The 55,824-nt window shown below is 72.2% G+C and carries 55 protein-coding genes and 2 pseudogenes (2 of these 57 running past the window's edge); 27 read left to right on the forward strand and 30 right to left on the reverse strand.

What is annotated here, in order from left to right; translation table 11 throughout:
- Together K1T35_RS20570 and K1T35_RS20575 are read left to right on the forward strand one after the other, a co-directional pair.
- Positions 1-356: the 3' portion of an NtaA/DmoA family FMN-dependent monooxygenase gene (locus K1T35_RS20570; RefSeq protein WP_220261743.1), read on the forward strand. The gene continues 856 nt to the left of window position 1, outside the view; the window shows 356 of its 1,212 coding nt (coding positions 857-1,212); its start codon lies off the left edge, out of view; its stop codon occupies positions 354-356.
- Positions 357-371: 15 nt separating this feature from the next.
- On the forward strand, positions 372-980 hold the full coding sequence (locus tag K1T35_RS20575; RefSeq protein WP_220261744.1) for a DsbA family protein: 609 nt from the start codon (positions 372-374) through the stop codon (positions 978-980).
- Between the two features lie 81 nt (positions 981-1,061).
- Here K1T35_RS20575 and K1T35_RS20580 read toward each other — a convergent pair whose 3' ends face one another.
- Both K1T35_RS20580 and K1T35_RS20585 read right to left on the reverse strand, forming a co-directional pair.
- Complete coding sequence (locus tag K1T35_RS20580; protein ID WP_220261745.1) at positions 1,062-1,436, reverse strand: hypothetical protein; 375 nt, start codon at positions 1,434-1,436, stop codon at positions 1,062-1,064.
- A 317-nt stretch (positions 1,437-1,753) separates the two neighbouring features.
- The gene (locus K1T35_RS20585; protein ID WP_220261746.1) at positions 1,754-2,521 is read right to left on the reverse strand and encodes an SDR family oxidoreductase; all 768 of its coding nucleotides are present in this window, start codon (positions 2,519-2,521) and stop codon (positions 1,754-1,756) included.
- A 161-nt stretch (positions 2,522-2,682) separates the two neighbouring features.
- On the opposite strand from K1T35_RS20585, the gene K1T35_RS20590 reads away from it, so the two are divergent.
- Positions 2,683-3,876 carry an MFS transporter gene (locus K1T35_RS20590; RefSeq protein ID WP_220261747.1) on the forward strand — a complete coding sequence of 398 codons (1,194 nt, stop codon included), beginning with the start codon at positions 2,683-2,685 and terminating at the stop codon, positions 3,874-3,876.
- 11 nt (positions 3,877-3,887) lie between these two features.
- Here K1T35_RS20590 and K1T35_RS20595 read toward each other — a convergent pair whose 3' ends face one another.
- Together K1T35_RS20595 and K1T35_RS20600 are read right to left on the reverse strand one after the other, a co-directional pair.
- Complete coding sequence (locus K1T35_RS20595) at positions 3,888-4,709, reverse strand: GNAT family N-acetyltransferase (protein WP_220261748.1); 822 nt, start codon at positions 4,707-4,709, stop codon at positions 3,888-3,890.
- A gap of 53 nt (positions 4,710-4,762) precedes the next feature.
- Positions 4,763-5,620 carry a LysR family transcriptional regulator gene (locus K1T35_RS20600; protein WP_255622360.1) on the reverse strand — a complete coding sequence of 286 codons (858 nt, stop codon included), beginning with the start codon at positions 5,618-5,620 and terminating at the stop codon, positions 4,763-4,765.
- A gap of 208 nt (positions 5,621-5,828) precedes the next feature.
- Between K1T35_RS20600 and K1T35_RS20605 the strand changes: the two genes are divergently transcribed.
- The 6 genes and pseudogenes from K1T35_RS20605 (at position 5,829) to K1T35_RS49005 (ending at position 10,764) form a co-directional block, all read left to right on the forward strand.
- A complete protein-coding gene (locus K1T35_RS20605) occupies positions 5,829-6,569 on the forward strand; it encodes an alpha/beta hydrolase (RefSeq protein ID WP_220261750.1) in 741 nt (246 codons plus the stop codon).
- Complete coding sequence (locus K1T35_RS49795; RefSeq protein ID WP_220261751.1) at positions 6,566-8,410, forward strand: rhodanese-like domain-containing protein; 1,845 nt, start codon at positions 6,566-6,568, stop codon at positions 8,408-8,410. The genes K1T35_RS20605 and K1T35_RS49795 overlap by 4 nt, the downstream gene beginning before the upstream one ends.
- 165 nt (positions 8,411-8,575) lie before the next feature.
- A pseudogene (locus K1T35_RS20615) lies at positions 8,576-9,379 on the forward strand (LLM class flavin-dependent oxidoreductase); the annotation flags it as partial.
- Positions 9,380-9,543: 164 nt separating this feature from the next.
- Positions 9,544-9,771, forward strand: coding sequence for a hypothetical protein (locus K1T35_RS48995; protein ID WP_255622811.1), 228 nt, complete (start codon positions 9,544-9,546; stop codon positions 9,769-9,771).
- Positions 9,768-9,992: pseudogene (locus tag K1T35_RS49000) on the forward strand (acyl-CoA dehydrogenase family protein); the annotation flags it as partial. The gene K1T35_RS48995 and the pseudogene K1T35_RS49000, both read left to right, overlap by 4 nt.
- A gap of 124 nt (positions 9,993-10,116) precedes the next feature.
- Positions 10,117-10,764: an acyl-CoA dehydrogenase family protein gene (locus tag K1T35_RS49005; protein WP_255622361.1), complete on the forward strand. Its 648-nt coding sequence runs from the start codon at positions 10,117-10,119 to the stop codon at positions 10,762-10,764.
- On the opposite strand, the gene K1T35_RS20625 is transcribed toward K1T35_RS49005, so the two are convergent.
- Positions 10,765-11,955, reverse strand: a complete 1,191-nt coding sequence (locus tag K1T35_RS20625) for an MFS transporter (RefSeq protein ID WP_255622362.1) — start codon at positions 11,953-11,955, stop codon at positions 10,765-10,767.
- Between the two features lie 122 nt (positions 11,956-12,077).
- Here K1T35_RS20625 and K1T35_RS49010 point away from each other — a divergent pair, with 122 nt between their 5' ends.
- Both K1T35_RS49010 and K1T35_RS49015 read left to right on the forward strand, forming a co-directional pair.
- A complete protein-coding gene (locus K1T35_RS49010; protein WP_255622363.1) occupies positions 12,078-12,446 on the forward strand; it encodes an alcohol dehydrogenase catalytic domain-containing protein in 369 nt (122 codons plus the stop codon).
- An 8-nt stretch (positions 12,447-12,454) separates the two neighbouring features.
- Complete coding sequence (locus K1T35_RS49015) at positions 12,455-13,063, forward strand: zinc-binding dehydrogenase (protein WP_255622364.1); 609 nt, start codon at positions 12,455-12,457, stop codon at positions 13,061-13,063.
- A gap of 23 nt (positions 13,064-13,086) precedes the next feature.
- On the opposite strand, the gene K1T35_RS20635 is transcribed toward K1T35_RS49015, so the two are convergent.
- Entirely contained in the window at positions 13,087-13,965 is an 879-nt protein-coding gene (locus tag K1T35_RS20635) for an SDR family NAD(P)-dependent oxidoreductase (RefSeq protein ID WP_255622616.1), read from the reverse strand.
- 162 nt (positions 13,966-14,127) lie between these two features.
- On the reverse strand, positions 14,128-15,759 hold the full coding sequence (locus K1T35_RS20640; protein ID WP_220261753.1) for a DUF222 domain-containing protein: 1,632 nt from the start codon (positions 15,757-15,759) through the stop codon (positions 14,128-14,130).
- Positions 15,760-15,915: 156 nt separating this feature from the next.
- On the opposite strand from K1T35_RS20640, the gene K1T35_RS20645 reads away from it, so the two are divergent.
- Together K1T35_RS20645 and K1T35_RS49020 are read left to right on the forward strand one after the other, a co-directional pair.
- A complete protein-coding gene (locus K1T35_RS20645) occupies positions 15,916-16,530 on the forward strand; it encodes an AAA family ATPase (RefSeq protein ID WP_220261754.1) in 615 nt (204 codons plus the stop codon).
- Between the two features lie 796 nt (positions 16,531-17,326).
- Positions 17,327-18,223 (forward strand): aminoglycoside phosphotransferase family protein, encoded by an 897-nt coding sequence (locus K1T35_RS49020; RefSeq protein ID WP_255622365.1) that lies wholly within the window; start codon positions 17,327-17,329, stop codon positions 18,221-18,223.
- A 22-nt stretch (positions 18,224-18,245) separates the two neighbouring features.
- Here the strand turns inward: K1T35_RS49020 and K1T35_RS20655 are convergent, their stop codons facing one another.
- Positions 18,246-18,656, reverse strand: coding sequence for a MarR family winged helix-turn-helix transcriptional regulator (locus K1T35_RS20655; RefSeq protein ID WP_220261756.1), 411 nt, complete (start codon positions 18,654-18,656; stop codon positions 18,246-18,248).
- 145 nt (positions 18,657-18,801) lie between these two features.
- Here K1T35_RS20655 and K1T35_RS20660 point away from each other — a divergent pair, with 145 nt between their 5' ends.
- From K1T35_RS20660 to K1T35_RS20675, 4 genes are all read left to right on the forward strand, one after another.
- Complete coding sequence (locus K1T35_RS20660; protein WP_220261757.1) at positions 18,802-19,863, forward strand: substrate-binding domain-containing protein; 1,062 nt, start codon at positions 18,802-18,804, stop codon at positions 19,861-19,863.
- 54 nt (positions 19,864-19,917) lie between these two features.
- Entirely contained in the window at positions 19,918-20,208 is a 291-nt protein-coding gene (locus tag K1T35_RS20665; protein ID WP_370645468.1) for an FmdB family zinc ribbon protein, read from the forward strand.
- A gap of 22 nt (positions 20,209-20,230) precedes the next feature.
- Positions 20,231-21,478 (forward strand): formamidase, encoded by a 1,248-nt coding sequence (gene fmdA, locus K1T35_RS20670; protein WP_220261758.1) that lies wholly within the window; start codon positions 20,231-20,233, stop codon positions 21,476-21,478.
- Positions 21,479-21,539: 61 nt separating this feature from the next.
- Positions 21,540-22,568: an alpha/beta fold hydrolase gene (locus K1T35_RS20675; protein ID WP_220261759.1), complete on the forward strand. Its 1,029-nt coding sequence runs from the start codon at positions 21,540-21,542 to the stop codon at positions 22,566-22,568.
- On the opposite strand, the gene K1T35_RS20680 is transcribed toward K1T35_RS20675, so the two are convergent.
- Genes K1T35_RS20680 through K1T35_RS20705 form a run of 6 tightly spaced genes read right to left on the reverse strand, consistent with a single transcriptional unit; the run spans position 22,569 to position 29,215 of the window.
- Positions 22,569-23,477, reverse strand: coding sequence for a sugar phosphate isomerase/epimerase (locus K1T35_RS20680; RefSeq protein WP_220261760.1), 909 nt, complete (start codon positions 23,475-23,477; stop codon positions 22,569-22,571).
- Between the two features lie 11 nt (positions 23,478-23,488).
- Entirely contained in the window at positions 23,489-25,003 is a 1,515-nt protein-coding gene (locus K1T35_RS20685) for a GMC oxidoreductase (protein ID WP_255622366.1), read from the reverse strand.
- A 28-nt stretch (positions 25,004-25,031) separates the two neighbouring features.
- Positions 25,032-26,171 carry an ROK family protein gene (locus K1T35_RS20690; protein WP_220261761.1) on the reverse strand — a complete coding sequence of 380 codons (1,140 nt, stop codon included), beginning with the start codon at positions 26,169-26,171 and terminating at the stop codon, positions 25,032-25,034.
- 11 nt (positions 26,172-26,182) lie between these two features.
- Positions 26,183-27,052 carry a carbohydrate ABC transporter permease gene (locus tag K1T35_RS20695; RefSeq protein WP_220261762.1) on the reverse strand — a complete coding sequence of 290 codons (870 nt, stop codon included), beginning with the start codon at positions 27,050-27,052 and terminating at the stop codon, positions 26,183-26,185.
- Positions 27,049-27,921 (reverse strand): carbohydrate ABC transporter permease, encoded by an 873-nt coding sequence (locus K1T35_RS20700; RefSeq protein WP_220261763.1) that lies wholly within the window; start codon positions 27,919-27,921, stop codon positions 27,049-27,051. Before K1T35_RS20700 ends, K1T35_RS20695 begins: the two co-directional genes overlap by 4 nt.
- 4 nt (positions 27,922-27,925) lie before the next feature.
- The gene (locus K1T35_RS20705) at positions 27,926-29,215 is read right to left on the reverse strand and encodes an extracellular solute-binding protein (RefSeq protein ID WP_220261764.1); all 1,290 of its coding nucleotides are present in this window, start codon (positions 29,213-29,215) and stop codon (positions 27,926-27,928) included.
- Positions 29,216-29,457: 242 nt separating this feature from the next.
- On the opposite strand from K1T35_RS20705, the gene K1T35_RS20710 reads away from it, so the two are divergent.
- Positions 29,458-30,282 (forward strand): hypothetical protein, encoded by an 825-nt coding sequence (locus K1T35_RS20710; RefSeq protein WP_220261765.1) that lies wholly within the window; start codon positions 29,458-29,460, stop codon positions 30,280-30,282.
- Between the two features lie 25 nt (positions 30,283-30,307).
- Here K1T35_RS20710 and ligD read toward each other — a convergent pair whose 3' ends face one another.
- From ligD to K1T35_RS20755, 9 genes are all read right to left on the reverse strand, one after another.
- Positions 30,308-31,339, reverse strand: coding sequence for a non-homologous end-joining DNA ligase (gene ligD / locus K1T35_RS20715; protein WP_220261766.1), 1,032 nt, complete (start codon positions 31,337-31,339; stop codon positions 30,308-30,310).
- Positions 31,336-32,490 carry a fumarylacetoacetase gene (gene fahA, locus K1T35_RS20720; RefSeq protein ID WP_220261767.1) on the reverse strand — a complete coding sequence of 385 codons (1,155 nt, stop codon included), beginning with the start codon at positions 32,488-32,490 and terminating at the stop codon, positions 31,336-31,338. Before fahA ends, ligD begins: the two co-directional genes overlap by 4 nt.
- Entirely contained in the window at positions 32,487-33,683 is a 1,197-nt protein-coding gene (locus tag K1T35_RS20725) for a homogentisate 1,2-dioxygenase (protein WP_220261768.1), read from the reverse strand. Before K1T35_RS20725 ends, fahA begins: the two co-directional genes overlap by 4 nt.
- Positions 33,593-35,299 (reverse strand): FAD-dependent monooxygenase, encoded by a 1,707-nt coding sequence (locus K1T35_RS20730; protein ID WP_255622367.1) that lies wholly within the window; start codon positions 35,297-35,299, stop codon positions 33,593-33,595. Before K1T35_RS20730 ends, K1T35_RS20725 begins: the two co-directional genes overlap by 91 nt.
- Before the next feature lie 8 nt (positions 35,300-35,307).
- Positions 35,308-36,267 (reverse strand): MBL fold metallo-hydrolase, encoded by a 960-nt coding sequence (locus K1T35_RS20735; protein ID WP_220261770.1) that lies wholly within the window; start codon positions 36,265-36,267, stop codon positions 35,308-35,310.
- Between the two features lie 79 nt (positions 36,268-36,346).
- Complete coding sequence (locus K1T35_RS20740; protein WP_220261771.1) at positions 36,347-36,874, reverse strand: MarR family winged helix-turn-helix transcriptional regulator; 528 nt, start codon at positions 36,872-36,874, stop codon at positions 36,347-36,349.
- A 22-nt stretch (positions 36,875-36,896) separates the two neighbouring features.
- On the reverse strand, positions 36,897-37,769 hold the full coding sequence (locus K1T35_RS20745; RefSeq protein ID WP_220261772.1) for a sugar phosphate isomerase/epimerase: 873 nt from the start codon (positions 37,767-37,769) through the stop codon (positions 36,897-36,899).
- A gap of 79 nt (positions 37,770-37,848) precedes the next feature.
- Positions 37,849-38,106: a WhiB family transcriptional regulator gene (locus K1T35_RS20750; RefSeq protein ID WP_220261773.1), complete on the reverse strand. Its 258-nt coding sequence runs from the start codon at positions 38,104-38,106 to the stop codon at positions 37,849-37,851.
- Between the two features lie 151 nt (positions 38,107-38,257).
- Complete coding sequence (locus K1T35_RS20755) at positions 38,258-39,067, reverse strand: glycosyltransferase (protein ID WP_220261774.1); 810 nt, start codon at positions 39,065-39,067, stop codon at positions 38,258-38,260.
- A gap of 161 nt (positions 39,068-39,228) precedes the next feature.
- Between K1T35_RS20755 and K1T35_RS20760 the strand changes: the two genes are divergently transcribed.
- Complete coding sequence (locus K1T35_RS20760; RefSeq protein WP_255622368.1) at positions 39,229-40,125, forward strand: NAD(+)/NADH kinase; 897 nt, start codon at positions 39,229-39,231, stop codon at positions 40,123-40,125.
- Here the strand turns inward: K1T35_RS20760 and K1T35_RS20765 are convergent.
- Positions 40,109-40,498, reverse strand: a complete 390-nt coding sequence (locus K1T35_RS20765; protein WP_220261776.1) for a histone-like nucleoid-structuring protein Lsr2 — start codon at positions 40,496-40,498, stop codon at positions 40,109-40,111. The genes K1T35_RS20760 and K1T35_RS20765 overlap by 17 nt on opposite strands.
- A gap of 107 nt (positions 40,499-40,605) precedes the next feature.
- On the opposite strand from K1T35_RS20765, the gene K1T35_RS20770 reads away from it, so the two are divergent.
- The 4 genes from K1T35_RS20770 to K1T35_RS20785 are packed head-to-tail and all read left to right on the forward strand — an operon-like array spanning position 40,606 to position 44,541.
- Entirely contained in the window at positions 40,606-41,385 is a 780-nt protein-coding gene (locus K1T35_RS20770) for an IclR family transcriptional regulator (RefSeq protein ID WP_220261777.1), read from the forward strand.
- Positions 41,386-41,409: 24 nt separating this feature from the next.
- Positions 41,410-42,525, forward strand: a complete 1,116-nt coding sequence (locus tag K1T35_RS20775) for a cupin domain-containing protein (RefSeq protein WP_220261778.1) — start codon at positions 41,410-41,412, stop codon at positions 42,523-42,525.
- Entirely contained in the window at positions 42,522-43,367 is an 846-nt protein-coding gene (locus tag K1T35_RS20780) for a fumarylacetoacetate hydrolase family protein (protein WP_220261779.1), read from the forward strand. The genes K1T35_RS20775 and K1T35_RS20780 overlap by 4 nt, the downstream gene beginning before the upstream one ends.
- Position 43,368: 1 nt before the next feature.
- Positions 43,369-44,541 carry an FAD-dependent monooxygenase gene (locus tag K1T35_RS20785; RefSeq protein ID WP_220261780.1) on the forward strand — a complete coding sequence of 391 codons (1,173 nt, stop codon included), beginning with the start codon at positions 43,369-43,371 and terminating at the stop codon, positions 44,539-44,541.
- 67 nt (positions 44,542-44,608) lie between these two features.
- Here the strand turns inward: K1T35_RS20785 and K1T35_RS20790 are convergent, their stop codons facing one another.
- Positions 44,609-46,216, reverse strand: a complete 1,608-nt coding sequence (locus tag K1T35_RS20790; RefSeq protein ID WP_220261781.1) for an AMP-binding protein — start codon at positions 46,214-46,216, stop codon at positions 44,609-44,611.
- Positions 46,217-46,444: 228 nt separating this feature from the next.
- Between K1T35_RS20790 and K1T35_RS20795 the strand changes: the two genes are divergently transcribed.
- The 3 genes from K1T35_RS20795 (at position 46,445) to K1T35_RS20805 (ending at position 49,838) form a co-directional block, all read left to right on the forward strand.
- Complete coding sequence (locus tag K1T35_RS20795; protein ID WP_220261782.1) at positions 46,445-48,055, forward strand: GAF domain-containing sensor histidine kinase; 1,611 nt, start codon at positions 46,445-46,447, stop codon at positions 48,053-48,055.
- Positions 48,056-48,066: 11 nt separating this feature from the next.
- The gene (locus K1T35_RS20800) at positions 48,067-48,969 is read left to right on the forward strand and encodes an SDR family NAD(P)-dependent oxidoreductase (RefSeq protein WP_220261783.1); all 903 of its coding nucleotides are present in this window, start codon (positions 48,067-48,069) and stop codon (positions 48,967-48,969) included.
- Between the two features lie 215 nt (positions 48,970-49,184).
- Positions 49,185-49,838, forward strand: a complete 654-nt coding sequence (locus tag K1T35_RS20805; RefSeq protein ID WP_220261784.1) for a response regulator transcription factor — start codon at positions 49,185-49,187, stop codon at positions 49,836-49,838.
- A 56-nt stretch (positions 49,839-49,894) separates the two neighbouring features.
- On the opposite strand, the gene K1T35_RS20810 is transcribed toward K1T35_RS20805, so the two are convergent.
- The 4 genes from K1T35_RS20810 to K1T35_RS20825 all read right to left on the reverse strand — a co-directional run bounded on the left by K1T35_RS20810 (position 49,895) and on the right by K1T35_RS20825 (position 53,967).
- On the reverse strand, positions 49,895-50,725 hold the full coding sequence (locus tag K1T35_RS20810) for an endonuclease/exonuclease/phosphatase family protein (protein WP_220261785.1): 831 nt from the start codon (positions 50,723-50,725) through the stop codon (positions 49,895-49,897).
- Between the two features lie 73 nt (positions 50,726-50,798).
- Positions 50,799-51,686, reverse strand: coding sequence for a formyltetrahydrofolate deformylase (gene purU, locus K1T35_RS20815; RefSeq protein WP_255622369.1), 888 nt, complete (start codon positions 51,684-51,686; stop codon positions 50,799-50,801).
- Positions 51,683-52,597 (reverse strand): methylenetetrahydrofolate reductase, encoded by a 915-nt coding sequence (locus K1T35_RS20820; protein WP_255622370.1) that lies wholly within the window; start codon positions 52,595-52,597, stop codon positions 51,683-51,685. Before K1T35_RS20820 ends, purU begins: the two co-directional genes overlap by 4 nt.
- Positions 52,594-53,967, reverse strand: coding sequence for an aminomethyl transferase family protein (locus K1T35_RS20825; RefSeq protein WP_220261787.1), 1,374 nt, complete (start codon positions 53,965-53,967; stop codon positions 52,594-52,596). The genes K1T35_RS20820 and K1T35_RS20825 overlap by 4 nt, the downstream gene beginning before the upstream one ends.
- A 318-nt stretch (positions 53,968-54,285) precedes the next feature.
- Here K1T35_RS20825 and K1T35_RS20830 point away from each other — a divergent pair, with 318 nt between their 5' ends.
- The gene (locus K1T35_RS20830; RefSeq protein ID WP_220261788.1) at positions 54,286-55,248 is read left to right on the forward strand and encodes a methionyl-tRNA formyltransferase; all 963 of its coding nucleotides are present in this window, start codon (positions 54,286-54,288) and stop codon (positions 55,246-55,248) included.
- Positions 55,249-55,293: 45 nt separating this feature from the next.
- Here K1T35_RS20830 and K1T35_RS20835 read toward each other — a convergent pair whose 3' ends face one another.
- Positions 55,294-55,824 carry the 3' portion of an ATP-binding protein gene (locus tag K1T35_RS20835; RefSeq protein WP_220261789.1) on the reverse strand. Its footprint extends 855 nt past the window's final position, so the window shows 531 of its 1,386 coding nt (coding positions 856-1,386); its start codon lies off the right edge, out of view — the gene reads right to left on this strand; the stop codon is at positions 55,294-55,296.

A 55,824-nucleotide genomic window follows, 5' to 3' on the forward strand; every position in this document is an offset into this window, starting at 1 on the left:
CCGGTGGGCGCCCGACCATCGAGGACATGGTCCGCTACCGCGCGGAGCGGATGCGGCTCGTCGGCACGCCCGAGCAGATCGCCGACGAGCTGGAGCGCTGGCAGGGCGCGGGCATCGACGGGATCAACATCATCAACCACGTGCTCCCCGGCAGCTACACCGAGGTGATCGAGGGCCTGCTCCCGGAGCTTCGCCGCCGTGGGATGGCGCAGACCGAGTACGCGCCTGGGACGTTCCGGGAGAAGCTCTTCGCGGGCGTCACGGGACGGCCTGCGGACGGACGGCTCGATGATCGTCACCCGGCTGCCGCATTCCGTGGCGCATTTCGCGGAGCGGGGAATACGCGCAGCGGCTAGGGCTTTGTCCCGGTCATGGCGACCTCGTTCTCGGTGACCTGGGACTACCGCTGCCCATTCGCCCGCAACGCCCACGAACACATCCTCACGGGCCTCGACGCCGGCGCCGACTGGAATGTGCGGTTCCTCCCGTTCTCGCTCGGGCAGGCGCACGTCGAGGAGGGCGGGGTGAGCGTGTGGGACGACCCCTCGCAGGACTCCGGGATCCTCGCCCTGCAAGCCGGGGTCGTGGTGCGCGACGAGTACCCGGAGGCCTTCCCGGCCGTGCACCGCGCGCTCTTCGCGGTCCGCCACGACGCGGGCCTGCACCTCGAGGACCGCACGGTCGTCGAGAAGGCACTCACCGAGCACGGCGTGCCGGCAGCGGCCGTCTTCGAGCGGATCGACTCGGGAGCCGCGCTCGCGAAGGTCCGCGACGAGCACGAGAGCTACGTCGCCTCGCACACGGTGTGGGGCGTGCCGACCTTCATCGCGGGCGACGAGGCCGTGTTCGTCCGGCTCATGGACCGCTCCCCGGTCGGGAGCGAGCCGGCGTCGTCGATCAGGACCATCGAGCGGGTCGTGGACCTGCTCACCGGCTGGCCGGAGCTCAACGAGTTCAAGCACACCGTCGTCCGCCGCTGAACCCGGATCGAGCGGAAACGGAACCGGCCACCCGGCACGCGTCACGACAGGGCGCGCATCGGGTGGCCGGCTGGCGGAGGATCAGTAGTCGCCGCTCGGCGGCAAGGTGTCGGAGCCGGCGTCCTGGCCGAGCATCTCCGCAACCATCCCGAGGTGGATGTCGATGTACCGCTGCGGGTCGCTCACGATCCGGCCGACCTCGTCCTGCGCGAAGTTGGCTTCCTTGTAGTGGTTGTTCATCCAGTGGTTCGCGATGCCGTCGACCGGGCTGGTCGGGATGAACCCGGGGTCTTCAGCCGTGGTGCCGGTCGAGGGCTCGTCGTAGTCGTGACCCTCGTCGGCGAGGGCCGAGCCGGCCCCGAGCGCCGAAAGGGCGAAGACGCCGCCGGCCACGACCGCGCCGCCGCGGCCGATGGTGCGCAGCCGAGCCACGCGGTCTGCCCTGTGGTCTGCCATGTATTTCTCTCCTCATGTGGGGGTGGACTGTCAGCGGCTGCGCTGAACGGCCCTGCACTTGGGGGGCCGAGAGGCGGGAAGCCATCCGCCGACCGGGTGAGGAAATCACGCAGAGTGTTTCAGGTGATGATCGCTTTGCAACAAGGGCGTTAACTGCACGAGGTTACGCACAGGCGCGTAATTTCTTGTTTTGGGCAGGTATCTGGTCCCTCACATGGCATGAATGGATTTGTGAAGTCAGGTCCATCGGCGCAGCAGCCGGCGCTCGGCGGGCCGGACGCTGCCGGTCGCGTCGGTCTTGTGGCCGTCGGAACGTGTCAGGCGCTCGGGCCGCCCACCAGCACCGACCAACCGCCGTCCAGCCGCACGGTGCTGCCCGTCGCCGGCGCCAGCGCGGGGTCCAGTGCCAGCGCCACCGCCGCACCGACGTCGGCGGGCTCGAGCATCCGGCCGAGCACGGAGTCGGCGCCGAGCTTCGCCACCTGCTCCTCGCCCAGCAGCGACTCCACGGCGGGTGTCCGGACCGCGCCGGGCGCGACCGTCACCACCGCGATGCCGTCGCGGGCGCTCTCCGCGGCGACGTGGCGGGCGAACGTGGCCAGCGCCGCTTTCGCGGTGCCGTGGGCGACGCGGCCGCCGCCCACGTAGTCGGCGGCGGTGCTGCCGACGAAGACGATCCGTCCGGCGCCCTGCGCCCGCATTTCCGGCAGTACCCGCGTGACCAGGTGGAACGCCCCGGCGAGCTCGCCGAGCACCTTCCCCGAGAATGCCTCCCACCCGATGTGGGCGAGCGCCGCGAACGGAGGCTGCACCGTGTTCGCGTTGAGGACCACGGCGTCGAGCCCGCCTCGTTCGGCGATGACGTGCGACACCAGCGCGTCCACATCGTCGCGGTCGGTCACGTCGGCCCGCACCGCCTGCGCGCTGCCCCCTCGGCCGACGATCTCCGCGACCACCCGCTCCGCCGCCTCGGTGTCGCCCCGGTAGTTCACGACCACGTGGTGCCCCCGCGCGGCCACCGCGGCCGCGATAGCCGATCCGAGCCCCTTGCCGGCGCCGGTCACCAGGACCGTCGAGCCATCCATGATCGAAAGGCTAGGGAACGCGATCCGCGCACGGAAAGGGCTCACCTCCGGGTATGCCCCTGACCGCGGGGTGAGCGCCCAGGCCGTGGCCACGGGGAGGTGCCCCGCGTGACGCGTTCCACAGCTGCGAACGGCGGTGGGGGATTCGTACGGTGGTCGGCATGCAGCTCCCGACCTATCGCTGGTGGACGGTCGCCGCGCTGGCCGTCACCGCGACGGCGGGTTACGGGGTGCTCACGTACGCGTTCGCCGTCCTGCTCGTGCCGATGCAGGAGGCGCTGGGCGCCGACCGGACCGCCGTCACCGGCGCCCAGACCGTCTCGCTGCTGGCTGCGGCGCTCGCCGCGGTGCCGGCCGGACGCTGGCTCGACCGCAGGGGCGGGCGGACGCTGATGGTCGGGAGCTCGGTCCTCGCCACGGTGCTCGTGCTCGCCTGGTCGCAGGTGAACAGCCTCCTCGCGCTGTACGTGGTGTCGATCGGGCTCGGTGTCGCGTCTGCGGGCGTTCTGTACGAGGCGGCATTCGCGGTGGTCGTCAGCTGGTTCCGCGATCCGCGGCGGGGCACGGCGATGCTCGCGATCACGATCGCAGGCGGCTTCGCCTCGACGATCTTCATGCCACTCACCGCGGTCCTGGTCGAGGCGTACGGCTGGCGGCAGGCGCTCGTCGTACTGGCCGTGATCTACGGCGGTATCACCGTTCCGCTGCACCTGCTGGTGCGGCGGCCGCCGGACTTCGCACCGCAGCGGCGCGAGGCTCGGAAGAACGCGGCTGCCGCTGTGCGCGATCCGGGGTACTGGCTGATCGCCGGTGTCTTCGTCGCCCAAGGGATCGGCATCTTCGTCGTGGGCGTCCACCTGGTCGCCTACCTGCGCGAACTCGGTCATGCCTCGACGGTCGCCGCGAACGTCGCGGGGCTGCTCGGCGTGATGTCGGTGACCGGGCGGGTGGTGACGACCTTCGCTGCCCGCAGGTACGGGATGAGCGTGGTGGCGGTCGTCTTCGCCCTCCAAGCGGTTGGGCTGGCGCTGCTGCCGGTCGTCGGGAACGCGCTCGCGCCGGCTGTCGCGTGCGTGCTGGCCATCGGGCTCGGCTTCGGCGTCAGCACGATCGCCCGCCCCACACTGCTCGCCGATCGCTACGGCGTGGCCGGATACGCCACCCTCGCCGGGCTGCTCGCCGCGATCCTCACAGTGACCAAGGCGTTCGCGCCGCTGGGCGCCGCGTGGCTGCGCACGGTCGCCGGCACCTACACGCCGGTGATGGCGATCTCCGCGATCGGCGGGCTCGTCGGCGCTGCCGGGTTACTCGCGCTCCGCCCCGCGCGCTCGGCCATCCGAACGCCTGTTGCCTGACCTCCCGGGCCTCAGCCCGCCTGCTGCTCCGGCCGCAGCCAGGCGGTCCACCGCTCGATCGCGAGGTAGCCCATCCGCTCGTAGACCGGCCGGCCGTCGTCGCTGGCGATGAGCACGGCCGGTCGCGTCGGGTCGGAGAGGGTGGCGGCCCACGTCACGGCGGCCCCGGCGCCGCGACCGCGCGCCGCGGGCAGGGTGGCGACGAACTCGACGAGCGTGACACCGGCGTGGTGGTGGGCCGCTGCCACCGCGGCGGGCTTCTCGTCGGACCAGGCGACCCATACCCGGGTGCTCGGCTGGAGGAGCGTCGGGTCGAGCAGGTCACCCGGTGCCAACGGCTCCAGGTCCGGTAGCGGGTAACCGTCGACGAGAATCCGCTCGGCCACGGCGAGTTCCTCCGCGTCGCGCACCTCGTGCACCTCGATCCCCGGCCGCGGCGAGTCCGGCCCGGGGCCGGGGAAGCGCACCATGAGCGGCGGATGCCCGACGAGGCCGAGCCCGTACGGGCGCAGATCCGCGGTGGGCCACGCACTGACCAGCATGTAGGGCACGTGCGATGGGAGCAGGGTGCCGATGTCGGCCAGCACCTCCTCGGGACGGGCCAGCGGCCGGGTCAGGACGACCGGGTTGGTGAACGCTCCCCGGTCGCCGATCCAGCCCCCGGCCCATGTCGGGCCCGACCGCCACGGCCGTCCCGCAGCGGCGGCCAGTGCGGTCGGCCATGACGCGTGCACGAGCACGGCCTGGCGGAGCAGGGTGTCCTCGTCGGGCAGGTCGGGCTCCCAGCCCGTCGTGAGGTGCTCGTCCTGGGGCGGAAGGATCGATGCGCTCATGGGTGCCTCCTTGCAGCGCGATCTGGAAGAACTCGCGGGGAGGCCCCGCGGCGCTACTTGCGTTCCCGCGTGAGCACCGGATCGAGCGCCCGGACCGCTGCGTCGAGCAGGCGCGGGTCGGCCTGCGGGCGAACGCGCAGGTGCAGCCGTTCGGGCGCGACGGGCGGGAGGTCCGCGCAGCGTTCGAGCCCTTCCGGGGTGGCGAGGCCTGCGACCAGGGCGACGCCCAGCCCGGCGCGGGCCGCGTTCAGGACGCCCGCGAGGTAGGCCGCCTCCCCGACGACGGTGGCCTGCATGCCGCTGTCGGCGAGCGTCTGCAGCGCCCGCTTGCGGATCGTGCACGGGCTGTCGATCACGACGAGCGGGATCGGCCGGTCCGGCGGCGGACGGCGCCACCCCGGCGCGGCGTACCAGGTCAGTGGGAGCGCACCGGCGGAGACGGCGCCGGCGTCGCCCGCATCGCCGATGTACATCGCGAGGTCGAGTGTGCCGCGGTCGATGGCGTCGTTGAGCCGGCTGGACCGGTCGAGCCGGAAGCGCACCGCGGAACCGGGGAACAGCTCCCGCAACGCGTTCATCACGCAGGGGAGCAGTTCGTCGGCGGCGTGCTCGGTGGTGCCGAGGACGATCGACTCCCGCGAGTCGCCCACGGACAGCCGCCGCAACGCCTCGTCGTGGGCGGCGAGGATCCGGCGGGCCTCCCCGATGAGGGCCTCGCCCTCCGGGGTGAAGCGGCTGGTGCGCCCGTCGCGCTGGACAAGGGGGCGTCCCACCGCCTTTTCGAGGCGCCGGACGTGCTGGCTCACCGCCGACTGCGACAGCGCGAGCGACCCGGCCGCCCGGTGGAACCCACCACAGTCGGCCACCGCCACGATGCTGCGCAGCGCGACGATGTCCAGGACGGCGGGCATGGGCGGGACGCTAACACCCATCGATCGCGTCTCGTGATCGATTGTGATGAGCATTCCTCGTTGGACAGGACGGCGGTCTTGTTGTTGGCTCGGATCATGCCTCTGACGCGGCGCCGGGTGATCGACCACGGCACGGTGAGCTCCGCGGGTTGTCGCCCGGCCTGATCCGCCGGCCGGCAACGATTCGTGAGGAATGAGGTGGGCCCGCATGACGTCTGCGGGAGCGGTACCCGATATCGCTGAGTGGAACGAGCCCGAGGGCATCGCCCCGCGGGGCACACTGATCGTCCTCCCGGGGCGTGGTGAGCATCCCGGGGTCTACGAGCGCTTCGGCAGGCGGATCGCCGCCGACGGCTATCGCGTGCGGGCGGTGTCCGACCCGACGCTCGACGAGGCGCGTACGCGTGAGCAGGTACGCGCGCTGCTCACCGCCGCAGGCCCGGAGCCGAGGGTGCTGGCAGGCTCCGACGCGGGGGCCCTGTTCGCGGCTGGTCTCGCCGCGACCGAGCCGGGGGTCGCGGCGCTGGTGCTCGCCGGCCTCGTCACCGAGGAGGGCGGATCACGCGGTGCCACGTGGGACGACGAGCTCGACGCCCGCACCGCCTGCCCCACGCACCGCGGCCGGCTCACCGACGACGACGCCGTGCGTCGCGGCGCACTGGCCGAGCGCGTACCGCCCGAGTGGCTCGTCCGCGCGAAGCCGGAGGCGATCGGCGTGCCGGTGCTCGGCGTCCACGGCGCCGACGACGCGGTCAGCCCGCTGGCCGCGGCCCGCGCCTGGTACCGGCGGGTGCCGTCGGCGGAGCTCGTGAGCATCGCGGGCGGCCGCCACGACGCGCTCAACGACCAGACGCACCGCACCGCGGCCGCCACCGTGGTGCTGTTCCTCGAACGGCTGCGTGTCGGCGCGGATGCCCCGGCACTCGCGCGAGCGGAGGATCTGCGATGAGCCGGTACGTCGTGATCGGCGCGGGCGCGGTCGGCGCCACGCTGGCCGCGGAGCTGCACACGGCCGGGATCCCGGTGGTCCTCGTCGCCCGCGGCGCCCACCTGGCCGAGCTGCGCTGGTCCGGGCTGCACTACGTGCGCCCGGACGGTGAGCACGTCGTAGCGGTGCCCGTGGCCGCGGGCCCGGACGACGTCGAGCTGCGTGCGGGCGACGTGCTGGTCCTCGCGACCAAGGCCCAGGACGCCGAGGCCGCCATCGCCGAGTGGGCGTGGCAGCCGGTGAAGGACGCGGACGGCGGGACGGTCGCCGCGGCCGATGCCCTGCCGATCGTGCTGCTGCAGAACGGCCTCGACACCGAGCGGGTGGCGCTGCGCCGCTTCGCGACGGTGTACGGGGCTGTGATCTGGTCGCCGACGGTGTACGTCACGGCGGGCGAGGTGGTGTCGCCCGCCGACCCCGCGGTCGGCGTGATCTGGGTCGGCCGGTACCCGTCGGGCCGCGACGCCCGGCTGGAGGAGGTCGCCGCGGACCTGCGCGCGGCGCGGCACCTTGTCGAGGTCGTCGACGACGTGCCCCGCTGGAGGGCCGGCAAGTTGCTGCAGGTCATCGGCAACGCGCTCGACGCGCTGTACGAGCCAGGCCCCCTGCGCGGGCGCGCGGCCGCGGCGCTGCGAGCGGAGGCGCGGCAGGTCCTCCGGCTGGCCGGCGAGTCGCCCGCCGACCTGCGCGCCGAAACCACCCTCGACCTGGAGCGGTTCGCGGTCCGGCCGATCCCGGGTCGCCCGACGGCCGGCCGGTCCACGTGGCAGAGCTTGGCGCGGGGCGCGTCGCCGGAGTCGGACTTCCTCAACGGCGAGATCACCCTGCTGGCCCGGTTGCACGGCAGCGAGGCGCCGCGCAACGCGGCGGTGCTCGCCCGCGTGCACCAGGCCGTCCGGGAGGCGACGCCGGTCGGTTCCCTCGACGACGCCGACCTGCTGCGCGTGCTCCCCGACCTCGCCGTGCTCGTCGACCCCGACAGCCTCGCCGAGGAGCTCGCCGGGGCGAATCCGCCGATGCTGCTCGACGTCCGGTGGGCGCTCGGTGACCCGCACGGTCGCGAGCACCACCGCGAGGGGCACGTGCCGGGCGCGGTGTACGTGGACCTGGACACCGAGCTGGCCGCCCACCCTGCGGACCCGACGCAGGGCAGGCACCCGCTGCCCGACGTCGAGGACCTGCAGGCCGCCGCGCGCCGGTGGGGGATCAGCGCGGGACGCCCGGTCGTCGTCTACGACGCGACCGGCGGGCTCGCAGCGGCACGGGCGTGGTGGCTGCTGCGCTGGGCCGGGCTCACCGACGTCCGGCTGCTCGACGGCGGCCTCGCGGCCTGGACCGCGGGCGGTCGCCCGGTCGAGACCGGCCCCGGTCCCGACCCCGAACCCGGTGACGTCGAGCTGACCGGGGGGCACATGCCCGTCCTCGACGCCGACGGCGCCGCCGCGCTCGCGCGAACCGGGGTGCTGCTCGACGCGCGGGCCACCGAGCGCTACCGCGGCGAGGTCGAGCCGATCGACCCGCGCGCCGGACACATCCCCGGCGCGGTGAGCGCGCCGACCGGCGACAACCTCGCCTCCGACGGCCGGTTCCGGCGCGCGGACGAGCTGCGAGCCCGGTTCGCGGAGCTCGGTGCGGCGGGGAAGGTGGGCGTCTATTGCGGGTCGGGCGTCAGCGCGGCGCATCAGATCGCGGCGCTCACCGCGATCGGCGTCGACGCCGCGCTCTACTCGGGTTCGTGGTCGGCCTGGTCGTCGGATCCCGACCGCCCGGTGGCGACCGGGCCCGAACCCGGCAGCTCGTGACACCCGGAGCCGGCCTGACCCGGCGGCGCGTCATCGACCACGGCACCGTCTGCTCGGCCGGCTGTCCGGCGAGCTGACGTCCTCCCAGCCGGTCGTCGTAGTTCCTGCGTATGCGGTGGCGATCGGCCCTGCCGTGCCCACCGACCCCGCTCGAAAGGACGCTCGATGACCTCCGTTCCGGCGACCGCGGCCAAGAAGGTCCAGTTCATCAGCCTGTCGCACCTCAATCCGTCGACCGAGCTGAATCCGATCACGACGCGCGGGATCGACCTCGAGTACTTCCGCGCGTACGTCCGCTCGCTCGAGGAGGCGGGCTACGACTACACCCTCCTGCCGTACGGCTCGTCGGGTGCCGACTCCTTCGTGGTGGCCTCGGCCGTCGGGCAGCTGACCGAGCGCCTTCGCCCGATCGTCGCGGTGCGCCCGAACACGGCGTTCCCGCTGGTGGTCGCGCAGCAGCTCGCGACGTTGGACCAGCTCACCGAGGGCCGCGCGGTCGTCCACCTCATCTCCGGCGGCAGCGATGCCGAGCAGGCCCGGCAGGGCGACTACCTGCCCAAGTCCCGCCGCTACGCGCGCACGTCGGAGTTCATCGACCTGCTGCGCCGCGCCTGGCACGAGACCGAGGCGTTCAGCCACGACGGCGAGTTCTACAGGTTCGACGATTTCGGCCCCGGCTTCCGGCCCCACGGCGACACGATCCCGATCTCCATCGGTGGGCAGTCGGACGAGGCGTTCGACATCGGCGGGCGCAAGGCCGAGGTCTTCAGCTTCTGGGGCGAGCCGCTCGCCGAGATCCGCGCGCAGATCGAGCGCGTCAACGCGATCGCGGAGGCCGCGGGCCGGGCCGACCGCCCCCGGATCTGGGTGACGTTCCGGCCGATCATCGCGAAGACCGACGAGCTGGCGTGGCGGAAGGCCTTCGACTACGTCGAGCGGATCGGGGCGGCGTTCCGCACGGGCGCGCACTTCCAGAAGCGGGTCTCGACGGGGCACCGCAGAACGTCGGCTCGCAACGGGCGCTCGCGTTCGCGCGGAAGGCCGACGTCTACGACCGGGCGCTCTAGACCCGTACTGCGGCGGCCACGAACGCGGCCGGTGCCTCGACCGCCCTCGTCGGCAGCCCGGAGACGGTGGCCGCGGCAATCCTCGACTACGTCGACCTCGGCGCCGACCTGGTGTCGATCCGCGGGTACGACACGCTCGCCGACGCCGTCGACTACGGGCGGTACGTGCTGCCGCTCGTGCGCCAGGAGCTGGCCCACCGCGAGGCCACCGGACAGCGCGGCGCCCTCCAGGACGAGCATCCCGGCGCCCTCGCCCCCGGCTTCGACCTGGCCGCGTACGCGGGCGCGCGATGACCGCGACGATCAGTGGGACAGTTCCCGCCCTGCGCGTTCCCGACCTGTCGGACGGCGCGCTTGCGGCCGTCACCGCCGAGGTGGCGGCCACGGCCGAGCGGTACGACCGCTCCGGCGAGATCCCCGTTGCCGGCCTGGCGGCCGCACACCGGGCGGGCCTGCTCACGGCCACGGTCGGCCGGCAGTTCGGCGGGCCCGGGGTGGGCCTGCTCGACACCGCCCGGATCCTCATCGCGCTCGGCGAGGGCGACCCGTCGGTCGCGCTGCTCGCGGCCAACAACCTCAACGTCCACCGCGCCCAGGCGGTGGCCGAGCACTGGCCTGCCGACTCCTATCGTGTGGGCGGTGGCCGACGAGCCGGACGGCGACCCGGGCCGGCCGCGCGTCGGCCACGTGATCGTGCCGGCCGACGCGCGGGGGATCAGCTGGCACGACACCTGGGGCCACCTCGGGCTGCGGGCCTCGAACACCCACGACGTCGTCTACGACGACGTGCCGCTGCCGCGGGACGCGTTCGTGGAGATCCCGCGCGTCGACGGCGTCTACCGCGACCCGGCGGCCACGGCAGGCCTCGGGAGCTTCGGCCACCCGGCGCTGTACATCGGCGTGGCCAGGGCGGCGCGGGCCGCGTTCGTGCGGTACGCGCGCGAGCGCGTCCCCACCGCGCTGGGCAGGCCGATCGCCACGACCGAGCGCATCCAGACCGTCGCCGGTGAGATCGACGCCCAGATCGCCCAGGCCGAGGCGATCCTCTACGGCGCCCTGCTGCGCGGCGACGAGGGACATCTCCCGCAGCTGTCGGTGCTCAAGGTGCAGATCGGGCGTTCGGTGATCGCCGCGGTGCAGGCGGCGGTCGCCGCCCTCGGCAACCCCGCGCTCACCCGGCATCAGCCGTTCGAGCGGCACCTGCGTGACGTCCTGTGCGTCCGGGTGCACCCGCCGCAGGAGGACACCGCGCTGCTCGCCGCCGGACGTCGGCTGCTCGGCGTTTGATCAGATGGTGCGGGGCCTGCCGGCGAGTGCCCCCGTGACGGCCTGCGCGAGCACGGCCGCGAGTAGCACGGCGAACGGCACGCTCCAGCCGCCGGTGCTCTCGTGCAGCAGCCCGACGAGGAACGGCCCGGTGCCTGCGATCAGGTAGCCGATGCCCTGCGCCATGCCGGACAGCCCGGCGGTGCGGGCCGCTGAGGACGCGCGCAGCGCGATGACGGTGAGAGCGAGGGAGAACACGCTCATCCCGAGGCCGAGCAGCAGCACCCACGGGAGCACCTGCCACGGCCCCGTGGTGGGGACGAGCAGGAGCCCGAGCAGCCCTGCCGCGCCGCACGCGCTCAGCGTGAGGATCCAGCCGCTCTGGCCGCGGCCGCGGCCGGCCAGCGGGGGTACCAGCAGGCTGACCGGGAGGGCGACGATCGACAGCAGGCCGAGCAGGAGTCCCGCGTCGGTGCGGCTGACGCCGCGATCCATCAGCGCGAGTGGCAGCCAGTTCATCACGGAGAAGGCAACGAAGGCCTGCAGCCCGAAGAACGCGGTCACGATCCACGCGAGCGGTGACGCGAAGACGGAGCCGTGGCCCGCAGGCGCCGGGCCCGCGGAGGACACCCCCGGACGGCCCCAGGCGAGCCAGCCGGCGAGCGCGACGGCGCCGATCGCGGCCCAGCTCGCGAGCGCAGGCCGCCAGCCGTCGAACCGGTCGGCGAGCAGCGGGGTGAACGCGAACCCGAGCGTGGCGCCTGCCTGCAGCGCCGCGGTGTAGAGGCCGGTGACGAGACCGACGCGGGCCGGGAACCCGGCGCGTACGACCACCGGCACGAGCACGCCCGCGACGGCGACCCCGCTCGTCGCGACCACGGTGGCAGCGATCATCAAGGACGGGCCGCCGAGGATGCGCAGGACCAGACCGGCCGTGATGGCGCAGAGCGCGGCCGTGATCGCGCCACGGAGCCCGAGCCATCGCGCGACCCGCGGTGCGACCGCACCCGCTGCCGCGAGGCACAGCACGGGAACGGTGGTGAGCAGCCCGACCCAGCCCGCAGTTGCCCCGAACGTCGAGCGTGCCTGGTCGAGCACCGGGCCGACGCTGGTGATCGCCGGGCGCAGGTTGAACGCCACGAGGATCACCGCGGCGGCGAGCAGCGCCGGCCCGGCCCTCGTCCGGCCGGGCCGGGTCGTCGCTTCCGCCACGGTCACATCCTCTCCCACGGTGGGGACAGCGACATCGACCGGAGTTAAAGCAGTTGCTTGACTTAATAGCCTGGATGCGATTCACTTCCTCCACGTTCGAGTCGACGAGGAGAGTGATCCGGATGAGGGCGGTCTTGGTGACGGGGCCCGGAACGACCGAGGTCGTGGAGGTGCCGAAGCCGTCGGTCGGCCCGGAGGGGGTGCTGGTCCGGATGCGCGCGTGCGGCATCTGCGGCTCCGACGGTCACTACATCGCCCGGGGCGGGATCCCGCCGCGGGAGGGTGCGACGCCGATCGGTCACGAGCCGGCCGGGGAGGTGGTCGAGGTCGGCGCCCTCGTCGACGGCATCCGGCCGGGCGATCACGTGGTGATCAACCCGATCGCGCCCGGTAGCGGGATGATCGGCAGCGGCGGGCCACAAGGTGCGCTTGCGGAGTTCCTACTTTCGCGATCGTTCCCGAGGAGGTTCCGCTCGACGTCGCCGCGCTGAACGAGCCGATGGCCGTCGCCCGCCACGCCGTGAACCGCACGGGGGTGCGGCCCGGCGACTCGGTCGTGGTCTTCGGTGCCGGCCCGATCGGGCTCGGCGCCACGATCGGCTACAAGCTGAGCGGGGCGAAGAGCGTCGTCGTGGCCGACATCCTCCCCGAGCGGCTGGAGAAGGCACTCGCCGTCGGCGCCGACGCCGTGATCAACTCCGCGGAGGAAGACGTCGTCGCCCGGCTCACGGACCTGCACGGCGTCGGACGTACCGCCACGGGACGGCCTCGCGCGGGCACCGACGTCTACCTCGACGCCGCCGGCGTGCCTGTCGTGATCGACACCGCACTGGCGGCAGCGAAGCAGGGGGCCACCCTCGGGGTCGTCGCGCTGCACAAGAAGCCTGTGCCCGTCGACTTCGGGGCGATACTCGCCGCCGAGGTGAACATCGTGACGGCAATGGGCTATCCCACCGAGATCTTCCAGGTCACGAAGGAGATCGCGGAGAACTGGGAGCGCTTCGCGGTGATCATCAGCGACCGGTTCGAGTTCGCGGACGTGCAGAAGGCCCTCGAGACGGCGGCGACGCCGGGCGCCGCGGACAAGGTCGTGGTCACCTTCCCTTGAGGGCGTGGTTGAGACGGCGTCTGTCAATTGGGCTCGAAGGGGGAAATGCCCGTGAGTTCGGCGCTGGCGTCCCATAGGCGGGCGGCAATCGCCGTATCGGCCAAGCGGCCTCGGACAGGTTCGAGCCGAGGTGCGCCACGAAAGCCGAAGAGTCGAGGACCCCACAGTTGACCGCCGCGGACGGACGGGTCGAGAGCCGCCCGGACGGCGGGCCACGCGCCGCTGTCCTTGCCCTGCAGGAGGATCCCTGCGGGCAGCCCACGCAATCTCTGACCTGTAGTTCGAACGTGGACCGGCGGGCGGGACGGGGTGAGGGAGTCGAGCGCGCCGCCGGGGTGGTTCACCACGCTCAGCGTCGTGCTGCCCGCGGCTCGCAGTCGCCGGTCGAGCTCGAACCCGAACAGCATCTGCGCCAGTTTCGACCGCGCGTACACCTCTTTCGGTCGGTTGTCGTGAGTGGACTGGAGATCGTCGAGATCCAGCTGTGCTGGCTTCGCCACGAAGCTGCCGGTGGTGATGATCCGACCGGCGCGCGCGGCTGCGAGCAACGGCGCCAACCATCCGATGAGCGCGAAGTGCCCGAGGTGATTGGTGGCGAACATCAGCTCGTGGCCGTCCGGGGTTTCGCGACGCCGTGGCTCGTCGAGCAGCACGCCGGCGTTGCACACGGCCGCGTCGAGGGTGTCCACCTCCAGCGCGTCTACCGAGGATTTGAGCGAGGACAGGTCGGCCAGGTTCAGTCGGAGGTGGCGCACCCGCGCGCCAGGGACGCGTGAACGGATCGAGGCCATCGCCGCTTCGGCCTTGGCCGGGTCCCGGCTGCCGAGGACGACGGTGGCACCCGTACCGGCAAGCTGCTCCGCGACGAAGTACCCGATGCCCGTGTTGCCGCCGGTGACCAGGAAGTTCTTGCCGTCGGCTCGCGGTAGCCGATGGACATCCCATGGCGGGGTCGAGGCTGCGGACGGTATGACGGCTCCCCGAGGGTCGACGTGGTCCGGGCATGGGTGGTGCGCCTGGGCAAGGTAGTCGAAGTGGCGATCACGGACCCTCTGGGCCAGGCCTCACTCGACGGAGCGGTGGCGCCGTGACGGGCGAAGCTGAGCGGTCGTGGCGCGCTGCCCCGGCCGCCGTTGCTTCGTCGGCGGGTGGTCGGGCGGCGGCAGCGCCGTGCCGCGGTAGCTGTGCCCGGTGGGTGTGGTGACCTTGAGCGTGTGTCGGGGTCCGGGTTCGGGTCGAATCTCCCAGCCGGGCGCTTGGCGGGCGTAGTTGCACTGGGCGCAGGTCCCGTTGCCGTTGTCCGCGGAGGTCACGCCGTCCTGGTGGTGGGGTTGGGCGTGGTCGATGTGGCGGATCGGGGCGTCGCACCATGGGGTGCGGCAGTACTGGTCGCGGACCTCGATGAACTTCGCGAGCCCGGCCGGGAAGGTCCGCCGGGTGGAGTCCATGGCGATCAGTCGCCCGGTGTCGGGGGTGGCGTAGAGGCGCCGCAGCCAGGCGGCCTCGGCTTCGGCGGCGGCCACGGCGAGGCGGCGGGCCAGGTCGGCGGGGATGGGCCCGTTCTCCGTTAGGTGCGCGGGCTGGTCGCTGCCTTCGCCGTCGCCGAGCAGGGTGCACTCGGACATGATCAGGTGGATCTCTACCGGTACCCCGGTGGCGGTGGCCTGTCCGGTGACGCGCTGGACGAGGATGTCGGCCATCAGTTGGCCGCGGGTGCGCCCGTCGCCGGCGGCGATCGCGGTGTCGGCGGCCTTGCGGAGCGCCGCGTACACAGCCACGCCCTGCGCCACCGGGAGCAGCGCGGAGACCTGGGCCATGGTGTCGGGGGCGGGGCGGCTGGTGACGCGGCGCTCGGATTCGGCCTTGGCTCGCCGCCGGGTGACCGCGGCCGGGTCGAGCCGGTAGGCCAGTTTCTGGATCTCGCCGGTCAGCCGCCGGTCACCCCACCCCAGCAGTGCGGTGGTGTCGGCGCACAGCTGGGTGTCGATCAGTTCACGGTGCTCGCGAGACAGGCAGGCGGTCTCCCTTGCGAGCAGGGTCGCCCGCCATTCTGAGAGCGCGCCCTGTGCGAGGGCGGCCAGGGTGTGTGGCATCTCGCCGACCAGGACTTTGGCCAGGCCGAGGTGTCGACTGCCGCGGTAGGCGGACTCTTGGCGAGCCAACGCCACCTGCGCCGCCACGCCCCATCCCTGCCGGTCGGCGGGGACGCCGGCGGCGGCGTGCGCGGCCCGCACCGAGGCGTCCAGGTCGACGGTGATCCGGGCCTGCACGGCCGCGGCGGCGGATTTCAGGCGTTCGAGGGCGCGGAGTTGGTCGATCCGCTCCGCATCCGACACATCCCGGCGGACCTCGCCCAGCAGCCCGATCCAGCCGATGATCGCACCGGAATCGAGCGGGGTATCTGGTGGGTCGACGCTGGTTCTTGGCATCGCATTCGTCGTCACGGCACACGTTTCTCCCTCATCGAAGAATGGTTCGGGGCTGTCCGTGGAGAGGGTGCAGGACGACAGGGTCGGCGCGGTTTCCGTCACGCCCTCGAGTTTATTCGAAGAGATGTTCGAGTGGCAGGGTCTGTTCGGGTGATCGATGCGTTCACGATTGCGAACGATCATGGTGCGACTCGGCGAGTCGGCGGTGGTCCGGCAGATAAGTATCGATTGTGTTTGCGCAATGGGCCCGTTCGCCTCGTCCAACACGGCGAGAAGGATGCAAGCTCTGGTCGCCCCGACCTGACCCCGGAGAGCAGCCGCTGCCCGAGTTCCTCGCGGAGTGGGCGAGAACAATCGTGGACCGCGACTACCAGCCAGCTCTTTGAGCCCGATCGGCGGCAACCCGATTGCGGCCCCGGCTGGATGATCGGCACGATCGAGTGTATGACGAGCGGTGGGTTGCCGGGCTGCGTGATCGTGTCCGGGATGCCGGGCGCAGGCAAGACGACCGTCACGCGGCTGGCCGCGCGCCTGCTCCCTCGCGCGGCCCGGGTCGGCGGCGACGACGTCAACCTCATGATCGGCAGCGGCTTCGTCTGGTTCATGGGCAAGCCAACCGATGAGGCCTTGCGCCAGGACGAGCTGTGCAACCGCAACATGTGCGCACTCGCCAACAACTTCATCGACTTCGGCTTCACCGTGCTGATGGACTCGGTGCTGGCCGACCGGCCGGAACTGGACTTCTTCCTCGCCCTACTGTCGCCGCGACCCGCGCGGCTGGTCATCCTCGCGCCCGGCGTCGCCGTGTGCCGCCGCAGGAACGCCATGCGCGACCCGCAGGACCGGTTCGAATTCGACGGGTACGAGCGTCTCGACGCCGATATGAAGCGAGAGTTCATCGACTGCGCCTGGTGGTTCGACACCGCAGCGCTAACGCCGGAGGAGACGGCCGAGCAGCTCATCGCCGGCGTCGCCCACCGCGCCCCGATCCTGCGCCCCGGTTGGAACGCCTGGTTGCGTCAGCTCCACCAGGTGTAAAGCTCCTGCGCCGCAGTCCTCACCACTGAACTCAGCGGCCCGTGGCGGCGGCTCGGGCTCCGGGGCGTCACCTTCGCTGTCAGGCCGTCAATCGGAACGTGGAGTAGGTGACCGTGATGCTGTTCGGCGCTGTTGCCGGGTCCCGTTCGGTGGTCGCCGCAGCCCATGATCCGGAGTTTCGGTTGCTCATGGTTGTGGGGGCAGCCGTGGACAACCGCTAGTTCGGATCATGTCCGCCGCCGGTCGAGGGGTCGGGGTGGGTCAGGCGCGATCGTGTCGGTCCATCGGGTCGGTCTGGTCGGGCCGCTGCCGGTGGGCGCGCCGTTCCCGGCCCGGGCCGCCCGGCGCCCGCCTCGCGGTCCGGGGCTCGCGCGTGTTCCCGCCCGTTCACCTCGACCCCGTCGCCGTGCGGAGGTGGCTGGGTTGGGTGCACCACCGAACCCTGGAGTTGCGTGGGCGGCCGTCCCGACTGGGGGGCACGCCTGTTCTCGACGAGACCGCCGCGGGTTGGGTGCCACGCGACCGGCTGTGGTCCCGACCCCCTCCACGCCCCAGCCCTCTCCCGGATGATCGAGGCGCCCCCTCGGGGCTGGGCTGCGGGCAGGTCCGTGATCAGCAGGAACGGGGTACCAGCTGCAGGGGGTGCAGCTCCGGTCCCGATTCCGCTGATCACGCCCCAGGTTCCCAGGGGCGGCCAGTGGGCGAGGACGGGACCACAGCCGGTCGGCGGCCGGGCAGGGTGGCCGTTGACCCGGCCGCCGGGCGCGCCCGTCGCCTCTCCCGTGATCATGGTCGGGTGAACCTCGATGTTCCCGGCGCGTTCGTCGCCTCGTACGGCAGGAACGCGTGGATCGATGAGTTGCCCCGGCTCGCGGCGGAGGTGCTCGACCGATGGGAGTTGCGGCTGGACGGCGCGGCCACCCACGGCATGGCGGCGGTCGTCCGGCCGGTGGTCCGCGCCGACGGCACCCCGGCCGTGCTCAAGCTGCAGGAGCCGCGCGACGAGACCACCGGTGCCGTACTCGGGCTGCGGGCATGGGACGGCGACGGGGTCGTGCGCCTGCTCGAGGGCGACGCGACCACGGGCGCGATGTTGCTGGAGCGGTTGGACGCCGGCCGGCCGCTGTCCACCGTGGTCGACGACGCCGAGGCGATGGAGATCCTCGCCGGCCTGCTGGCCCGCCTGGTCGCGGCGCCGGCGCCGGAGGGTCTGCGGCACCTGGCCGACGTCGCCGCCGAGATGCTGGCCGAAGCACCACGCACGGCGGCGGCGCTCGCCGATCCCGCCGAGCAGCGGCTCGTGCGCAGCTGTGCGTCCGCGGTCGCCGAGCTCGTCGGTGAGGCCGGTGACCGGCTGCTGCACTGGGACCTGCACTACGACAACGTCCTCGCCGGTGACCGCGAACCCTGGCTCGCCATCGACCCGGAATCGCTCGCGGGCGACCCCGGATTCGATCTGCTGCCCGCGCTGGACAGCCGGTGGGACGCCGTGGTGGCGACGGGCGACGTCACGCGGGCGGTGCTGCGCCGCTTCGACGTCCTGACCGAGGCCATCGGCGGCGACCCGCGGCGGGCGGTCGGCTGGACCCTCGGTCGCGTTCTGCAGAACGCGCTGTGGGATGTGGAGGACGGCAGGCGCACGCTCCACCCGGCCCAGGTGGCCATCGCGGACATCCTGCTCCGGTGCCGATGAGTCCCCGCCCCTCGAGGCCCGTTCAGGCCCGGTCCGGCAGGCTCCGCATGCGCTCCAACAGCTCGGCGAGGATCCCGGCGTCGGTGCCCAGCTCGGCGGTCAACGACTCGCCCACCGACTCCACAGCGGGGGCGAACCTGGCGTGCTCGGCCCGTCCGTGGTCGGAGAGGAACACGAGCACGCGCCTGCGGTCGGAGTCGTCGACGCGACGGTAGACGAGCGCGCGGTCCACCAGCCGATCGACGATCTTGGTGAGGGTGGGTGCGGGCACCATCGCCCTGGCGGCGATCTCGCTCATCGGGTGGCCCTCGCCATCGGCGAGGTGGGTGAGCACGCGCCAATGGTCGAGAGTGGGGCCGTCCGGGCCGAGTGCGGCCTCGACCCGCCGGGAGACGAGGTGCTCGACCTGGCTGAGCAGCTCCGGTATCGACATCCACACCTCCTCGCACGAAACGAGTTCGTGACACGACACCGCGCCCGGCGAACACTGTCATCGTAAACACTGGCACTCGGAACACTGTCACCTCGAAACACTGCACCTCGAACCGAACGACCCGACGACGCGAGCGGGAGGTCGGATGGGGCGGGACGCTGTCGAGATCGCCTTCGTCGTGCCGCGGAGCGGGCCGGCGGGCATCATCGGCCCGTCCTGCGAGGCGTGTGGGCTGCTCGCCGCCGACGAGATCAACGCGGGGGGCGGCCTGCTGGGCCGGGAACTGCGGCTGCGGGTCGTGGACGGCGGGCGCGCGCCCACGGTGGTCGCGCGTGAGGTGGACGCGCTCGTCTCCGCCGGCGTCGTGGAAGGTGTCACGGGCTGGCACATCTCGGCGGTCCGCCAGGTGGTGGCTCCTGTCGTGTCCGGGCGGGTCCCGTACGTCTACAGCCCGCTGTACGAGGGCGGCGAGCGGACGCCCGGCGTCTTCCTCGCAGGTGAGACGCCCGATCGCCAGTTGCTGCCCGCCCTGAGCTGGATGGCGCGCGAGCTCGGGGTGCGTACCTGGTGCGTGGTCGGCGACGACTACGTCTGGCCGATCGCGTCGGCCCGGGTGGCCCGCGACTTCGCCCGTCGCCGCGCCGACGTGGACATCGTCGACGAGGTGTTCGTGCCGTTGGGTGCCCTCGACTTCGGCCCGGCCGTGCGGCGTGTGGAGCGAAGCGGCGCGCAGGGTGTGCTGATGCTGCTGGTCGGCTCGGACGCGGTGCTGTTCAACCGCGCCTTCGCCGCGGCGGGGCTCGACGCCGCGTGCGTGCGGTTCAGCCCGCTGATGGAGGAGAACATGGTGCTGGCCACCGGGGCCGACGCCACCCGTGACCTCTACGCGTCGGCGGGGTTCTTCGAGGCCCTTCCGACCACGTCGGGCCTGGACTTCTCGCGGCGCTACGCGGAGCGCTTCGGGGTGCAGGCTCCCGTGCTCGGCTCGCTGGGGGAGTCCTGCTACGAGGGCGTCACGCTGCTCGCGCGGCTCGCCGAGCGGGCGGGTGGCCTGGTTCCGGGGGAGTGGGCGGCCGCGGCCGACGCCCTCGCCTACGACAGCCCGCGGGGCACGGTGCGGATGGCAGGGAACCACCTCGTGCAGAGCGTCTACCTGGCGCGGGCGGACGGGCTGGACCTCGACGTGGTGGCGCAGCTGGCGCCTTGACGGAACCTTTCCATCGCAATAGTTTCATATGACAGTATCGCCCAGCTGTCAGAGGTGGCCGTGCCGACCTACGCCTACCGGTGCCCGCGCTGCGGCGAGTTCGAGGTCCGTCGCCCCATGGCCGAGGCCGCGTCCGAGACGGCCTGCCCGCACTGCGCGGTCCGGGCCGCCCGCGTGTTCGGCGCTCCGGCGCTGCGCGGGCTCGAACCGACCGTGCGAAGGGCGCTCGACGCGAGCGCCCGCAGCGCCGACTCCCCGCAGGTCGTGACGTCGGTGCCGGGCCGCTCCCGGCGCGCAACCCCGGTCTCAACGGACCCCCGCCACGCCCGGTTGCCCCGGCCCTGACCCCCGCTCCCAGGAGGCTCGCATGCCCGATGTTGTCTTCTCCGTCGACCAGGCCCGTTCGATGCGCGACCAGGCGGTGCCCGGACACAACCGGTGGCACCCCGATATCCCGCCTGCCGTCACGGTGCGGCCGGGGCAGTCGATCCGGGTCGAGTGCCGGGAGTGGACCGACGGCCAGATCGGCAACAACGACTCGGCGAACGACGTGCGCGACGTGGACCTCACGCACGCCCACATGCTCTCCGGGCCGATCTACGTGGAGGGCGCCGAACCGGGTGACCTGCTCGTCGTCGACATCCTCGACCTGGGGCCGGTGCCACAGGAGACCGGCGCCGCGCCCGGCCAGGGCTGGGGTTACACGGGGATCTTCGCCAAGGAGAACGGCGGCGGCTTCCTCACCGACCAATTCCCGGACGCCTACAAGGCGATCTGGGACTTCGCGGGCCAGAAGTGCACGTCGCGGCACCTCCCGGGCGTCGAGTTCACCGGGATCACCCACCCCGGACTGTTCGGCACCGCGCCGTCGCCCGAACTGCTGGCGCGCTGGAACGCCCGCGAGCGCGCGCTGATCGCCACCGACCCGGACCGGGTGCCCGCGCTCGCACTGCCGCCGCTCGAGGAGAACACGCTCGGCGGCACCGCGTCCGGCGACGCGCTCGCCGCCATCGGCCGCGACGGCGCCCGCACCGTGCCCGCCCGGGAGAACGGCGGCAACCACGACATCAAGAACTTCACCCGCGGCTCCCGCGTCTTCTACCCGGTGCACGTGCCCGGCGCGCTCTTCTCGGGCGGCGACCTGCACTTCAGCCAGGGCGACGGCGAGATCACCTTCTGCGGCGCCATCGAGATGGGCGGCTTCATCGACTTCCACGTCGACCTGATCAAGGGCGGTATGCAGACCTACGGGGTGACCACCAACCCCATCCTGATGCCCGGCAACGTGGAGCCGCGCTACTCGGAGTTCCTCACGTTCATCGGTATCGGCGTCGACCACGGCAGCGACACCCAGCTCTACAACGACGCCACCACCGCCTACCGCAACGCCTGCCTCAACGCTGTGGAGTACCTGACGAAGTTCGGTTACTCCGGCGCCCAGGCCTACCTGCTGCTCGGCGCCGCGCCGATCGAGGGCCGGGTCAGCGGCGTGGTCGACATCCCGAACGCGTGCTGCTCGCTCTACCTGCCCACGGCGATCTTCGACGTCGACATCCGGCCGTCCGCCGCAGGGCCTATCCACGCCGACCGCGGAAGCTGCGCGGTGTCGTCGTGACGCCCCTTGCGCGACCGGCATCGGCGGAGCACGGTCGGACTTCCTCGTCGAGGAGGTTCCCGTGACCGGACCAGATGCCCCGTACGACGTCCACGAGATCCCGGACTTCACGCTGGCCTGCGGTGCCACGCTGCGTCCCGCCAGGATCGCCTACCAGACCTACGGGACGCTCAACGCCGCGAAGGACAACGCGATCATCTACCCGACCTGGTACTCGGGTCGGCACTGGGACAACGAGTGGCTCATCGGGGACGACAAGGCCCTGAACCCGGATCGCTGGTTCATCATCGTGCCGAACATGCTCGGCAACGGCCTGTCGTCCTCACCCTCGAACACACCGCCCCCGTGGGACCGGGCCCGGTTCCCGCAGGTCGCGGTGCGCGACAACGTCGCCGCGCAGCACCGGCTCGTCACCGAGGTGTTCGGGATCGAGACGGTGCAGCTCGTGCTCGGGTGGTCCATGGGTGCGGGACAGACCTACCAGTGGGCAGTCAGCCACCCGGAGATGGTCCAGCGGATCCTGCCGTTCTGCGGATCGCCCCGTACCTCGCCGCACAACAAGGTATTCCTCGACTCGCTGCGCCACGCCCTGCGCACCGATGCCGCCTTCGCCGAGGGGTGGTACGAACCCGACGTGCTCCCGGTGCGCGGCCTGCGTGCGTTCGCGCGGATCTACGCCGGCTGGGGTTTCTCCCAGGCGTTCTACTGGGACGAGGTGTGGCGCGAGCTCGGCCACACCTCGCTCGAGGACTTCGTGGTCGGGTTCTGGGAGGACTTCTTCCTCGACGACAGGGACCCGAACAACCTGCTCACGATGCTCGACACCTGGTGGAACGGCGACGTCGGCACCACGCATGGCTTCTCGTCCACCGAGGAGGCGCTGGCGTCCATCCGGGCGCGCGCGATCGTAATGCCCGCGGAGAAGGACCTCTACTTCCCGCCCGAGGACGAGCAGTGGGCCGTCTCGCACATGAAGACCGCCGAGCTGCGGGTGATCCCCGGTGTGTGGGGTCACTTCGCGGGCGGTGGGGAGAACCCGGTCGACACCGCGTTCATCGACGAGGCGGTCGGAGAGCTCCTCTCGAGGTGATCAGGAGACGCGCTCGACCCATTCCCGGCAGGCGCGGGCGCTCTCGAAGGGGTCCATGACCGTCCGGTCGATCTCGATGATGATCCAGCCGGGGAACCCGTCGGGCAGGGCGGCCAGTACGGCGTCGAGGTCGATACCGCCCGTCCCGGGCTCGCGGAAGAGCCCTCGCTCGCTCGCATCGTCGTAGCCGGTCGGGGTGGCCCGGCTCGCCTCGGCGACGGCGAGGTCGAGGTCCTTCACGTGGACGTCGACGAGTCGGTCGGCGTACCGCGTGAGCACCGCGACCGGGTCGATCCCGGCCCACACCAGGTGCCCGACGTCGAACGACGCCCCGAGCAGGGCCGGGTCGAGCGCGCCGAGCACGCGGTCGATCTCGTGCTCGGTCTCGACCCAGGTACCGACGTGGTTGTGCAGGCCCGCCCGCACGCCCTCTGCCCGCAGCACATCGGCCGCCTCGCCGAGGATCTCGATCAGCCGGTCGAGCCTGCCCTCGTCGAACCCGGCGCCGACGGCGACGGCCTCGCGCGTGCGGATCGAGGTGTCGGCGAAGTTCATCTCGGGGGCGAGGAAGACCGTGCCGAGGCCGAAGTAGTTCGACTCCTCGGCCTTGCGCCGCACGCCGTCGAACCAACGCACCCACTCGGCGCTGCCGCGCCGCGGCGCGTCGCCGTGGTCCTCCGGCAGGCCGACCGCGCAGTACCCCGGTGCGACCGCGAGGCCGGTGTCGGTGATGATCCGCGCGTAGTCCTGGAGCGTCTGCGTCGCGAGCACCTCGAGCATCACCGCGTCGAACCCGGCGGCGCGCACCTGCGCGAGCACCCCCGGATAGTCGGCGCGGAAGCCCGGCTCGGCATAGCGCCACCGGCCGTCCACGGTGATCCACTGGAGTGGGTTGAGCGCGAACTTCACGGCTTCTCCTGTCATACGTGGGTCAGGCGCGCGGCGACCGCGCGTGCCGCGCGCACCGCGGTGATCACGCCTGTCAAGGTGGCGTTGCAGACGATCGGCGTCGGGATCACTCCCGTCCCGGCGACGTAGAGCCCGTCCACTCCCCATACCCGCCCGTCCGGGGTGCAGACGCTCGTGCCGTCGTCGCGCTCGCCCATCCGGACCGTGCCCGTGAGGTGCAGCGACGAGCCGGGGACGAGCACGGCGGACTCCGTGGCCGGGTCGAACGGGCCGAGGCGGACGGCGATCTCGCGCACGAGGTCGACGGCCTCCTGGATCCGGGTCCGGTCGGTCTCGGAGTAGGTGAACTCGACGGTGGTGCGCGGCAACCCGGTCACGTCCCGCTCGGTCTCGGAGAACGCCAGGCGGTTGTCCGGCCTGCTCTCGACCGGTGTGTAGAGCGAGAGGCCCACCCCGTACGCGAGCGCGCGGTCGGCCTCGTCCACGAAGACCCGGTTCATGATCTGCCCGTGGAACGGCTGCGCGGGGCCGTTCTGCGGGAGCCACAGCGAGTCGGTCGCGAACTCACCGGGGAGGGCCCGCGGGAGGTCGTCGAGCGAGAGCCCGAAGCGCTCGAGGTCCATCAGGACCTGGCCCGTGACGAACGCGTGCTCGTTGAGGTAGCGGCCAAGTGCCTCGGGGCGGATGCCCGACGCGAAGAGCAGCTGCGGGGTGCGGACGGCGTCGGCGCAGACCACGGTCGTGCCCGCGGTGATCGCGTACTCGCGGCCGGTCGCGATCTCCCGGACCCGGGCGCCGGTCGCCCGCGCCCCGTCGCGTTCGACGGACAGTGCGAGCGTTCCGGGGCGGAGCTCGAAGGCGGGGTCCCCGCCCGCCGACAGGGGCGGGAAGATTCGGCCGGGGCCCGTCCGGGGGAGCGGGCCCGTCGAACGCGGCTCCACTGCCATGGGCATCGGCTGCGGGTGCCGGCCGGGCGCGCTCACGGCGCCGAACAGCTCTTCCAGCACGTCGAGGACGACCCGTCCCGGTCGCGTCGGCCCGATCGGGGCCGGGTGGACGCCGAGGAGGGTGCGGGCCTGTTCCAGGTCGGCGGCCCACAGGTCCGGGTCGCCGAGGTCGAACCGCTCGTCGCCGTCCGGCCACGGCGTCGCCGCCGTCCAGTGCACCCCCATGCCGCCGACGTTCCAGGCGACCGCGCTGGCCGGCATCGCCGCGGCCGCGCCGCCCATGGCCGACAGCTGGTAGAGCCCGGGCTGGACCGTGCGGAGCTCGCCGGTGATGTCGGGCGTGACGTCGGCACCTGTGTACAGGCCCTGGATGCCCACGGAGACCCGCTCGTTGTACCGGCTCCAGATCTCCGGGTCGGTGCTGTCGTGCAGGTGCAGTCCCGGCACGGCACCGACGACCGGTCCGACGTCGATCATCAGGATGCGCAGTGCCGGGTCGGTGTCGCGCAGCATTCTCGCGACGGCGGCGCCCATGATGCCGCTGCCGATGATCAGGACATCGGCAGACTGGTCGTTCACGTTCACAGTTCTCCAGGGAGGAGGGTGGTCAACCCGAGACCGTCGGGCCGAACAGCGCGGAGTCCATGCGGTCGAGGACGAGCTTCACGCCGCCGACGAGCGGGGCATCCGAGCCGAGCGCGGTGGCCCGCAGCTCGATCGCGGGCGTGCGCAGCACCCGCATCGCCTCGGTGACCCGGGGCAGGAGCAGGTCGGCTGCCGCCTCGAGCCCGCCCCCGAGCACGACGACCTCCGGCGCGATCGTCCATGCGAGGGTCGAGAGCAGCTCGGCGATCTGCCCTGCGAACACGTCGAGCTGCGCGAGCGCGGCCTTGTCACCGTGGCGGGCCGCGTCGGCGACCGCGATTCCCTGCGCGCGCTCGGCGGCGACGGGCGAGGTGAGCAGGCCGAGCGGCGCGCGTTCCAGCCGCTCGGTGTCGAGGGCCCCGGCCTCGACGATCTCGCCCGCCGCTCCCTGGAAGCCCCGGTGCACGGCGCCGCGGATGACGATGCCGACGCCGGCGCGGTTGCCGAGGATGCACCAGGCGAACGTCGACGTCTCACTGGCGACGCCGCACCAGTGCTCGGCGAGCGCCGCGAGGTTGGCGTCGTTGTCGGCGAAGACCGGGATGCCCAGCCGTCCGCCGAGCGCACCGACCAGGTCGAAGCCGTTCCACGCGGGGGCGTGGATGAGGCGGTGGACGATCCCGTCCTCACCCACGGCGCCGCCGGAGGCGACGGCTCCCGCGCGGAGCCGGTCTACCGGCAGCCCCGAGTCGCCGACCGCCTCGGTGACCGCGGCGGCCACGTCGTCGATGCTGGAGGCGGTGTCGTGGTAGTCGCGCAGCGCCCGCACGGCCCGGCCCCGGATGCGGCCGCGGACGTCGGCCACGACGGCGCCCACGGCGTGCGTGTCGATCCGGGCGGCGGCGACCAGCGCGCGGTCGGCCTCGAACGCGAAGCTGCGCGGCGGCCGCCCGCCCTCGGCCCGGGATGCGTCCGGCGCGATCTCGCTGACCCAGCCGTCCGCGCACAGCCGGCCGAGGATCAGGTCCAGGGTGCGGCGGGAGAGGGCGACCTCGTCGACGAGGGCGGCCATGGTGACTGGCTGGTCGTGCCCGGCGAGGGCGCGCAGCACCGCGCTGGTGTTGAGCCGGCGCATCGTGCTCGGGGCAACTCCCGGCTTCACCGCTCCCGGCATTACTTCAGCCCCGTCCCCGCGATGCCCTGCACGAAGTATCGCTGAAGGAGCACGAAGAGGATCAGGACGGGCAGCATCACGACCACAGCGCCGGCGAGGACGAGCCCGTAGTCGGTGACGTTCTGCGCGGCCTGCCGGGTGGCGGCGAGCCCGACGGGCAGGGTGTACGTGCCGGCCCCCTGCGCGACGATCAGCGGCCAGATGAAGTTGTTCCACGAGGCGAGGAACGACATGATCGTCACGGTCGCGAGCGCGGGTCCCGAGAGCGGCAGGAAGATCCCCAAGAAGATCCGCAATTCGCCCGCCCCGTCGATCCGTGCGGCCTCGAACAGCTCGTCGGGGATGCCGCCCGCGAACTGCCGCACGATGAACACCGAGACGGGCAGCACGAGCAAGGGCAGGGCGATGCCCTGGAGCGTGTCGACGAGGCCGAGTCCGACCGTCACGACGAACTGCGGCACGAAGGTCGCCGAGAACGGCACCATCAGCGCCGCGAGCACCGCGCCGAAGGCGAGCCGCTTCCCGGCGAAGTCGAGCTTGGCGAGCGCGTAGCCCGCGGCCGCCGCGCCGACGACGTTGCCGACCACCACGATGGCCGCGACGACGATGCTGTTCGCCAGGTAGGTGCCGAAGCCGGCCTGGCTGAACAGCCGCGCGAAGTTGTCGAGGGTGACCTCGGCGGGCAGCCAGGCGCCCGGAGCGGCCTGGATGTCGTCGGTGGTGCGCAGGGAGCCGGAGAGCACCCACACGAACGGCAGCACGGTGATCGCGGCCAGCGCGACGAGCATGACGTAGAGGACGACGGGCGTGGAACGGCGTTCGCGGGGCCGGGCCTCGGCGCGCCCGGTGGCGATGGCGACGGCGGTCACGTGCGCACCCGCAGGATGCGGAACTGCAGCGCGCTCACGACCGCCACGATGATCAGCAGCAGGAACGAGGCCGCCGACGACGTGCCGATGTTGCCGAACCCGAACTGGTGGTAGGTGAACAGCGCCATCGACTCCGTCGTGCCGAGCGGCCCACCGTTCGTGAGCAGGTACGGCTCGTCGAACACCTGCAGGAAGAACACCGACAGCAGGACCGAGACGAGCAGCGTCGTCGGCATCATGAGCGGCAGGGTGATCGACCGCAGCTGCCGCCAGCGCCCGGCCCCGTCGATGGCCGCCGCCTCGTAGACCTCCTTCGGCAGCGTCTGCAGGCCGGCGAGGAACAGCAGCATCGCGGTGCCGAAGTTGCGCCACACCCCCAGCAGGATCACCACCGGCATCGCGAGGCGCTCGTCGCCCAACCAGTTCGGGCCGGCGAGACCCGCGGCCGCCAGCACCGTGTTGACGGTGCCGTTCTGGTTGAACGCGTACTGCCAGATGAGCGCGACCGACACGATGTTCGCGACGACGGGCGCGTAGAACAACGCGCGGAAGGCGCCGCGGAACCGCCGGATGCCGCGGTCGAGGACGAGGGCGAGCGCGAACCCGGCCGCCATCGTCAGCGGGACCCCCACCACGACGACGTAGAGCGTGTTCACCGCGGCCTGCCCGAACGCCGGGTCGGACAGCAGATCGAGGTAGTTCGCCAACCCCACGGCGTCGACGCCGAACGGGTCCCGGAGGTCGATGCCGCGGATGTCGGTCAGGCTCATCGCGAGCGATGCGACGACAGGCACCGCGGTGAACACAAGGAAGATCACGGCGAACGGCGTGAGCAGGAGCCACGCCGTCGCGGTCTGCCGGGGGCGCATCGGTTCAGTCCGTGCCGATGCTGTCGGCCTGCTTCTGGACGGCGGCCATCGCGTCCGCCGCGCTCTCCTTGCCGCGGGCGACGGACTCCATCGCCTTCCCGAGCAGCGTGGAGACCTCGTTCCACGTGCTGACCGCCGGCAGCGGCCGGACGTTCTTGAGCTGGTCGAGGAACGGCCGCAGCAGCGGTTGGCCCGCGATCGACGGGTCGTCCCACGCGGCGACGACGGCCGGCATGCTGCCGGCGGCCTCGTACTGCGCGACCTGCGTGTCCTGCTGCGCCATCGCCCGGACGACCTTCCACGCCGCCTGCTGGTTCGCCGACGCGGCGTTGACGCCCCAGCTGCCCCCGGCGAGCTGCCCCGAGTCGTTGTCGGCCCCCGCGGGGAGCACGGCCGTGCCGATGTGCGCGGCTGTCCAGCCCTCCTGCTGAGCCGTGGTGTCGAGGGTGGCGACGACCCACGGTCCGCTGATCATCGATCCGGTCTTGCCCGAGACCAGGTAGGGCTGCGAGTCGAGGAACTGCGGGGTGTCGGGGGAGGAGACGCCGGAGGTGAAGAACGAGGCGTTGAACTCGGCCGCCCCGATCACGGCCGGGTCGTCGATCTTCCACGAGGAGCCGTCGGCGGACAGGAGCGTCGCGCCTGCCTGGTGGGCGAACGTCGCGAGGGTCTGGCCGTTGTAGGTGTCCCAGCCGACGTCGGCGCCGTACCCGTGGACCGCGCCGGCCCGCTGCAGGGCCTGGAAGAACGGCACGGTCTCGTCCCAGGTCTTCGGTGCCGTGACGCCCGCGGCCTCGGCGAGGTCCTTCCGGTAGATCAGCACCCGGGTGTAGGCGTACCAGGGGACCGAGTAGGCGGTGCCGTCCCGCTCTCCCGCGGCCCACGAGCCCTCGAAGAACGAGCCCGGGTCGACGAGGCCGTCGGGAACCGGCGCGAACGCCCTGCTCGCGAGGAACTGGGTCTGCGCCTCGGTGTAGAGGAACGCGATGTCCGGGGTCGTCCCGGCCGCGATCGCGGTCTGGAGCTTGGTGTTGTACTCGTCCGACGGCACGAGGGTGATCTGCAGGTCGAGGCCGGGGTTCTGCTGACGGAAGCCGGCGAGTACCTCGCCGAGCTTCGTCGCGTCACCGTCGGGCGCCCAGAGCGTCACCGTTCCGGTCGCGGGCGAGTCGTCGACGGTCACGGCGGCGGCGTCCGATCCGCCCGCGGTGTCGCGACCGCAGCCGGTGACGACGAGCGCGGCCGCGGCGAGCAGGGCGGCGATGGTGACGAGACGAGGTCGGGGTGTGGCCATGGGGGGTCCTCGGTGGTCCTGGCACTTCTGCAACTTCGTCGCAGAAGTGGGGCTACGGGTGGGCGGGCCGTGCCGGGGTCGGGTTTCGCTACCTTGTAGCAGAAGTGTCTGGGGGTCAAGGGGTCGTTCCGCCGGTCACGCTAGGTCCCCGGTGTTTCCGGTGCGTTGCCGTGCCTGCCCGGCCGCGTAACGGGATCGGTCGATCCTTCCGAAGTCGCCGACCCGGTGCGCAAAATGGGGAGATGGACGGGCGGGAGTCTGTCGCGAGGCGGTACGCCGAGCACCTCACCGATGACGACCTGTTGGCACTCACCGGGGGACGCGCCGATCAGGTGGCGGCGCTGCGGCGGGAGCCCACGCTCGTACTGGACCTGCTCGACCGGCCGGGTGTCGCCGACGCGCTCGTCGCGGCGCGGCCCGACGAAGCGGCGCGCTTCCGGTACCTGTCGCCGTTCCTCGTGTTCGCCGCGGCGGTGCACCGGGTAGGTGACACGCTCGTGGGGCGCTCATACGTCGCTGATCGCGCGGGCCCGCGCTCGCGGGTGCCGGTCTTCGACGCACCGGTCCTCGCCGCGTTCGCCACCGATCCGGTGCACCGGCTCTTCCTCGCCGAGCTGCTGGCGTCCTACGCCCGCGTGGTGTCCGGCACGGTGTGGCGCCGCGGTGCTCGTGGCTGGCGGCGGCAGCGGTGGAACGAACTCGACCTCCCGCGCCTCGCCGCCCTCCTGGACGTCGTGAAGCCCGTCGAGCGGCCGGGGGTCTGGCGCCGCATCGGCGACGGTGCCCTGTTCCTCGCCGGGGTGTTCCCCGAGTACGCGGAGCGGGGCCTCGGCGTGGTCGAGGTCGCGCGGCTGCAACGCGCCACCGGCCTGCGTCTCGAGTCGGCCGAGGGTGCCGTCGGCGACCTGCTCGAGGAGCTGGCCGGACGGGCCTACGAGAAGGCCGGCCCCGGCGTGCCGCGTGCCGTCGTCGAGTCACCGCGCACGGCACGCCGCGTGCTCACGCTCGTCGCCGACCGATACCTGTTCCCGGTGACGCTCGACTGGCTACCGGCGCCCGGAGCCTGATGGGTGCAGCGGGTCTCGTCGTCGGTCAGTCCGCTTCTGTGCTGATGGGACGACGTGCGCGAGATGGCTGGACCCGCGGCGGCTCGCCCGGCATCTTCGGGTACACAGGTGGCCACGGCGCGTCCATCAGCCCGCTCGCCATGTCGCGCCGGTGCAGCTCCAGCAGCGGTTCCAGCGACTGGCGCCGCGACGACATCGCCGCCCACGGGTCGCCGTGCTCGGCGACCCGGCTCGGCACGGTGGCGAGGGTGAGCTCCGCAGGCGCGATCGACTCCAGCTCCGCCCAGGCGAACGGGGTGGACACCTGGCCGTGCGGGTTGGCGCGGACGCTCCACGCACCGAACACGGTCTTGTGCGGCGCGTTCTGGTTGAAGTCGACGAACACCCGCGCGCCGCGCTCCTCCTTCCACCAGGCCGCCGTGATCAGGTCCGGCCTGCGCCGTTCGAGCTCCCGGGCCACGGCGACGGCGGCGGACCGGACCTCGTAGCCGTCCCAGCGGGGCTGGAGGCGGACGTAGACGTGGATGCCCCGGTTCCCGGTGGTCTTCGGGTGGCCCACGACGCCGAGCCCGTCGAGCAACCCCTTCGCCTCCGCGGCCGCTTCCTGGATCATCGCGAACGTGACGCCAGGGCCCGGGTCGAGATCGATCCGCAGCTCGTCGGTGTGCCCCGGGTCGGCGGCGGTGACGGGCCAGACGTGGAACCCGAGGCAGCCGAGGTTCACCGCCCACAGGACGTGTGCGAGGTCGACGGCCACCAGCGCGTTGGACGTCGTGCCGTTCGGCGTCGACACCACCGTCGTGGTCACCCACGGGTCGGTGGCCGTCGGCGCGACGCGCTTCTGGAAGAACGACGGGCCTCCCGAGCCCTTCGGGAAGCGCTGCAGGAGCACCGGCCGTCCACCCATCGCGGCCATCAGCGGTTCGGCCACGGCCAGGTAGTAGCGGGCCAGGTCGAGCTTCGTCTCGCCGCGGGCCGGGAACAGCACCTTGCCCGGGCTGGTGATCCGCACCTTCCGCCCGGCGACCTCGAGCACCTCGGTGTCGTCCGCGGTCACGCCGTGACCGTACTCCTGATCCTTCCCGTGACCTCGCCGAATCCGATCCGGCCCCCGCGCGGGCCGGGGGCGGTGGCGGAGATGGTGACCTCGTCGCCGTCCTCGAGGAAGGTGCGCTCCTCGCCCTTCACCGTGACCGGCTCCCGCCCGCCCCATGTGAGTTCGATGAAGGCGCCGCGCTGGTTCTTCTCCGGCCCGGAGATCGTGCCGGACGCGAACAGATCGCCGGTCCGCGCCGACGCTCCGTTGACCGTCATGTGGGCGAGCATCTGCGCCGGAGACCAGTACATCTCCCGGTACGGCGGGCGGGAGACCTCCTCGCCGTTCCACTCCACGACGAGATCGATGTCCAGGCCCCAGCCGTCGTGCTCGCGCAGGTAGGGAAGCGGCTCCGGGTCCTGGCCGGGCAGCGGAACCCGTGCCGCCTCGAGCGCGGCCAGCGGCACCACCCACGGCGAGATCGACGTGGCGAAGCTCTTGCCCAGGTGCGGACCGAGCGGCACGTACTCCCAGGCCTGCAGATCGCGGGCGGACCAGTCGTTCAGCAGCACCGCGCCGAACACGTGATCGGCGAACTCGTCCACCCCGATCCGGCTCCCGAGCGTCGACCCGGCGCCCACGACGAACCCCAGCTCTGCCTCGATGTCCAGCCGCCTGCTCGGCCCGTAGGTGGGCGCGGCCTCGTCAGGGGCCTTGCGCTGCCCGCACGGCCGCACGACGTCCGTGCCGGACACGACGACCGTGCCGGCGCGGCCGTGGTAGCCCACCGGCAGGTGCTTCCAGTTGGGCGTCAGCGGCTCGGAGTCGGGTCGGAAGAGCCTCCCCAGGTTCGAGGCGTGGTGCTCGGAGGCGTAGAAGTCCACGTAGTCCGCGACCTCGATCGGCAGGTGCAGCCGCACGTCGCCGAGCGGGTGCAGGGCGGCGTCCGGCACGTCGGTGGACAGGAGCTCCGTGATCCGCTCGCGCACCTCGGCCCAACGGTCCCGGCCCTGCGCCATGAACGCGTTGAGCGATCCCGTCGCGAACACCGGGTCGTCGAGCAGCACGGACAGGTCCACGACCTGGTCATCGAGGCGCACCCCCACCCGCGGGGCGCCGCCCGCGGGGGAGAAGACGCCGTAAGGCAGGTTGTCCAGCCCGAACAGGGTCATCGGGCCGGCCCCCGGCCCGCCCAGCTCCAGGCGTAGGCGGGGTCCTCGGCGGCGAGGCCGCCCTCGCCCAGTTCGAGGGGGCGGAACGTGTCGACCATGACCGCCAGCTCGTCGAAGAACTCCGCGCCGAGCGACCGCTCGACGGCCCCTGGCTGCGGGCCGTGGCTGTGCCCGCCCGGGTGCAGGCTGATCGAGCCCTGCCCGATGCCCGATCCCTTGCGGGCCTCGTAGTCCCCGCCGCAGTAGAACATGACCTCGTCGGAGTCGACGTTGGAGTGGTAGTAGGGGACCGGCACCGCGAGGGGGTGGTAGTCCACCTTGCGCGGCACGAAGTTGCAGATCACGAAGTTGTTCCCCTCGAACACCTGGTGCGCGGGCGGTGGCTGGTGCACCCGCCCGGTGATCGGTTCGAAGTCGCCCACGTTGAACGTGTACGGGTACAGGCAGCCGTCCCAGCCGACCACGTCGAACGGGTGGGTCGGGTAGACGTACCGGGTGCCGGTGACGCCGCGCGACCCGCGGTGCTTCACCAGCACCTCGACGTCGGTGCCGTCCACCACGAACGGGTCGCCCGGCCCGTGCAGGTCGCGCTCGCAGTACGGCGAGTGCTCCAGCAGCTGCCCGTACCGGGAGAGGTAGCGCTTCGGCGGCGCGATGTGGGAGTTGGCCTCGATGGCATAGAGCCGCAGTGGGTCCTCGCCGGTCGGGATCCAGCGGTGGGTCGTGGCCCTCGGCAGGATCACGTAGTCGCCCTGCCGCGCCGTCAGCACGCCGAACACGGTCTCGACGGTGGCCGCCCCCGACTCCACGTACACGCACTCGTCGCCGATGGCGTTGCGGTACAGCGGGGATGGTTGGCCCGCGGCGACGTAGGAGATCCGCACGTCGGCGTTGCCCAGCACCAGCCGCCGCCCGGTGACCGCGTCGGCGGCCTTCCAGTCCTCCCCGACCAGGGCGTGCAGCTTCAGGTGCCGCGGTATCAGCGGCCGGTTCTCGGTGAGCGTCTGGTCCGGCAGCTCCCACGGCGAGGCGTCGACGATCGCCGACGGCACCCCGCGGTGGTACAGCAGAGCCGAGTCGGAGGAGAAGCCCTCCTCGCCCATCAGCTCCTCGTAGTAGAGGCCCCCGTCGGGGGTGCGGTGCTGGGTGTGCCGCTTCGGTGGGATGTCACCGACTCGTCGGTAGTACGCCATCGTGCTTCTCCTTCCGAGCGGGTGGCGCGGGCGAGCGCCGCGCGGATCTCCTGTCGAGTGGGGTTGCCGAGGACGGCGGCGATGTGGGCGTCCGGGCGGATGATCCAGACCTCGTCGGGCCGGCTGCCGAGGGTTCCGCTGAGGGTGCCGTCGGGGTCGATCTCGGGGAGGCCGATGACCCGGACCGGACCGGGCGTGGCCGCGGCGGCCGTGCGTGCCGCGTCGAGATCCGCGCCCGGCGCCACCAGCAGCAGGAATCCGTCCCGCGCGATCTCTCGGACCCGCCCCGGGGGTCGTGAGTGGATACGCGCGTCATGGCTCGCGTATCCACTCACGACCTGGTGTAGCGGGACATCGGGGACGAGGACGCCCGGGCCTGGGACCGGCGCCGCGCCCCGCGGCGGGCGACCGCCGAACGGGTGCGTCGGCGACTGGGTCGTGAGGGGCGAGTCGACGTACCAGAACGGCTCGGCGAGCCGCCCCGAGTCGACGAGCGCACGGGCGGCGGGGTCGTCGGCGGCCCTGGAGAGGACGTCGCGTCGGTACGCCGCCGCGGCCTCGTCCTGCGGGACGAGGAAGTCCATCGTCGCGGTGGTCACGGCGATGTTCTCGAGCGCCGCGGCGTGCCGCTCGTCGTGGTAGGTGTCCAGCAGGGTGTCGGGCGCCCACCCGTTCCCGGCGTAGGCGATCTTCCAGGCGGCGTTCTCCGCGTCGGCGACGCCCGAGTTGAGCCCGCGCGCCCCGAACGGCGAGACCAGGTGTGCGGCGTCGCCCGCGAGGAGGATGCGCCCGCAGCGCATGCGGTCGACCAGGCGGGAGTGGAAGCGGTAGACCGACTTCCACACGATCTCGTAGTCCCGGTCGCCGATGATCGCGCGGATCCGGGCGTCCAGTGCGCCGGACGCGGCCTCCGCGTCGAGGTCGTACCCGGCGGGCACCTGCCAGTCGATCCGGAAGGTGGAGTCGGGGCATGGGTGGATGAGCACCTGCCGGCCGGGGTTCCACGCCGGGTCGAAGTAGAACCGGCGCTCGGTGGCCCATCCGGGCAGGTCGGTGTGGATGTCGCAGATGAGGAACCGGTCGTCGAAGGAGTGGCCCTCGAACTCCACCCCGAGCAGGCGGCGCAGCTCGTCGCACCGGGATCCGGCGCAGACCACGAGGTAGGAGCCCTGCAGCCGCGTTCCGTCGGCACACCGCACCTCGACGCCGGTGGCGTCCTGGTCGATGTGGACGACCCGGTGGCCCCAGCGGACGTCGACGAGCGGTTCCGCGGCGATGCGTTCGTCGAGGATCTGTTCGGTGCGGGTCTGGGAGATGTTCACGAACGGCGGGAACGCGGGGCGGCCCGGCTCGGCGAATGCGTAGCTGAACAGCTCCGCGTCGCGGTAGAAGGTGCGCGCGGTGGTCCAGGTGACGCCCTCGTCGGCGATCCGGCGTCCCGCGCCGGCCGATTCCCAGATGTCGAGGACGTCGCGTTGTTGGCAGATCGCCTTGGAACCGATCGCGTCCCGCGCGGGGCGCTGGTCGAGGACGATCGTCGGGACGCCCCAGCGGGCGAGCAGCAGGGCGGTGGTCTGCCCGACCGGGCCCGCCCCGAGGACGACGACCGGGTTCATGGCCGGATTCATGACTGGAGCTGCGCCCAGACCTCCTGGTCGCGTTCCGCGGTCCAGATGATCGGGCGCTCGATGCCGGAAAGCTCGTCCCACAGCCGGGAGACGTCGAAGGGCAGGCAGTGCTCGAAGATCGGCCAGTGCCCGTAGTCGTCGACGAGCGCTGCGTGGGTGGCCTCGAAGGCCTCCTTCAGCGTGCCGCCGCGCTGCTGCACGGCGCCGACCTCGCGGAGCATCACCTGCAGGAAGCCGCGGGTCTGCTCGATCGCGGCGTCGACCTCGGCCCGACCGCGGCTCACCGCGCCGCGCCCGCCGACGAGCTGCTCGGCGCCGAGCGCCTTGACCCGGTCGAGGGTGCCGCTCGCCCACTCGCGGTGGAAGGCGTCGCCGGTGTAGAGCGCGGCCTGCGCCTCGACGAGGTCACCCGCGAAGAGGATCTTCTGGCGGGGCAGCCACGCGGTGATGTCGCCCTCGGTGTGGCCGCGGCCGTGGTACTGCAGCACGAGGTCGCCGCGGTCGCCGCCGAGGTCGATCGTGAGGCGGTCGGCGAAGGTGAGCGTGGGCCAGGTGAGCCCTGGCACCGAGTCGGCGGCCTCGGCGAGGCGCGGCATGCGGGCGAACTCGCTCTCCCAGTCCTCTTTACCCCGCTCCGCCACGAGCGCGCGGGTGATCTCGTGGGACACGATGGTCTCGGCGTCGAACGCCGACGCGCCCAGCACGCGGACGGCGTGGTAGTGAGAGAGCACGAGGTAGCGGACGGGCTTGTCGGTGTGCTCGCGCAGCCGGTCCAGCCACTTGCGCGCGGCCACCGGGGTGGCGAGCGCCTCGAAGCAGACGAGGAAGTCCTCACCCTCGATGGCCCCGATGTTGGGGTCGCCCTCGGCGGTGAGGGCGTACACGCCGTCCGCGAGCACCTCGAGGGTCTGCTCCTTTGCGGCGGTGTCGGCGGAGGAGGCGAAGGCCTTGACCACGGTGTCGTCCTCTCGGCAATTAAAGGTTTAACTACATGGGAAGCCTAGGGCCATCCGGCCATGAACGCCAGTGCTGTCGTCAGAAGCGGTGGCTGACCCAGGACTCGGACCGGGCCGCCCGCGCCAGCTTCCCCAGCACGGTGTTGAACACGTCCAGCTCCTCGGGCGTGAGGAGTGCGGCCCACTCGGATTCGCGCTGGTTGTGCACCCGCAGCGTCGCCTCGAGCCGGCTCGTGCCCTCCGCGCTGAGCGAGAGCACCACGCCGCGGCGGTCGCGCTCGTCGGGGCCGCGCTCCAGGAGGCCTGCGGCGCTCAGCGTCCGCGACAGGCTCGACACCGCCGCGCGGCTCATCCCGGCGAGCTCGGCCGCCCGGCTGGCCTCCTGCGGACCGGCGACCCACAGCGTGAAGAGCAGGCGGAACGCCGACCAGCTCCACCCGGCGGGCCGGTGCACGGTGGACTCGAGGTCGTAGACGACGGTGCTCGTGACCCGGTAGAGCAGCAGCACCATCGCCATGGCGTCGCGGTTCGTCCCCGGCAGCCGCTCCACCGTCCGGTCAGGGGCGATGTCGGCGAAGGAGAGGAACGCGTCGGGGTGCTGGCCCATTGATCGATCGTATGGGGCCTCGTCAGGGACTGTCGCTGAAGTACTCCTCGATCAGCGCGGTGGCCTTCTCCCGCTGGCGGATGCTGATCTCCTCGGCCTGTTCCTCCCAGCCGAAGACGCATGACGAGATCACGCCGTCGAACCCGATCGCGGCCAGCGCGGCGAAGACCTCGTCGAAGTCGACCTCGCCGCGGCCGATCTCGGCGTGCTGGTGCACCCGCACCGTGGAGCCGGGCGGGTTGACGATGTAGCGCAACCCGTTCGAGGCGGTGTGGTCGAGGGTGTCGGCGAGGTGGACGTAGGCGAGCTTCTCGGCGGCGGCCGTGATGATGCCGGTGGCGTCATTGCCCTGGTGGAACGTGTGTGGGGTGCAGTAGAGGAAGGAGATCCAGTCGCGGTTGAGCCCACGCACGAGGTCGAGTGCGGCGTGGCCGTCCTCGATGAAATCGTCGGGGTGGGGTTCGAGCACCAGCTTCACGCCTTCACGCTCGAACACGGGGATGAGCTCGTCCATCGTGCGCAGGAACTGGCTCTCGGCGTGTTCGGCGGCGTCGGGTCGGCCGTTGAACTCGGAGTTCATGGTGTCGACGCCGAGGTCGACGGTGATCTGGATGGCGCGTTTCCAGGCGCGGACGGCGGCCTGGCGTTCGTCCTCGCCGGGGCCCGACCAGCGCAGCACCGGGAGCACGGATGCGATGCCGACGCCGGCGTCGGCGGCGCGTTTGCGCAGCTTGATGACGCCGGCGTCGTCGACGCGGGGATGGCGGAAGAACGGGATGAAGTCCGCCTTCGGTGAGAGTTCCATCCACCCGTAGCCCATGCGGGCCACGACGTCGGGTAGCTCGTGCACCGAGTGCGTGGAGTAGAACATCTGCGGGTCGAGGGCGAGCTTCATCGCTGTCCTCCCGTAGGGCGGCCCGGAGGCTCGGACGCTAGCGAGGCAGACATTCTTATGTCAAGACAAAGTCTGCCTGCTAGGCGGCCCTACGGGAGGTCCGCACGCGGCGGAGCTCCCTACGCTCCGTCTCGGTGGTCCCGCCGAAGATCCCGTGGTCGAGACCGTGGTCGAGGGCGTACTCGAGGCACTCCGCGCGCACCGGGCAGCGGGCGCAGACGGCCTTCGCCCGGGCGGTCTGGCGGGCGCCGGGCCCCATCTCGGTCAGCGGGAAGAACAGCTCCGGGTCCTGGTCCCGGCAGGCGGCACCCTGCCGCCAGTCGTCGAAGTCAGGCATGAGCGTGCCGCCTCCAATCGTGGTGTGGGCGCGCGAGGTGGCCCGCGCGAACACGGTGGGTGGGCGCGCCGCCTCGTGGCGACGCTGGTGGGGGATCGGTCGCGGGCGCGAATCGGCCGCGCGAGAACGATGCACTGTGCAACGCGCGGTCTCAACCGAGTTGTTCCCGTTGGGAATGCGCTATCTCCACCAATCGCCGCGCGGCCGTCACCGCACCGTCGGTTCGCACCGCACCGGCGACGTGTCGAGCGGTCGCCGCCACCTCGGGATCGAGGGGGCGGTCGTCGGGCAGGATCCATGCGCCGGTCTGGAACACGCTCGGGTCTTCCGGGTCTGGCCATGGCGCCAGCGTCGGATCGGCGGCCAGCCACGGCGTCGCGGTGAAGATGTGGCGCCGCACGTCCGTGACGGGTGGGAGGCCCAGCTCGGCCCGACGGGAATTGAGCGCCGCGCTCCACAGGAGATTCCAGCGCTGGGCATCCTCGGCCCAGAGGGTGGCGTTGTCGACGGTTCCGTCGGCCGGTTTCTGTCCCAGAATCCCGTATGTCGGCGGTGCAAGATGCGGGGACGGGAGCGTGATCGGGCAGAAGCTCGCGTACACGTAGCCGATTCCGCGGTGCTCCGCGATCGAGCGGGCGGCGATCGCCAGTGCTCCGCCACCCACGACCAGGTCGCAGCCGTCCGCCGCGGCCGCGACGGCCGCGAACTGGGCCACCACCGTGCCCTCGATCATCTGCTGCCGCTGCTCAGACGTCGGCAGGACCCGTTCGCCCTGCGTGGCGGGACCGCGCAGCTCGGGCCCGACCGGCACGAACGGAATCCCGAGCGACTCCACCCACTCGCGGAAGTCGGGGGGCGCGCACACCACCGCCTCGTGGCCGGCGGCCCGCAGCCGCGTGGCCACCCCCACGATCGGCTGGACCTCGCCGCGCGTCCCGATCGTGGACAGCAATACCCGCATTCGTGCTCCCCGTCATCATGCGCATCGCATTCGTGGAGCGCGATTCTGAGCCCGCCCCTTGGCCTTGCCGCAAGTCCCCCCGTCGGCTATACGTTCCAATGGGGCGGGAACCGATCTGGCACACTTGACGACCCGTGGCCTCTGATCGTTTTGCTCTGGTCGTGCATCCCCGGCGCGACGTGTCCGCCGTGGTGGCCTCCGTCGTGCGATGGGCGCAGCGACACGGCGCCGAGGTGCTGGTGAATTCCGCCGACGCGCACCGGGTCGGCGCCGGGGTGCGCGCCGTCGAGGCCGACGAGCTGGCCCGTACCTGCGACGCGGTGGTGAGCGTCGGTGGCGACGGCACGATGCTCGGCGCGCTGCGACTGGTGGCCGACCGGCCGGTCCCCGTGCTCGGCGTGCACCTGGGCCGGCTGGGCTTCCTCGTCGAGGTGCAGCCCTCCGACCTCGACGTCGCGCTGGACCGCATCGCGGGAGGGGACTTCGTCCTGGAGTCGCACAGCGCCCTGCGGGTGGGTGTCGGCGAGGAGACCCTGATCGCGTTCAACGATCTCGCGCTTGTCCGGCAGCCGGGCCGCGGCTCACTGGCGGCCGCCATGGCCGTCAACGACGTGCGGTACGGCTATTTCCGGTGCGACGCGCTCGTGGTGGCCACCGCGGCCGGATCGTCGGCCTACAGCTACGCCGCGGGCGGGCCGCTGCTGTCGCCGTCCGTGCGGGGGATCGTGGTGACGCCGTCCGCGGCGATGTCGGGCATCTCGCGGTCCCTCGTGCTCAGCGAGGACGACCGGCTGCGGCTCGAGCTGCTCGCCGAGGCAGGGGAGCTGGCGGTCGAGATCGACGGGAACCCGCATCGTGACGCCCGGCCCGGCGACACCCTCGACGTGTCGGTCCAGCCGGACGCGGGCCTTGTCGTGCGGCTCGATCCCGAGGTCCACGCTCGGCGCAGCCGGGTGAAGCTGAGCCTGCTCGACCTGCCGCTACTTCCCGAGCAGCTGCGGGAGCTGCTCCCCGAGGACATGCGCGGCAGGCTCGACGCCGTCAGGACCGGGGATTGAAGGGGTCGGCCACAAGGGGGGCCGGCTTGGAACGCGCCGGCGCGGCGGCGCGCTCCCGGGGACTCGGTTGCTGGAAGGGCGCCCGATCGACCGCCGAAGGACGTGCGGCGGGGATCTCGGCCGCGACCACCTCGGGGACACGTTCCGTCGGGTCGGGCGCCCGCTTCGGCGCTGGGCGACGCCCGTTCGGAACGGCCCGTGCCGCGGTGACGAACGGCGCGAGCGCCTGCTGCAACGCGCTGAGGTGCGACTCCGAGAGGTCGATCTCGTAGTTGTGGCCGTCCAACGAGAACGACACCGTCATCACGGCCTGCGAGCCGTCGATGTCATCAACGAGCCGAGTCATGACGTAGCGCGCCAAGAACGTTCCCATCCAGCGAAGTGGCAGACGGGTCCGACATTACGACACGCCGTCCTTCCCGTTCGGGTGGGTGGGCATCGCCGCCTGGTGTTCTGATGCCCGGTCGCTACGATTCCGCTGTGAAGAACAAGCCGGCGTACGGCATCGAGTCCGTCGACCACGCGCTGCACCTGGCGACGCTGCTGCTGCACGAGGGCCCGCTGCGCGTCACGGACGCTGCCGCACGCCTTGGCGTCGCCCGCTCCACGGCGCACCGGCTGCTCGCGATGCTCGTCTACCGCGACTTCGCCGAGCAGGACGAGGACCGGCGCTACGTCGCGGGGCCCGTGCTGCGCGGGGCGGCAGCCCCGGAGCCGGTCGCCGACCTGCGCAGGCTCGCGCTGCCACATCTCGAGGCGCTGGCGGCCCGTACCGACGAGTCGGTGAACCTGATGGTCGTGGTCGGTGGCCAGGCCCGGTTCGTCGCCAGCGTCGAGTCGCCTCAGATCCTGCGGGTGGGGGACCGGGAGGGGCGCGTGCTGCCCGCCCATCTCGCATCCGGTGGGCGGGCGGTGCTCGCCTGCCTGCCGGAGAGCGAGGTGATGGAGCTGTACGCGGGTTCGGACTCGTCTGACTCGCAGGTGGCGGACGTGCCCGCCCTGCTGCGGGACCTGCGGCGGGTGCGCAAGCAGGGGTTCGCCGTCAACGACCAGGCGACGGAGAACGGCGTGACCGCCATCGGGCAGGCCCTCGCGTGCCCGCGGGGGATGGTGCCCGCGGCCGTGTCGATCGCGATGCCGACGGTGCGGTACCGCCGCGACCGGCTCCCCGAATGGACGAGGGACCTCGCTACGACGGTCACCCGCATCGAGCGGGATCTATCGGATAGTTCTGTGCACCAGAACATCGGCGCCCTCTGAGCGGGACAGCCTTAGCGTGGCGGCATGACCACGACGCTCTCGCCGGTGACGCTGAAGGCGGTCGACGGGCCGGGCCAGCCGCAGCGCACCCCGGCGCTCGAGGACCTCTACCGCGGGTTCGAGCAGGAGCTGCTCGTGCCGCTGTGGACCGAGATCGGCGACCTGATGCCGACCAGCCCGCGCCCCGCCGCGCAGGCGCACCTGTGGCGGTGGCAGAACCTGCTGCGGCTGGCGGAGCGGTCCGGTGACCTGGTGCCGGTCGGCCGCGGCGGCGAACGCCGGGCCATCGCGCTCGCCAACCCCGGGCTCGGCGGCGCCCCGTACGCCACGCCGACGCTGTGGGCGGCGATCCAGTACCTGAACCCGCGCGAGGACGCCCCCGTCCATCGCCACACCCAGCACGCGTTCCGGTTCGTCGTGGAGGGCGAGGGAGTCTGGACCGTCGTCGACGGCGACCCGGTCGCCATGCGCCGCGGCGACTTCCTGCTCACGCCGGGCTGGCGGTTCCACGGGCACCACAACCAGGCCGACCAGCCGATGGCGTGGCTCGACGGGCTCGACATCCCGTTCGTCCACCAGGTCGGCTCGGCGTTCTTCGAGCTGGGCCCGGACGAGGTGTCCGACCGCTCGACACCTGCCCGCTCCCGCGCCGAGCGCCTCTGGGCGCATCCCGGCCTGCGGCCGGTCTCGCAGCCGGGCCCGACCCCGAGCTCGCCGATCGCCGCCTACCGGTGGGAGCACACCGACGCCGCGCTCACCGAGCAGCTCGCCCTCGACGACGAGGGGTACCCCGGCGTGGTGGAGCCGGGGCACGCGGCCGTCCGGTTCACCAACCCGACAACCGGCGGCGACGTCATGCCGACCATTCGCGCCGAGATGCACCGGCTGCGGCCGGGCGCCACCACCGCCACCCGTCGCGAGGTCGGCTCCGCGGTGTGGCAGGTGTTCGACGGCACCGGCACGGTGCGGGTCGGCGAGCGCGAGTGGCAGGTCGGCCGCGGTGACCTCGTCGCCGTCCCGTCCTGGGTGCCGCTGACGATCAGCGCCGGTTCCGGTCTCGACCTGTTCCGCTTCTCCGACACCCCGATCTTCGAGCGCCTCCACGCCGACCGCGTGCAGGTGGAAGGAGCCCCCGCGTGAGGCTGACGACGCTGCGCACCCCCGACGGCACCCGCGCCGGTCGCGTCGACGGCGAGACCGTCGTCGAGATCGACGCCCCCGAGCTGGGCGCGCTGCTCGCCGACCCGGCATGGCGCGAGCGCGCGGCCACGGCGGACGGGCCGTGCCACGCCCTCGCGGGCGCCGACCTGGCGCCGCTGGTGCCGCGCCCCGGGAAGATCTTCTGCGTGGGCCTGAACTACCGCAGCCACATCCTGGAGATGGGCCGGGAGCTGCCGGAGCACCCCACGCTCTTCGCGAAGTTCCCCGAGGCGCTCGTCGGCCCGCACGACGCGGTCTCGCTCGACCCCGCCTCCGAGAAGGTCGACTGGGAGGCCGAGCTCGCCGTGGTCGTCGGCGCCCCGGTGCGGCGGGCCACCGAGGCGGAGGCCGAGGCGGCGATCGCCGGGTTCGCCGTGCTCAACGACGTGACCATGCGCGACTGGCAGTACCGCACGCTGCAGTGGCTGCAGGGCAAGACGTTCGAGGCCACCACGCCGTTCGGGCCGCAGCTGGTCACGCCGGACGAACTGCCCGGTGGCGTGCGGCCGGCCCTCGACCTGACGTGCGCGGTCGACGGCGAGACCGTGCAGACCGCCAACACCTCCGACCTGGTCTTCGACCCGGTCGCGCTGATCGCCTACATCTCGCAGATCGTCACCCTCAACCCGGGCGACGTGATCGCCACCGGAACACCCGGCGGCGTCGGGCACGCCCGCAAGCCCCCGCGCTACCTCTCCGACGGCGCGGTCCTCACCACCGAGATTGACGGACTGGGTACCCAGCGCAACACCGCTCGGGCCGTCGTCCCGGCGCCGGTCTGAGATGGACCCCGATGTGGACGCCGTCGTCGTCGGGGGCGGGATCGGCGGGCTGGGCAGCGCCCTCGCGCTCGCCCGGGCGGGCTTCGCGGTGCGGGTCCTGGAGAAGGAGCCGCAGTTCGGCGAGGTGGGCGCGGGCCTGCAGATGGCCCCGAACGCCACCCGGCTCCTGCGTTCGTGGGACCTCCTGGACGAGGTCGTCGACCTCGGGGTCACGCCGCGCAGGCTGGTGATGCGCGACGCCCTCGACGGCAGCGAGCTCACGCACCTCGACCTCGCCGACACCGCGCGTCGGTACGGCGCCCCGTACGTCGTGATCCACCGCAGCGACCTGCACGCGATCCTCCTGCGGGCCTGCCGCGCGGCCGGCGTCGACCTCGTCACCGATGCCGCCGTCCGCGACGTGGAACTCGCCGCGGACCACGCCGTCGCGGTGGGGGAGCGGCGCCGGGACACCGGCCGCGTCGTCCTCGCCGCCGACGGCCTCGGCTCCCGGCTGCGCGCCCGGCTCAGCGACGACGAGCCGGTCAGCTCCGCCTACGTCGCCTACCGCGGCGCGCTCCCCCTCGCGGACCTGCCCGACACCTCTGGCCTCGCTCTCGACGACGTCGTCGTCTACATCGGACCCGGCTGCCACTTCGTGCAGTACCCGCTGCGCCGCGGCGAGATGTTCAACCAGGTCGCGGTGTTCCGCTCGCCGAAGGCCCTTGCCGGCGATGAGGACTGGGGCACCCCCGACGAGCTCGGCGCCGCCTTCGCCGCCACCTGCGACCGGATCCAGGCGGCGCTGCCGAGCCTGTGGCGCGACCGCTGGTGGCGCATGTACGACCGCGACCCGATCGCCGCCTGGGTCGACGGACGGCTCGCCCTCACCGGCGACGCCGCCCACCCCATGCTGCAGTACCTCGCCCAGGGCGCCTGCCAGGCACTCGAGGACGCCGCCCAGCTCGCCGAGCAGGCCACCAAGGCCCGCACCGCCGACGGCACCGACTGGGACCGAGCCCTGGCCGCGTACGCCGAGATTCGCACCGTCCGCACCGCTCGCGTGCAGCGCACCGCCCGGCAGTGGGGCGACCTGTGGCACTGCGACGGGCTGTTCCGGGCCACCCGCAACGCACTCCTGCGGGACCGGGATCCCGGCGACTACCGCTACATCGACTGGCTCTACGCGGGCTGATCGCGCGCTGAGTGCGGTCGTCGCAGGCTCCGCGGGCGCTGCGAGGACGGCAGCGAGCGCGCCGTAGCTACGCCGACCCGCGCTCGACGATCTCCTTGGCCCGCGCCACCTCCAGCTTGCCGGTCGGGGTCCGGGGCAGCCGCTCGACCAGCACGATCCGGCGCGGCACCTTGTAGCCGGCGAGGGTGCGCCGGACCCAGTCCCGCAGCTCCTGTTCGGCCGGCGCCCCGGGCGTGGCGACGACAGCGGCCACGCTCTCGCCCCACGTCGGGTCGGGCACGCCGACCACGGCGCAGTCGGTGACGTCGGGGTGGGTGAGGAGCGCGTTCTCGACCTCCTGGGGGTGCACCTTCTCCCCGCCGGTGTTGATGACACCGGAGCGGCGGCCGAGGAAGCGGATCGCCCCATCGGTGTCGAGCTGGGCGTGGTCGCCGGGGATGGAGTAGCGCACGCCGTCGATCGTGCGGAAGGTCGTGGCGGTCTTCGCGCTGTCCTTGTAGTAGCCCAGCGGCATCGGCCCATTGTAGGCGAGGACGCCGACCTCGCCGCTGCCGGGTTCGAGGATCCGGTCGTCCGCGCCGATCACCTTCGTAGCGGGCACCGGGAAGAACCGGGAGGGGAGATCGTCCACCGAGCGCGTGATCGCGAACGCGAACGGGCCGCCCTCACTGGAGGCGATGGCGTCGGTGATGGTCACCTGCGCGCGCTCGTGGAAGGCCTGCTTGAGGTGGTCGCTGAACGCGGTGCCCGAGCTGATCATGCCGCGCAGCGAGGAGACGTCGTGCGGCTTGCCCGCCTTCTCGGCGGCGCGCAGTTCGTCGACGAGTGGCTGGCAGACCGCGTTGCCGGCCACGATGATCGTCCCGGCGCGCTGCACCGCGATCGTCTCCCACACGTGACGCGGGTCCAGACCGCCCGGTCGCGCGGTGACGGCCCGGCCGCCGACGAGCAGCGCGCCCATGGTGTTGAACAGGCCCGTCGCGTGCATGAGCGGGACGATCGGCATCGTCGCCGGGGCGCGGCCGGTCGAGCGGGCCGTCACCGCGATCTCCACGGCCTCGTCCAGCGTGGCGGGGAGGGACGTGTGGCCGAGCGGGCCGAAGATCGGCACCGTGAGGCTGTGCAGCAGGTCGGCCTGCCGCCAGATCACGCCCTTCGGCTTGCCGGTGGTGCCGCCGGTGTACATGAAGAGCTGGTCGGAGCCCGGGCGCGGGGTCCGGGGGCGCGGCGGAGTGCCGGCCAGCAGCTCGTCGAGATCACGGGCCTCCGGGCCGCCGCCGGGTCCGGCGCGTACCAGCAGCCGCAGGGTGCGGACGTGCTCCGCGGCGTGCGCGACGTTCTCGGCGAGCGTTCCGCTGAACACCACCGCCGCGGCGTCGGCGTCGGCGAGCAGCTCGCTGAGCTCGTGCCCGGTGTACCGGTAGTTCGCGTTGACCGGGATCGCGCCGATCTTGAACGCGGCGAACACGGTCTCCAGGTACGTGGCGCCGTTGTAGAGGTAGCAGGCGACAGTGTCGCCGGGGCCGACTCCGGCCGCGTCGAGGGCAGCGGCCAGCCGCGAGGCGCGGTCGTCGAACTCCGCGTAGGTGTACTCGCGCCCCGGTTCGGAGATCGCGATCTCGTCCGGGAGGTGCGCGGCCACCGCCTCCCACACCGTGCCGATCGACGCGTCCATCTCAGCCTCCGAGACCGAGCAGCATCCGACCGGGGCCCATTCGACAGAGGCTAGGAACGCGGCCGGGAGGCGGACAGCGTGCAATGACCGATCGCTCTCGGCCCATCGACCGAGCGCGGCCGAGACACTTGACGTGGATCGGCGCGAGCGAGCCGCGGCGGGATGACGGCGCCCGCCGCGCCTGGGCATGCTGGCGGCCGGAAGGCACCGGTGGCGGAAGGAGGTCGGATGCCCGATCGAGGTTCTGCAACCGCCGTACCCGCTGTCGGCTCGGCCCCACCCGTGGACTGGTCGGAGCTCTCCGCGCACGCCCCCGACGGGCTTGCGGTCGTCGACGCCGCCGGGCTGTTCGTGCAGCTGAACGCGGCGGCCATCGCCCTGTGCGAACGCGATGCGGACGACCTCATCGGTATGCCGGCGCCCTTCGAGCTCGCCTGCCCCGCCCCGACCGATGCCGGGGGCCTCCTCGAGGACGAGCCCGCAGAACAGGTGTCGATCTGGGCACCCGTCGCGGGCGTGCGCCGGGAGTTCGCCTACCGGACGCGCCCGCTGCCCGGGCCGGAACGCGCCACCGTCGTGGCGTTCCGCGACGTCACCGCCGAGCGGCACCGGCAGCGGCGGGTGGCGGCGATCGCGCGGACCTCGGCCACGCTCGCGTCCGCCCGGTCGATCACGGCGATGCTCGACGCGGTCGCGCGCGAGGTCGTGCAGGCCGACGCGCTGGCCGCCGTCCAGATCTTCACCTTCGACGGCGCAGGCCGGAACCTGCAGATCATGGGCTCGGCCGGCTTCCGGCGCTGGCCGGACTTCTTCGACCGGCTCATGCGCTGCCGGTCCCGGGGTGCCGCGCTGCGCATGCTCGACGCGCTCGACGGCCGGGAACCCGTTGTGGTGCCCCACCGCTGGGGGATGATCAAGGACGACCCCGCGTGGGAACCGCTGCGGGAGTACCTCAGCGAGCTCGAATGGGACTCGTTCGCGAGCGTGCCGCTGATGCTCCGCGGCCGGGCAGAAGGCGTGCTGAACGCGTTCTTCGCGCCCGGTCAGGTCGTCGGCAGGCCCACGCTGGAGTTCCTGGTGGCGATGGCCGAGCAGGCCGCGGTGGCGGTGGACTACGCCGCGCTGCTGCACGAGGAGCGCGCGCTCGCCCGCCGCGAGGAGCGCCAGCGGCTGGCACGGGACCTGCACGACTCGATCGTCCAGCAGGTGTTCTCGGTCGGGATGCAGGCGAAGTCGCTGAGCGTGCTGGGCGGCCGCGGCGGGCCGGTGGCCGCGGCGACGGTGCAGCGGATCGCCGACGAGATCGAGGATCTGTCGAAGACCGTGCTCGCCGACCTGCGGGCGATGGTGCACGAGCTACGCCCCCCGACGTCGGCCGCTGTCGGGCTCGGGGAAGCCGTTCGCGCGCTCGTCGAGAGCACCGGCAACCGCACCGGCCTGCGGTTCGACCTGCACGTGGGCTCCGGCCTCCCGGACGTGGGCTCCGAGATCGCCGAGGACGCCTACCGCATCGTTGCCGAGGCCATCCACAACGTGGTCAAGCACGCCGAGGCAGGCGCCGTGACCGTCCGCGTCGGGGTGCGGGACCACGTGCTGACGGTGAGCGTCGCCGACGACGGCCGTGGCCTGCGCGCGGCGCGTGCCGCAGCCGCCGGCGGGTCCGACGGGTACGGGCTGACGAGCATGCGAGAACGCGCCGAACGGTGGGGCGGGACGTTGCGGATCCGGCAGCGATCGGCCGCGGGCACGGCCGTGCGTGCCGTCATCCCGCTCCCCGTCTCGGTGCCCCATGAGCGGGCCGGCGAACGAATCGATGTCACAGCGCGGGTCGCCAACTGAGGAGGAATCCCATGCTCGACGGCAGGGTTGCCGTGGTCACCGGGGCCGGGCGCGGCCTCGGCCGCTCCTACGCACGGGCACTCGCCGCGGCGGGCGCGTCCGTGGTGGTCAACGACCTCGACGCGGACGTGGCCGAGGAGACGGTGGCGTCGATCGTCGACGCCGGTGGCAGTGCGGTGGCGGTGGTCGGCGCCGTGGGTGGCTCCGAGATCGCCGACGCGCTCGTCGCCAGGGCCGTCGACGAGTTCGGCCGCCTCGACGTGATGATCACCAACGCCGGTGCACTGCGGGACAGGACGCTGCGCAACACCACGGACGAAGACTTCGACCTGGTGGTGACGAGCCACCTGCGCGGCACCTTCACCTGCGGCCGCGCGGCGGTGCGGCGGTTCCGGGAGCAGGGCGATGGCGGCCGGCTGATCCTGGTCGGGTCGCCTGCCGGGCAGCGGGCGAGCTTCGGCCAGACCGCGTACTCCGCGTCGAAGGGCGCGATCGTCGCGATGATGCGCACCTGGGCCGTGGAGCACGCGAAGATCGGCGTGACGGTCAACGCGATCGTCCCGACCGCCCTGACCCGCATGGTGGCGACCATCCCCGGCCTCGGCGAGCTCGTCGAGAAGGCCGACCGCGGCGAGCCCGTGCCCGAGCAGGTCCGGCGGAAGGGACTCGGCACACCCGACGACGTCGCGCCGCTGGTCGTGTACCTGGCCTCGGCGGATTCGTCCGGTGTGACCGGCCAGGCGATCGCCGTGGGCGGTGACCGCATCGCCCTGTGGACCCACCCCGACCAGGTCGCCGAGCAGCTGCGATCGGGCGGCTGGACCCCGGAGGCGGTCCGCGACCTGTTCGCCACCGAGCTCAAGAGCGAGCTGCGGGACTACCTGCCTGCCCCGCTCGACACGGGCGGGAACTGACATGGCCGCCATCGTGGTCAACGGCATCAAGGGCGTGGCGACGATCCTCGTGCGGCACCTGATCTGATCCGGTGCTCGTGTCATATGACGTACGGGGTCCGATGACGGAGTGCCGGGACGAGACCGGTCATGCGCGCGATGGCCTGCCGTTCCCCGCCGTCTAGCGTCGGTGCGATGTTGCTCGGCACCGCACCTCTCGTCCCGGTCGGCGCGCGATGACCGCGCTGCGGGTGCTCGTCGTCGACGACCACTCGGTCGTCCGGCGCGGTGTCGTCTCCTACCTCGACGTCCTCGACGACGTCGACGTTGCCGGCGAGGCCGCCGACGGCAGGGACGCCCTCGAGAAGCTGGACGCCCTGAGCTCGGCCGGGACGCTCCCGGACGTGGTGCTCATGGACCTGCAGATGCCCCGCATGGACGGGGTGGCCGCCACCGGGGAGATCGTGCGGCGGTTCCCGTCGGTCCGGGTGGTGATCCTGACCAGCTTCGGGGAGAACGAGCGCGTCCACGCCGCGCTGCAGCAGGGCGCATCCGGTTACCTGCTCAAGGACGCCGGGGCGGCCGAGGTCGCCTCCGCGCTGTACGCGGCGGCACGGGACGAGGTGTATCTCGACGCCGCCGTCGGGCGGCGCCTCGCCCAGGAGATCCGCGGGCCGCGCAGTGGGCTGGGCGCCCTCACGTCCCGGGAGCGGGAGATCCTCGTCCTCGTGGCCGCCGGCATGTCCAACAAGGAGATCGCGTCGGAGCTCGTGATCAGCGAGCGCACGGCCCGCACGCACGTGAGCAACGTGCTGGGGAAGCTGAACCTGACCTCGCGCACCCAGGCCGCGCTCGTCGCCGTCCGGGAGGGCCTTGTCGAGCCGGGTTGAATCATCGTGGGGGCTGCGCACCGACCTACAGGACACTGCCTAGAGCACTCGGTGGGCTATGACGCTCGCCGGGCGAGCGTGACCAGCAGGCCCGGGTGTTCGGTGTCGATTCGCAGCTCGATCGTCCGGGAGGTGTCGAGGACGAAATCGGGCGTCGCGACGACGTGCTGCACCGCACCGTCGTCGGTGAGCGCGGAATCGGGTGGGATGCAGGACCGGAGGTCCGGGTTGTCGCCGTCGAGGTTCAGATCGGCACCGACCACCACCGACGCCGCCCCGTTCCGCGCGCGCATCCCGCCGATGACCGTGTCGAACAGGTACCGGCACTGCCCGGACGCGACCTCGCGCTTGGTGTAGGCGAGGTGCGTGGTGCAGACGCCGAGCGCAGGGGTGGCTGCGACGTCCAGGCACAGCCAGGCCCGCTCCTCGGGGTCGTCCTCGTCCTGCACCGGGTAGATCCCGCCGGCCGGGGCGGTCCCGGACACCGCGCGCCACCGGGACACGATGCCGATTCCGTACTGCTCGCCGTTGGCGCAGCGGTACCCCTCGCCCGTGTTGCGGTCGCGCGCCGCCTGGAACGCGGACACGGCCTTGCCGCCCGGCACCGCGCGGGCGAGCGCACGCTCGAGCGGCCGCAGGTCGTCCTCACAGATCTCGTTCAAGGTGACCAGGTCGGGCGACTCCGCACGGATCACCGCGGCGGCCTCCTCGATGGACCGGCCGGCCGAATAGCACGCCGCGATGCCGCTGTTGCACAGGTTGAGCTGCAGCACCCGCACCTGCGACGTCGTGAGCTGGGCGGCAGGCGTCCCACCGGCCGCGCTCAGCCCCGTCGTCACACCGGTGCACGCCGCGAGCCCGACGAGCAGGCAGCAGGCGATCGCCATCCGTAGCCCCTGGTACGACCCTCTCACCCACACTCTGCCGACACGGGGCTCGTGGTCGCGGGGTTCACCCGATCTACTGGAGGACCACCGTCTTCGTCCCGTTGAGGGCCACGCGGTTCTCCGTGTGCCAGCGGACGGCGCGGGCAAGGGCCCGGCATTCGACCTCCCGGCCGTGGGCGGCGAACTCGTCTGCGCTCATCGTGTGGTCGACGCGCATGAGCTCCTGCTCGATGATCGGGCCCTCGTCCAGGTCGCCGGTGACGTAGTGGGCGGTGGCACCGATGACCTTGACCCCCCGGGCGTGGGCCTGGTGGTAGGGGCGGGCGCCCTTGAAGCTGGGCAGCATCGAGTGGTGGATGTTGATCGCCCGGCCTTCGAGCTGCTTGCAGGTCTCGTCGGACAGGATCTGCATGTAGCGGGCGAGCACCACCAGGTCGACGCGTTCGGTGCGGACCAGCTCGAGCAGGGCCGCCTCGGCCTCCGCCTTGGTGTCGGGGGTGACCGGGATGTGGCGGAACGGGACGTCGTAGTTGTCGGCGAGACGGCCGAGGTCGGGGTGGTTGGACACCACGGCGACGACGTCGAGGTTGAGCTCGCCGACCGAGGTGCGGAACAGCAGGTCGTTGAGGCAGTGCGCGAACCTGCTGACCATGATGATCACGCGCTGGTGCTCGGAGGCGTCGACCATGCGCCACGTCATCCCGAACCGGACGGAGACGTCGGAGAAGTCGCCGCGGAGCTGGTCGACGTCGAGCGTGGCGCCGTCCGCGCGGGCGAACTGGACCCGCATGAAGAAGGTGCCGCTGTCGGGATCCTCGAACTGCTGGCTCTCCCGGATCGTGCACCCGTGCTGGACGAGGAAGCCGGACACCGCGTGCACGATGCCGAGCGTGTCGGGGCAGGACAGCGTCAGCACGCAGTGCTGCCCGACACCGGGCTGTCCCGGCCGGTCCGGGGTCACGCCGCCTCCAGGCGGGCGAGCCACTCCTTGCGCCATGTCTGCGTCTTCTCCAGCTCGTTGAATGTGAAGACGTGGAAGCCTGCCAGGTTGCTGCCGGGCTGCCCGACGCCGGGGGTGAGCCGCTTGACGAGCCGGTTGGGGCTGTAGCCGCCCGGCAGGAAGAACCGCCACAGCATGCTCTGCTGCTTCTTGAGGAAGCGGGCGGACTGGCCGAGGCCGAGCCCCGCCGTGATGCGCACGAGCTTCTGCCTGCTGACGGCGCCCGGGATGCCGACGCGGACGGGCAGGGCGACGCCGCGGGCCTGGATGCCGCGGGCCCAGTTCATCGTGGTGTCGGCGTGGAAGCAGAGCTGGGTGATGACCTGGGTGGCGTGCGGCGCCTTCTGCTCGATGGCCTTGTCGATCAGGTCGTCGGGGATGTGCCCGTGACCTTCGGGGTAGCCGCCGATGCCGACGGTCGTGAACGGGTGCCCGATCTCGTCGAGGCGTCGCAGGAGGCTCAGCGCGTCGGGGAAGGTGCCGGCCGGTTCCGCCGCGTCGCCGCCGATCACGAAGACGCTGCGGACGCCCGCCTCGCGCAGCTGCGCGACGATGTCGGTGAGGTGGGCGTCGTCGCGGACGAGCCGGGCCGCGAGGTGCGGCGCCGCTGTGTACCCGTGGCGGGACAGGCGCACGGCGAGGTCGATCGTGGGGCCGAGGCCCTTCACCTCGGTCGTGGTGACGGTCAGGGCCACGTCCAGGGGGACGTGCTCGAGCACGGCCGCCTCGGTCTTCTTGAACGGGAGCACCTCGTAGCTGGTGTTCCGCAACGCCCGGACCAGCGCCTCCCGCCGCGAGACGGGAGCGCTGGTCGTCTGGTTGGGCTCGGCTCGGTCGTTCGTTGCTCGGTCGTTCGTTTCTGTCGACATCATTTCCCCCGGTACTCGTCGCGGGCGAACTGCACGTACGGGACCGGGGCGACGGTGGCCCGGATCCTCGAGAGGCGGTGGTCCTCGACCTGCGGCTTGGCGGAGTTCGGCTCCTCGCCCCATAGCACGACGACCTCGGTGCCCGGAGCGCTGTGGGCGACGTCGACGGTGGCGAGCGAGACCATGGCGCGCTCGTTGGCGAGGTAGCCGCAGTCGAGGGAGACGCCCACCTGTTCGTCCGCTCGATCACCGCCTGCCAGTACCTTGTCCTGCTGGTGCAGGGCGTAGCGCGCCTTCGGCAGGTCGATGTGCTTGGCGCCCGGGCCGGGGGTGAACAGCGAGCCGATCGCCGCGGCGACGTCGTCGGGATTCCACACCAGGGTGACCTTCCGGCGCGGCGGGGCCTCGGCGATCCGTTCCAGGGCGGCGCGGCCGACGAAGTCGTGGTCGAAGCGGACGTTGCGCTCGTAGCCGATGTCGTAGGGCGTGAGGTAGTAGTCGGCGATGTTGCTGGAGTCGACGCTGCCGCCGAGCGATCCGACGGCGGCGGCAGGGAGCCAGTCGCGGTAGGCCGCGAGCCGCGAGTCGTCCGCGGCGAAGATCGCCGGAAGGGGCGCTGGTACCCAGCCGGACTCCAGGTTGGCCGTCGAGTAGGCCTTCGCGCCCGCCCGGACGAGCCCGTGGTCCGCCCCGGCCGCGAGCAGGGTCGCGAGCACGGCCTCGCCGTCGGCCCACGGCCCGAACAGCTCGAAGCCGGGCTGGCCCGCCATGCCGTGGCGCAGCCCGCGGACCCGGCGGCCTGCGATCGTGAACTCGGCCATGTGGAAGAACTTCGTCGCGGGAAGCGGAGCTCCGGTGGCCTGCTCGATGACGGCGGCGGCGGTCGGCCCCTGCAGCTCGTAGCGGTAGAGCGTCGGCGGCCCGGTGCGGACGGCGGAGTTGCCGTCGCGCTCCGCGGTCGCTTTGTAGTCGCCGGTCTCGATGTGGAACTGGACCCAGTCGATCACCATGGGGTGCCCGACCAGGTCGTAGTGCGACTCCTCCAGGTGGAAGAGGATGGCGTCGCCGATCAGGTGGCCGTCCGCGTTGACGGCGACGAACTGCTTGGCCCGGTTCACCCCGAAGTTCGCGAATGTGTTGACGCCCAGGTCGCTGAGCAGGCGAAGCGCGTCCGGTCCCTCGATGAACAGGTCGGTCATGTGGTGGGACTGGTCGAGCAGCGCACACGTCCGTGCCCACGCCCGCTGCTCGGAGCGCCAGTTCGTGAACTCCGGCGCGATCGGGAACGTGTGGGCCGGCGTCGCGGCGTTCCGCAGCAGGTCGACCGCGTTGCCGGCGCGCGCGATCGCGGCAGCGAGGCTCTCGGGGGGCACGTGGTCGACGGTAGAAAGCGCGGCCCCGGTCCTCATCGCGCGGATGACGGCATCGAGGGGGCGGTCCGTCCAGGGGGAACCAGGACAGATGACGTTGGCCGCGGGATGTGGCCTAAGGTGACCCTTACCCAGGAGCGCCCTGAACAACTCAGGCCTACTGCGCGGCGCCCAGGCGGCGCCCTCGCCGCGTTGGACGATCGCCCCGATACAACCCCGGTATCGGCGCGATCGTCCGCCTTGCGAGGACACCACCTGGACGCCGCTCGCTACGGCCCGAGTTGTTCAGGACCCTCCTAGCTCGGCCTGACGGGAGATCTTGTGCGAGTCGTGGCGTTCGGTTACATGACCTGGGGTCGGCGCACCATCGAGGCGGTGCTCGAGGCCGGTCACGAGGTGCCCCTGATCGTCACCCACCCCGACGGCGACAACGCCTACGAGAAGATCTTCAACGAGTCGGTTGCCGAGCTCGCCGCCGACCGCGGCATCCCGCTCATGGTCCGCAACCGCGCCGGGGACGCGGAGACGCGCGAGGCCGTCGCCGCGGCCGGTGCCGATGTCATGGTGGTCTCCAACTGGCGCACGTGGCTGCCCCCCGAGGTGTTCTCCGCCCCGCGGCTGGGCACGGTGAACGTCCACGACGCGCTGCTGCCCGCCTACGCCGGCTTCGCCCCGCTGAACTGGGCGCTGATCAACGACGAGCCCGAGGTCGGGGTCACCGCGCACAGGATGAACGGTGACTTCGACGCGGGCGACATCATCCTGCAGTGGTCCACACCCGTCTCGGACGACGACACGATCGTCGACCTGTTCGACCGCACTCTCGCGATGTTCGGCCCGATCACCGTCGAGGCCCTCGACCTGGTGGCGTCCGGCCGCCGGGAACCGACGCCGCAGGACCGCGCGAAGGCCTCGTACTTCCACCGCCGCGGCGACGAGGACAACCGCATCGACTGGACATGGCCTGCGCGCGACATCTTCAACCTCGTGCGGGCGCAGGTCGACCCGTACCCGAACGCCTACTGCTTCTACCGCGGGGAGCGGCTGCGGCTGCTGCGCGCCCGCGTCACCGACGACGCGATCGGCGGCACGCCGGGGCGGATCGTGATCCGGCGGGGGAGCGGGGTCGTGATCGTCGCCGGGCCCGACGCGCGGCGCGGACGCAACCCCGGCCTGCTGATCGAACGCGTGCGCACCGACGACGGCAGTGAGTTCGACGCCGCCGAGTACTTCCCCCACATGGGCGGCTACCTCACCTCGCACCCTCCGAGAGACGACGCATGACCTTCCGTCGGACGTCCTGCCTCGCCGCGGTGGCGCTCGCGCTCGTCACCGCCGGGCGGGCAGCCGGACGTGCAGAGCCGTCGCGCCGGGGCGGGAGTCGATCGTGATCGTTCCGCCGTGGCGCTCGACGACGATGCGCCGCGCGATGTCGAGGCCGAGGCCCGTGCCCTTGCCGACGTCCTTGGTCGAGAAGAACGCGTCGAACGCGCGTTCCGCCACCTGGGGCGACATTCCCGACCCGGTATCGGCGATCGACACCGACACGGCATCGCCGTCACGGCCCACCGTCACCCGCAGCGTGCCGGCGCCGTCCATCGCGTCGAGCGCGTTGTCGATCAGGTTGGTCCAGACCTGGTTCAGCTCGCTCGCGTAGGCGTCGATCGGCGGCACGTCGGACCCGTAGTCGCGGACGATCGCGATGCCGCCACCCAGCTTGTGGGCGAGCATCGCCAGCGTGCTGTCGACGCCGCCTGCGACGTCGACGCGTTGCATCGACGCGCGATCCATCTGCGAGTACGACTTGACGGTGGCGACCAGCTCGGAGATCCGCGCGGTCGACTCCTTGAGCTCGGTGAG

This window comes from Pseudonocardia sp. DSM 110487, assembly GCF_019468565.1.
Classification (GTDB): domain Bacteria; phylum Actinomycetota; class Actinomycetes; order Mycobacteriales; family Pseudonocardiaceae; genus Pseudonocardia.

What these genes read in the sequence shown, in the direction of transcription:
- K1T35_RS20730 (WP_255622367.1), bottom strand. Translation starts at nt 35,299, where the DNA reads ATGAACCCGGTCGTCGTCCTCGGGGCGGGCCCGGTCGGGCAGACCACC.
- K1T35_RS20805 (WP_220261784.1), top strand. Translation starts at nt 49,185, where the DNA reads ATGACCGCGCTGCGGGTGCTCGTCGTCGACGACCACTCGGTCGTCCGG.
- K1T35_RS20740 (WP_220261771.1), bottom strand. Translation starts at nt 36,874, where the DNA reads ATGGGCCAGCACCCCGACGCGTTCCTCTCCTTCGCCGACATCGCCCCT.
- K1T35_RS49015 (WP_255622364.1), top strand. Translation starts at nt 12,455, where the DNA reads ATGGCCGTCGCCCGCCACGCCGTGAACCGCACGGGGGTGCGGCCCGGC.
- K1T35_RS20800 (WP_220261783.1), top strand. Translation starts at nt 48,067, where the DNA reads ATGCTCGACGGCAGGGTTGCCGTGGTCACCGGGGCCGGGCGCGGCCTC.
- K1T35_RS20755 (WP_220261774.1), bottom strand. Translation starts at nt 39,067, where the DNA reads ATGCGGGTATTGCTGTCCACGATCGGGACGCGCGGCGAGGTCCAGCCG.
- K1T35_RS49795 (WP_220261751.1), top strand. Translation starts at nt 6,566, where the DNA reads ATGAGCCGGTACGTCGTGATCGGCGCGGGCGCGGTCGGCGCCACGCTG.
- K1T35_RS20595 (WP_220261748.1), bottom strand. Translation starts at nt 4,709, where the DNA reads ATGAGCGCATCGATCCTTCCGCCCCAGGACGAGCACCTCACGACGGGC.
- K1T35_RS20705 (WP_220261764.1), bottom strand. Translation starts at nt 29,215, where the DNA reads ATGGCCACACCCCGACCTCGTCTCGTCACCATCGCCGCCCTGCTCGCC.
- K1T35_RS20725 (WP_220261768.1), bottom strand. Translation starts at nt 33,683, where the DNA reads ATGGCGTACTACCGACGAGTCGGTGACATCCCACCGAAGCGGCACACC.
- K1T35_RS20810 (WP_220261785.1), bottom strand. Translation starts at nt 50,725, where the DNA reads ATGGCGATCGCCTGCTGCCTGCTCGTCGGGCTCGCGGCGTGCACCGGT.
- K1T35_RS20820 (WP_255622370.1), bottom strand. Translation starts at nt 52,597, where the DNA reads ATGATGTCGACAGAAACGAACGACCGAGCAACGAACGACCGAGCCGAG.
- K1T35_RS20645 (WP_220261754.1), top strand. Translation starts at nt 15,916, where the DNA reads ATGATCGGCACGATCGAGTGTATGACGAGCGGTGGGTTGCCGGGCTGC.
- K1T35_RS20750 (WP_220261773.1), bottom strand. Translation starts at nt 38,106, where the DNA reads ATGCCTGACTTCGACGACTGGCGGCAGGGTGCCGCCTGCCGGGACCAG.
- K1T35_RS20655 (WP_220261756.1), bottom strand. Translation starts at nt 18,656, where the DNA reads ATGTCGATACCGGAGCTGCTCAGCCAGGTCGAGCACCTCGTCTCCCGG.
- K1T35_RS20660 (WP_220261757.1), top strand. Translation starts at nt 18,802, where the DNA reads ATGGGGCGGGACGCTGTCGAGATCGCCTTCGTCGTGCCGCGGAGCGGG.
- K1T35_RS20580 (WP_220261745.1), bottom strand. Translation starts at nt 1,436, where the DNA reads ATGGCAGACCACAGGGCAGACCGCGTGGCTCGGCTGCGCACCATCGGC.
- K1T35_RS49010 (WP_255622363.1), top strand. Translation starts at nt 12,078, where the DNA reads ATGAGGGCGGTCTTGGTGACGGGGCCCGGAACGACCGAGGTCGTGGAG.
- K1T35_RS20795 (WP_220261782.1), top strand. Translation starts at nt 46,445, where the DNA reads ATGCCCGATCGAGGTTCTGCAACCGCCGTACCCGCTGTCGGCTCGGCC.
- K1T35_RS20605 (WP_220261750.1), top strand. Translation starts at nt 5,829, where the DNA reads ATGACGTCTGCGGGAGCGGTACCCGATATCGCTGAGTGGAACGAGCCC.
- K1T35_RS20765 (WP_220261776.1), bottom strand. Translation starts at nt 40,498, where the DNA reads ATGGGAACGTTCTTGGCGCGCTACGTCATGACTCGGCTCGTTGATGAC.
- K1T35_RS20585 (WP_220261746.1), bottom strand. Translation starts at nt 2,521, where the DNA reads ATGGATGGCTCGACGGTCCTGGTGACCGGCGCCGGCAAGGGGCTCGGA.
- fmdA (WP_220261758.1), top strand. Translation starts at nt 20,231, where the DNA reads ATGCCCGATGTTGTCTTCTCCGTCGACCAGGCCCGTTCGATGCGCGAC.
- K1T35_RS20575 (WP_220261744.1), top strand. Translation starts at nt 372, where the DNA reads ATGGCGACCTCGTTCTCGGTGACCTGGGACTACCGCTGCCCATTCGCC.
- K1T35_RS20785 (WP_220261780.1), top strand. Translation starts at nt 43,369, where the DNA reads ATGGACCCCGATGTGGACGCCGTCGTCGTCGGGGGCGGGATCGGCGGG.
- K1T35_RS20590 (WP_220261747.1), top strand. Translation starts at nt 2,683, where the DNA reads ATGCAGCTCCCGACCTATCGCTGGTGGACGGTCGCCGCGCTGGCCGTC.
- K1T35_RS20790 (WP_220261781.1), bottom strand. Translation starts at nt 46,216, where the DNA reads ATGGACGCGTCGATCGGCACGGTGTGGGAGGCGGTGGCCGCGCACCTC.
- K1T35_RS20745 (WP_220261772.1), bottom strand. Translation starts at nt 37,769, where the DNA reads ATGAAGCTCGCCCTCGACCCGCAGATGTTCTACTCCACGCACTCGGTG.
- fahA (WP_220261767.1), bottom strand. Translation starts at nt 32,490, where the DNA reads ATGACCCTGTTCGGGCTGGACAACCTGCCTTACGGCGTCTTCTCCCCC.
- K1T35_RS20700 (WP_220261763.1), bottom strand. Translation starts at nt 27,921, where the DNA reads ATGCGCCCCCGGCAGACCGCGACGGCGTGGCTCCTGCTCACGCCGTTC.
- K1T35_RS20600 (WP_255622360.1), bottom strand. Translation starts at nt 5,620, where the DNA reads ATGCCCGCCGTCCTGGACATCGTCGCGCTGCGCAGCATCGTGGCGGTG.
- K1T35_RS20710 (WP_220261765.1), top strand. Translation starts at nt 29,458, where the DNA reads ATGGACGGGCGGGAGTCTGTCGCGAGGCGGTACGCCGAGCACCTCACC.
- K1T35_RS20775 (WP_220261778.1), top strand. Translation starts at nt 41,410, where the DNA reads ATGACCACGACGCTCTCGCCGGTGACGCTGAAGGCGGTCGACGGGCCG.